At 62.5% G+C, this 54,595-nt stretch carries 58 protein-coding genes and 3 tRNA genes (1 of these 61 cut by a window edge); 31 read left to right on the plus strand and 30 right to left on the minus strand.

The annotated features are described in order from the left end of the window. Positions 1-79: 79 nt before the first annotated feature. The 3 genes from FJW05_RS25745 to FJW05_RS25755 form a co-directional block, all read right to left on the minus strand. Positions 80-685: a transglutaminase-like cysteine peptidase gene (locus FJW05_RS25745; protein ID WP_140541345.1), complete on the minus strand. Its 606-nt coding sequence runs from the start codon at positions 683-685 to the stop codon at positions 80-82. 255 nt (positions 686-940) lie between these two features. Further along, positions 941-1,558 carry a PilZ domain-containing protein gene (locus tag FJW05_RS25750; protein WP_140636734.1) on the minus strand — a complete coding sequence of 206 codons (618 nt, stop codon included), beginning with the start codon at positions 1,556-1,558 and terminating at the stop codon, positions 941-943. Positions 1,559-1,728: 170 nt separating this feature from the next. Continuing rightward, positions 1,729-2,367: a PAS domain-containing protein gene (locus FJW05_RS25755; protein WP_140636736.1), complete on the minus strand. Its 639-nt coding sequence runs from the start codon at positions 2,365-2,367 to the stop codon at positions 1,729-1,731. A 427-nt stretch (positions 2,368-2,794) separates the two neighbouring features. On the opposite strand from FJW05_RS25755, the gene FJW05_RS25760 reads away from it, so the two are divergent. After that, the gene (locus FJW05_RS25760) at positions 2,795-3,532 is read left to right on the plus strand and encodes a rhomboid family intramembrane serine protease (protein WP_140636738.1); all 738 of its coding nucleotides are present in this window, start codon (positions 2,795-2,797) and stop codon (positions 3,530-3,532) included. A 207-nt stretch (positions 3,533-3,739) separates the two neighbouring features. Further along, positions 3,740-4,171, plus strand: a complete 432-nt coding sequence (locus FJW05_RS25765) for a CBS domain-containing protein (protein WP_140541349.1) — start codon at positions 3,740-3,742, stop codon at positions 4,169-4,171. Between the two features lie 47 nt (positions 4,172-4,218). Here the strand turns inward: FJW05_RS25765 and FJW05_RS25770 are convergent, their stop codons facing one another. Next, positions 4,219-4,491: a YjhX family toxin gene (locus FJW05_RS25770; protein WP_246673636.1), complete on the minus strand. Its 273-nt coding sequence runs from the start codon at positions 4,489-4,491 to the stop codon at positions 4,219-4,221. Positions 4,492-4,847: 356 nt separating this feature from the next. Between FJW05_RS25770 and gatB the strand changes: the two genes are divergently transcribed. The 3 genes from gatB to FJW05_RS25790 all read left to right on the plus strand — a co-directional run bounded on the left by gatB (position 4,848) and on the right by FJW05_RS25790 (position 7,669). Continuing rightward, positions 4,848-6,350: an Asp-tRNA(Asn)/Glu-tRNA(Gln) amidotransferase subunit GatB gene (gatB, locus tag FJW05_RS25780; RefSeq protein WP_140636740.1), complete on the plus strand. Its 1,503-nt coding sequence runs from the start codon at positions 4,848-4,850 to the stop codon at positions 6,348-6,350. 2 nt (positions 6,351-6,352) lie between these two features. Then, entirely contained in the window at positions 6,353-6,841 is a 489-nt protein-coding gene (locus tag FJW05_RS25785; protein WP_140636742.1) for a GNAT family N-acetyltransferase, read from the plus strand. 129 nt (positions 6,842-6,970) lie between these two features. Further along, positions 6,971-7,669 carry an AIM24 family protein gene (locus tag FJW05_RS25790; protein WP_140541352.1) on the plus strand — a complete coding sequence of 233 codons (699 nt, stop codon included), beginning with the start codon at positions 6,971-6,973 and terminating at the stop codon, positions 7,667-7,669. A 29-nt stretch (positions 7,670-7,698) separates the two neighbouring features. Here the strand turns inward: FJW05_RS25790 and panC are convergent, their stop codons facing one another. Both panC and panB read right to left on the minus strand, forming a co-directional pair. Beyond that, entirely contained in the window at positions 7,699-8,550 is an 852-nt protein-coding gene (panC, locus tag FJW05_RS25795; protein ID WP_140636744.1) for a pantoate--beta-alanine ligase, read from the minus strand. Continuing rightward, complete coding sequence (gene panB / locus FJW05_RS25800; protein WP_140636746.1) at positions 8,547-9,386, minus strand: 3-methyl-2-oxobutanoate hydroxymethyltransferase; 840 nt, start codon at positions 9,384-9,386, stop codon at positions 8,547-8,549. The genes panC and panB overlap by 4 nt, the downstream gene beginning before the upstream one ends. 329 nt (positions 9,387-9,715) lie before the next feature. Here panB and FJW05_RS25805 point away from each other — a divergent pair, with 329 nt between their 5' ends. The 3 genes from FJW05_RS25805 (at position 9,716) to FJW05_RS25815 (ending at position 11,334) form a co-directional block, all read left to right on the plus strand. Next, complete coding sequence (locus FJW05_RS25805; protein WP_140541355.1) at positions 9,716-10,114, plus strand: NADH:ubiquinone oxidoreductase subunit NDUFA12; 399 nt, start codon at positions 9,716-9,718, stop codon at positions 10,112-10,114. Positions 10,115-10,249: 135 nt separating this feature from the next. Next, complete coding sequence (locus tag FJW05_RS25810; protein WP_246673634.1) at positions 10,250-10,882, plus strand: DUF2155 domain-containing protein; 633 nt, start codon at positions 10,250-10,252, stop codon at positions 10,880-10,882. A gap of 62 nt (positions 10,883-10,944) precedes the next feature. Continuing rightward, the gene (locus FJW05_RS25815) at positions 10,945-11,334 is read left to right on the plus strand and encodes a hypothetical protein (RefSeq protein ID WP_140541357.1); all 390 of its coding nucleotides are present in this window, start codon (positions 10,945-10,947) and stop codon (positions 11,332-11,334) included. On the opposite strand, the gene aat is transcribed toward FJW05_RS25815, so the two are convergent. The 6 genes from aat to FJW05_RS25845 form a co-directional block, all read right to left on the minus strand. Beyond that, positions 11,325-11,942 carry a leucyl/phenylalanyl-tRNA--protein transferase gene (aat, locus tag FJW05_RS25820; RefSeq protein WP_095767610.1) on the minus strand — a complete coding sequence of 206 codons (618 nt, stop codon included), beginning with the start codon at positions 11,940-11,942 and terminating at the stop codon, positions 11,325-11,327. The genes FJW05_RS25815 and aat overlap by 10 nt on opposite strands. 12 nt (positions 11,943-11,954) lie before the next feature. After that, positions 11,955-13,298: an acetyl-CoA carboxylase biotin carboxylase subunit gene (accC, locus tag FJW05_RS25825; protein ID WP_140541359.1), complete on the minus strand. Its 1,344-nt coding sequence runs from the start codon at positions 13,296-13,298 to the stop codon at positions 11,955-11,957. A gap of 19 nt (positions 13,299-13,317) precedes the next feature. Beyond that, a complete protein-coding gene (accB, locus tag FJW05_RS25830; RefSeq protein ID WP_140636748.1) occupies positions 13,318-13,779 on the minus strand; it encodes an acetyl-CoA carboxylase biotin carboxyl carrier protein in 462 nt (153 codons plus the stop codon). Positions 13,780-13,805: 26 nt separating this feature from the next. Further along, positions 13,806-14,240: a type II 3-dehydroquinate dehydratase gene (gene aroQ / locus FJW05_RS25835; RefSeq protein WP_095767887.1), complete on the minus strand. Its 435-nt coding sequence runs from the start codon at positions 14,238-14,240 to the stop codon at positions 13,806-13,808. Between the two features lie 131 nt (positions 14,241-14,371). Then, positions 14,372-15,199 (minus strand): DsbA family protein, encoded by an 828-nt coding sequence (locus tag FJW05_RS25840; protein WP_140636750.1) that lies wholly within the window; start codon positions 15,197-15,199, stop codon positions 14,372-14,374. Positions 15,200-15,257: 58 nt separating this feature from the next. Continuing rightward, on the minus strand, positions 15,258-16,670 hold the full coding sequence (locus FJW05_RS25845; RefSeq protein WP_140636752.1) for a M48 family metalloprotease: 1,413 nt from the start codon (positions 16,668-16,670) through the stop codon (positions 15,258-15,260). Positions 16,671-16,853: 183 nt separating this feature from the next. On the opposite strand from FJW05_RS25845, the gene FJW05_RS25850 reads away from it, so the two are divergent. Next, positions 16,854-18,002 (plus strand): aminotransferase class I/II-fold pyridoxal phosphate-dependent enzyme, encoded by a 1,149-nt coding sequence (locus FJW05_RS25850; protein ID WP_140636754.1) that lies wholly within the window; start codon positions 16,854-16,856, stop codon positions 18,000-18,002. Further along, on the plus strand, positions 18,003-18,932 hold the full coding sequence (locus FJW05_RS25855) for a glutaminase (RefSeq protein ID WP_140541364.1): 930 nt from the start codon (positions 18,003-18,005) through the stop codon (positions 18,930-18,932). 124 nt (positions 18,933-19,056) lie between these two features. Here FJW05_RS25855 and FJW05_RS25860 read toward each other — a convergent pair whose 3' ends face one another. Further along, positions 19,057-21,987 carry a ribonuclease E/G gene (locus tag FJW05_RS25860; protein WP_140636755.1) on the minus strand — a complete coding sequence of 977 codons (2,931 nt, stop codon included), beginning with the start codon at positions 21,985-21,987 and terminating at the stop codon, positions 19,057-19,059. A 92-nt stretch (positions 21,988-22,079) separates the two neighbouring features. Between FJW05_RS25860 and FJW05_RS27545 the strand changes: the two genes are divergently transcribed. The 9 genes from FJW05_RS27545 (at position 22,080) to FJW05_RS25900 (ending at position 31,358) form a co-directional block, all read left to right on the plus strand. After that, positions 22,080-22,217 carry a hypothetical protein gene (locus tag FJW05_RS27545; RefSeq protein ID WP_181165077.1) on the plus strand — a complete coding sequence of 46 codons (138 nt, stop codon included), beginning with the start codon at positions 22,080-22,082 and terminating at the stop codon, positions 22,215-22,217. Between the two features lie 416 nt (positions 22,218-22,633). After that, positions 22,634-23,890, plus strand: a complete 1,257-nt coding sequence (locus FJW05_RS25865) for an N-acetylmuramoyl-L-alanine amidase (protein WP_140636757.1) — start codon at positions 22,634-22,636, stop codon at positions 23,888-23,890. Between the two features lie 231 nt (positions 23,891-24,121). Beyond that, positions 24,122-26,578, plus strand: a complete 2,457-nt coding sequence (locus tag FJW05_RS25870) for a penicillin-binding protein 1A (protein ID WP_140636759.1) — start codon at positions 24,122-24,124, stop codon at positions 26,576-26,578. A gap of 129 nt (positions 26,579-26,707) precedes the next feature. Beyond that, positions 26,708-27,839 (plus strand): peptide chain release factor 2 gene (gene prfB, locus FJW05_RS25875; protein ID WP_140636761.1). Its coding sequence is split into 2 segments (ribosomal slippage): positions 26,708-26,773 and positions 26,775-27,839, totalling 1,131 coding nucleotides; the frame shifts between segments, so codons are not numbered across the junction. A 165-nt stretch (positions 27,840-28,004) separates the two neighbouring features. After that, positions 28,005-28,409, plus strand: a complete 405-nt coding sequence (locus FJW05_RS25880) for a GFA family protein (RefSeq protein WP_140636763.1) — start codon at positions 28,005-28,007, stop codon at positions 28,407-28,409. A gap of 294 nt (positions 28,410-28,703) precedes the next feature. Beyond that, positions 28,704-29,081 carry a hypothetical protein gene (locus FJW05_RS25885; RefSeq protein ID WP_140636765.1) on the plus strand — a complete coding sequence of 126 codons (378 nt, stop codon included), beginning with the start codon at positions 28,704-28,706 and terminating at the stop codon, positions 29,079-29,081. A gap of 261 nt (positions 29,082-29,342) precedes the next feature. After that, complete coding sequence (locus FJW05_RS25890; protein ID WP_140636767.1) at positions 29,343-29,711, plus strand: GFA family protein; 369 nt, start codon at positions 29,343-29,345, stop codon at positions 29,709-29,711. Positions 29,712-29,848: 137 nt separating this feature from the next. Beyond that, positions 29,849-30,499, plus strand: coding sequence for an OmpA family protein (locus FJW05_RS25895; protein ID WP_140546436.1), 651 nt, complete (start codon positions 29,849-29,851; stop codon positions 30,497-30,499). A gap of 250 nt (positions 30,500-30,749) precedes the next feature. After that, positions 30,750-31,358, plus strand: a complete 609-nt coding sequence (locus tag FJW05_RS25900; RefSeq protein ID WP_140636769.1) for a hypothetical protein — start codon at positions 30,750-30,752, stop codon at positions 31,356-31,358. Between the two features lie 91 nt (positions 31,359-31,449). Here the strand turns inward: FJW05_RS25900 and FJW05_RS25905 are convergent, their stop codons facing one another. Then, the gene (locus FJW05_RS25905) at positions 31,450-32,991 is read right to left on the minus strand and encodes a DEAD/DEAH box helicase (protein ID WP_181165078.1); all 1,542 of its coding nucleotides are present in this window, start codon (positions 32,989-32,991) and stop codon (positions 31,450-31,452) included. Between the two features lie 292 nt (positions 32,992-33,283). Continuing rightward, the gene (locus FJW05_RS25910) at positions 33,284-34,057 is read right to left on the minus strand and encodes an NAD kinase (protein WP_140546433.1); all 774 of its coding nucleotides are present in this window, start codon (positions 34,055-34,057) and stop codon (positions 33,284-33,286) included. Between the two features lie 742 nt (positions 34,058-34,799). Here FJW05_RS25910 and FJW05_RS25920 point away from each other — a divergent pair. Next, positions 34,800-35,786 carry an NAD-dependent epimerase/dehydratase family protein gene (locus FJW05_RS25920; protein WP_140636811.1) on the plus strand — a complete coding sequence of 329 codons (987 nt, stop codon included), beginning with the start codon at positions 34,800-34,802 and terminating at the stop codon, positions 35,784-35,786. 125 nt (positions 35,787-35,911) lie between these two features. On the opposite strand, the gene glf is transcribed toward FJW05_RS25920, so the two are convergent. Next, on the minus strand, positions 35,912-37,093 hold the full coding sequence (gene glf, locus FJW05_RS25925; protein ID WP_140636773.1) for a UDP-galactopyranose mutase: 1,182 nt from the start codon (positions 37,091-37,093) through the stop codon (positions 35,912-35,914). Continuing rightward, positions 37,087-38,028, minus strand: a complete 942-nt coding sequence (locus FJW05_RS25930) for a hypothetical protein (RefSeq protein WP_140546431.1) — start codon at positions 38,026-38,028, stop codon at positions 37,087-37,089. Before FJW05_RS25930 ends, glf begins: the two co-directional genes overlap by 7 nt. Positions 38,029-38,189: 161 nt before the next feature. On the opposite strand from FJW05_RS25930, the gene FJW05_RS25935 reads away from it, so the two are divergent. Next, positions 38,190-39,119, plus strand: coding sequence for a hypothetical protein (locus FJW05_RS25935; protein WP_140546430.1), 930 nt, complete (start codon positions 38,190-38,192; stop codon positions 39,117-39,119). Positions 39,120-39,180: 61 nt separating this feature from the next. On the opposite strand, the gene FJW05_RS25940 is transcribed toward FJW05_RS25935, so the two are convergent. Genes FJW05_RS25940 through FJW05_RS25960 form a run of 5 tightly spaced genes read right to left on the minus strand, consistent with a single transcriptional unit; the run spans position 39,181 to position 43,722 of the window. Beyond that, entirely contained in the window at positions 39,181-39,936 is a 756-nt protein-coding gene (locus tag FJW05_RS25940; RefSeq protein WP_140636775.1) for an MBL fold metallo-hydrolase, read from the minus strand. A 3-nt stretch (positions 39,937-39,939) separates the two neighbouring features. Beyond that, positions 39,940-41,004 (minus strand): ABC transporter ATP-binding protein, encoded by a 1,065-nt coding sequence (locus tag FJW05_RS25945; protein ID WP_140636777.1) that lies wholly within the window; start codon positions 41,002-41,004, stop codon positions 39,940-39,942. Further along, complete coding sequence (locus FJW05_RS25950) at positions 41,001-41,783, minus strand: ABC transporter permease (RefSeq protein ID WP_140636780.1); 783 nt, start codon at positions 41,781-41,783, stop codon at positions 41,001-41,003. Before FJW05_RS25950 ends, FJW05_RS25945 begins: the two co-directional genes overlap by 4 nt. A gap of 2 nt (positions 41,784-41,785) precedes the next feature. Then, a complete protein-coding gene (locus FJW05_RS25955) occupies positions 41,786-42,631 on the minus strand; it encodes an ABC transporter permease (RefSeq protein WP_140636782.1) in 846 nt (281 codons plus the stop codon). An 8-nt stretch (positions 42,632-42,639) separates the two neighbouring features. Beyond that, positions 42,640-43,722, minus strand: coding sequence for a spermidine/putrescine ABC transporter substrate-binding protein (locus FJW05_RS25960; protein ID WP_140636784.1), 1,083 nt, complete (start codon positions 43,720-43,722; stop codon positions 42,640-42,642). A 93-nt stretch (positions 43,723-43,815) separates the two neighbouring features. Between FJW05_RS25960 and FJW05_RS25965 the strand changes: the two genes are divergently transcribed. Next, positions 43,816-44,430 (plus strand): TetR/AcrR family transcriptional regulator, encoded by a 615-nt coding sequence (locus FJW05_RS25965; RefSeq protein WP_140636785.1) that lies wholly within the window; start codon positions 43,816-43,818, stop codon positions 44,428-44,430. A 71-nt stretch (positions 44,431-44,501) separates the two neighbouring features. On the opposite strand, the gene FJW05_RS27550 is transcribed toward FJW05_RS25965, so the two are convergent. The 3 genes from FJW05_RS27550 to FJW05_RS25975 all read right to left on the minus strand — a co-directional run bounded on the left by FJW05_RS27550 (position 44,502) and on the right by FJW05_RS25975 (position 45,244). Continuing rightward, positions 44,502-44,669: a hypothetical protein gene (locus FJW05_RS27550; RefSeq protein WP_181165079.1), complete on the minus strand. Its 168-nt coding sequence runs from the start codon at positions 44,667-44,669 to the stop codon at positions 44,502-44,504. 12 nt (positions 44,670-44,681) lie between these two features. Then, on the minus strand, positions 44,682-44,861 hold the full coding sequence (locus FJW05_RS25970; RefSeq protein ID WP_140636787.1) for a hypothetical protein: 180 nt from the start codon (positions 44,859-44,861) through the stop codon (positions 44,682-44,684). A gap of 307 nt (positions 44,862-45,168) precedes the next feature. Beyond that, positions 45,169-45,244: transfer RNA gene (locus tag FJW05_RS25975), tRNA-Thr, on the minus strand. 149 nt (positions 45,245-45,393) lie between these two features. Here FJW05_RS25975 and FJW05_RS25980 point away from each other — a divergent pair. Then, a complete protein-coding gene (locus FJW05_RS25980; RefSeq protein ID WP_140636789.1) occupies positions 45,394-45,561 on the plus strand; it encodes a hypothetical protein in 168 nt (55 codons plus the stop codon). 203 nt (positions 45,562-45,764) lie between these two features. Next, on the plus strand, positions 45,765-46,076 hold the full coding sequence (locus tag FJW05_RS25985) for a BA14K family protein (protein ID WP_095767586.1): 312 nt from the start codon (positions 45,765-45,767) through the stop codon (positions 46,074-46,076). A 115-nt stretch (positions 46,077-46,191) separates the two neighbouring features. On the opposite strand, the gene FJW05_RS25990 is transcribed toward FJW05_RS25985, so the two are convergent. Next, a complete protein-coding gene (locus FJW05_RS25990) occupies positions 46,192-46,656 on the minus strand; it encodes a hypothetical protein (RefSeq protein ID WP_246673635.1) in 465 nt (154 codons plus the stop codon). Between the two features lie 110 nt (positions 46,657-46,766). Here FJW05_RS25990 and FJW05_RS25995 point away from each other — a divergent pair, with 110 nt between their 5' ends. Further along, the gene (locus FJW05_RS25995) at positions 46,767-47,126 is read left to right on the plus strand and encodes a hypothetical protein (protein WP_140636791.1); all 360 of its coding nucleotides are present in this window, start codon (positions 46,767-46,769) and stop codon (positions 47,124-47,126) included. On the opposite strand, the gene bhcR is transcribed toward FJW05_RS25995, so the two are convergent. Then, positions 47,123-47,944, minus strand: a complete 822-nt coding sequence (gene bhcR, locus FJW05_RS26000; protein WP_140636793.1) for an HTH-type transcriptional regulator BhcR — start codon at positions 47,942-47,944, stop codon at positions 47,123-47,125. The genes FJW05_RS25995 and bhcR overlap by 4 nt on opposite strands. Positions 47,945-48,146: 202 nt before the next feature. Here bhcR and gcl point away from each other — a divergent pair, with 202 nt between their 5' ends. From gcl to FJW05_RS26015, 3 genes are all read left to right on the plus strand, one after another. Continuing rightward, entirely contained in the window at positions 48,147-49,928 is a 1,782-nt protein-coding gene (gcl, locus tag FJW05_RS26005; protein ID WP_140636795.1) for a glyoxylate carboligase, read from the plus strand. A gap of 27 nt (positions 49,929-49,955) precedes the next feature. Further along, positions 49,956-50,753, plus strand: coding sequence for a hydroxypyruvate isomerase (gene hyi, locus FJW05_RS26010; RefSeq protein WP_140636797.1), 798 nt, complete (start codon positions 49,956-49,958; stop codon positions 50,751-50,753). A gap of 107 nt (positions 50,754-50,860) precedes the next feature. After that, positions 50,861-51,745 carry a 2-hydroxy-3-oxopropionate reductase gene (locus FJW05_RS26015; protein WP_140636799.1) on the plus strand — a complete coding sequence of 295 codons (885 nt, stop codon included), beginning with the start codon at positions 50,861-50,863 and terminating at the stop codon, positions 51,743-51,745. A 122-nt stretch (positions 51,746-51,867) separates the two neighbouring features. Here FJW05_RS26015 and FJW05_RS26020 read toward each other — a convergent pair whose 3' ends face one another. Beyond that, positions 51,868-52,728 (minus strand): RNA methyltransferase, encoded by an 861-nt coding sequence (locus FJW05_RS26020; RefSeq protein ID WP_140636801.1) that lies wholly within the window; start codon positions 52,726-52,728, stop codon positions 51,868-51,870. A gap of 199 nt (positions 52,729-52,927) precedes the next feature. On the opposite strand from FJW05_RS26020, the gene FJW05_RS26025 reads away from it, so the two are divergent. Together FJW05_RS26025 and FJW05_RS26030 are read left to right on the plus strand one after the other, a co-directional pair. Next, positions 52,928-53,012 (plus strand) — tRNA-Tyr (locus FJW05_RS26025). A gap of 87 nt (positions 53,013-53,099) precedes the next feature. Then, a tRNA-Gly gene (locus tag FJW05_RS26030) sits at positions 53,100-53,173 on the plus strand. A 68-nt stretch (positions 53,174-53,241) separates the two neighbouring features. Here the strand turns inward: FJW05_RS26030 and FJW05_RS26035 are convergent. Continuing rightward, positions 53,242-53,697, minus strand: coding sequence for a YidB family protein (locus tag FJW05_RS26035; protein ID WP_140636803.1), 456 nt, complete (start codon positions 53,695-53,697; stop codon positions 53,242-53,244). Positions 53,698-53,826: 129 nt separating this feature from the next. Here FJW05_RS26035 and FJW05_RS26040 point away from each other — a divergent pair, with 129 nt between their 5' ends. Beyond that, a complete protein-coding gene (locus FJW05_RS26040) occupies positions 53,827-54,084 on the plus strand; it encodes a GlsB/YeaQ/YmgE family stress response membrane protein (protein WP_140636804.1) in 258 nt (85 codons plus the stop codon). A gap of 71 nt (positions 54,085-54,155) precedes the next feature. On the opposite strand, the gene FJW05_RS26045 is transcribed toward FJW05_RS26040, so the two are convergent. Then, positions 54,156-54,595: the 3' portion of a DMT family transporter gene (locus FJW05_RS26045; protein WP_140636806.1), read on the minus strand. Its footprint extends 448 nt past the window's final position; only the last 440 of its 888 coding nucleotides appear in the window; its start codon lies beyond the right edge, outside the window; it ends in the stop codon at positions 54,156-54,158.

The following is a 54,595-nucleotide window of genomic DNA, read 5'->3' on the forward strand; positions in this document are numbered from 1 at the left end:
GGGAGGGTGGGGACTCGACCGGGCTTTCTTCCTGGGCGCGCCGCCGCGTCACGGCGACGTACCCGATCGCTTTGGCGCCTTAGCGGACGCTGGCGACCGCGTCGTCGCGGCCGTCGTTGATCGTCACCCAAACGCCCGAATTCTCCGTCGATTGACGCTTGAGGTAGGTGTAGACGGTGTCGTTCCAGGCGAGCACTTTCGGCTCGAGATTGTCGAGGATGAATTCGCCGAGGCTGGTGCGCACCGTCAGCACCGCGTGGCCGTCGCCATTCGGCTGGCGCACCACCGTCATCAACAGATTGCCGGCTGGCACGCCCGCGGCCATCAGTTCGCGGCGCTTCTCCAGCGCGTAATCCTCGCAGTCGCCATAACCTTTGTCGGGATAGGCCCAGTATTCCTCGACACCGTAGATCTCCATGTCGGTGCGCGGCTTGACGCGGGTGTTGACCGTATTGTTGACGTTGACCATCGTCGCCCACAGCTTGCGTGTCAGCTCGACCGGCGAACCCTTCGGCGTCCGTTCATTGCATTCGACCGGAATGCGCTGGCAGAAATCGTAGTGACCGACCGGCTGGGTGGTGCGGCCACCCGTATGCATGAAAGCCGGTCCTGCGCTTGCCGGTCCCCAAGCGGAAAGCTGCATCGCCATTGCCAAGAGCAACAGCTTGCCCCTCGTCATTTTCATTGTTGTAGTCTCCCCGTTTGAGGAGACTGTGCCACGTTGGGATTTATTTGACGCAAAAACCCGAAGTAGACATTGAGTAAAACGCCAGTAGAATAAACATAAAATTTGAACTACTGCGATTTCGGATTATTCAGATTTCGCCGGCTCGCGCGAGGTCTTGATAGCGCCGGCGATCCGCGTCCGACCCGCCAAACCAGCAACAAAAAACCGGCCGCTGCCGGCCGGTTCGCTTCGCGCTTGCGGTGCGGGTTTGCGTCAGGACCGCGGTGCGTTGAATTCCTGATCCAGGGTTTCCGGCCGTTGGATGACGGCGAATTCGATGGCGACGCCGTCCTCGAAATGGCGCACGATCTGGCCGCGCATCGTGCCTAACGTGACCTGGACGCCGATTGCCGGCTTGACGTCGATCTCGACGGCGGCACCGGAGAGCGACAGGTCGATGATGCGGCACTGATACTGGCGCCCGTCGGTGAGCTGCAGGACGCTCATCGGATTGCGCGGCGCTACGCGCTCGTGGCGGCGGTCCTCGGGCAGGTCGAGCTCATGCTTGTTGGCAAGCCAGGTGAGCTGCGCGGCAAGCTTGTCCTTCTTGCGCTCCGAGGCGATGACGGTCATGGCGAACCCGTCCTGCGACGTACGCGTCACGACGCCTTCGACACGACCGATATGGTCGATATAGGCGATGACCTTCTCGCCCGGCATGCCGATCCGGTCCGTGCGCAAGGCAACGTTGCCGGGCGACATATCGACCACCTGGCAAGGATGCTCGGTGCGGTCTTCCAGCATGAAACGCCCATAGATCTTGACGCGGACACGCTGAAAGTTGCGCCGTTCAGCTCGTGACGGTGCATATTCTACCGCCGCTGACCTCATGACTGCCTACACCCCGTTGCCATTCCACGCGATGATGCGGGAAACTTCACCCGAAAAACTACAGCAAAGCAGGTTAACAAACGGGAAAAATCGGCCGCAAAAGCCCGGGCCTGGAGCACGCGCAACGCGGAAAAATTCAGCGAGAGCGACGGCAGACCATACTGCCAGGCTCATTCGTGACGCCCGCCGTCGAGGACGACGAGATGGCGGATGCGGCGCACGCGGCCGAGCGCCGAAATGGTCTCCGGAGCGTCGAATTCGGTCGGAACGAGCGAGGGGACGTCGATCGCCGGTCGGTTCTTCAGGAACATCGGCTCCTTCTCGGGGTCTATCACCCGGATCGTATCGATGAGCGCGTCGGCGAGCGGGTCGGCACCAAGCCAGAACGGCTTGTCGGCGGTGCTGATGATGCCGAGGCAGCGCGGGTTCTCGGCGCCGCCGTCCAACGGCAGCGCCAGGAGCTCGAATTTGTTGGAACGGCCGTTACGGCTGAATCCCTCATAGGTCATGAGCAGGACCGATTTCTGATCGAAAACGCCCTGCATGAGCCGCGACACCAGCCGTTGATCCTTCTCGCGCCAGAGCGAAGGGAAGGAGAAGCCCTTGAGCTCCCGGCCATAATAGGCGCAGAGCCGTGTGCCCGCGAGCCGGAACACCGCCTCGCCGCGCGTGTCGCGCTCGAGGATAAAGGTGTCGGCCAAAAGCGACTTGATGTCCGCCGGCTCCACTTCCGATCGCTTCGGGGCGAGGCGGCCATCACGCAGCTGGTTCCAATATTGGAACAGCGCGATCGATCCTTTTTCTCTCATGTCCATTCCGCTCCGCACAATCTGTCTTTTGATGTCCCATCGGCGAACAGACAGGGTGCCCTCCGATGACCTTCATGCGGTGCGGAGCAGGATGCGTGCCAGTATCGTTAACGTTTGTTCACGGCTCGGGGTCGTTAAGGTTAACAAGTGGTTTACATTGCGTGCCGCAGAAGCCTGTGGCACATCAAAACCACTCCAAAACGGTCGTTTCAGCAGCGATCGGCAGCACTTCAGTCACGAGTTTACGGGGAACAGGGGACTCGACCGGCCGTTCAGGGGAAATCCTGGACGGCCTTCTTTTTGATTCGCCGTGCTCTGATTCGCCGTTTTTTCTGTTCCGGCGCTGTGGCGATTAGCCGTTTGTGATTCCAAAGCGCGTGATCTACATGCTCGTCGAAAATGCCGAGTCCCGGACCTGCAAGGGTGCATGAGCGAGCCCGTAAGCCCCACTGAAAACGAACCGCAGCCGGACGACGCTTCCGAGCCGCGACGCCGCGAACCCGTGTTCAACCTGCCGCCGGTGGTGCTCGCCGTGATCGGCATTTGCGCGGTCGTCTATCTGCTGCAGCAATATGTGCTGAACGAAGCGCAGCAAATGACGCTGCTCTATGACGGTGCCTTCATTCCGGTGCTGTACACAGGCCAATACGGCTTCGACTGGTTCTTGTTCACGCGTCCGTTCACCTATGCCTTCATGCATGGGGGCGTCGCCCATATCGCCATCAACATGATCTGGCTTGCGGCCTTCGGCTCGCCGCTCGCCAATCGTCTTGGCGCGCTACGTTTCGCAATGTTCTACGCTGTGACCGGACTGGCCTCGGTCGCTCTGTTCTGGGCACTGCATCCCTATGGCGAGATGCCGCTCGTCGGTGCATCGGGCGCGATCTCCGGGATGATGGGCGCGGCCGCGCGCTACGGCTTCCGCGTCGACCGTTCGTCGGGCCGGGGTGCCTTCGCCGGTGAGCCGCTGCCGATCGCATCGGTGTTGCGTTCGCGCGGCGTCATGACCTTTCTTGGCGTTTGGATGGTGATCAATCTGGCCACGGGCCTGCTCGGCTTCGCGCCGGGCATCGACGGCCAGATCGCCTGGGAAGCCCATATCGGCGGCTTCGTCGCCGGCTTTTTCGGACTGCGCTTCTTCGACCGTCCGCCGGCTGCCGCCTAGAGCAGGATCCCGAAAGGTGGGAACCGGTTTTCGGAGAAGATCATGCTCCAACAAAGACATAGATCAGGATGGCGATTTAGCGAGACGCCATCCTGATCTAGTCCTTAGGCGCACTTGAAATGCGCCCAATCACGGCGCACGATGCTGCCCAAGCACCTCAGTGTCTTCCTAAGGGCGCCGGGGGCGTCAAAGGCAGTGGAGGACGCCATGACGGTTAAGGCAATTCTTGAAAGCAAGGGCCATGACGTGTTCACGCTCGGGCCCAATGAAAAACTCAGCGAGGCCATTCGCATGCTGGCCGAGCACAGGATCGGCGCGCTCGTCATCACCAATGGCGACCGCAAGATCGTCGGCATTCTCTCGGAACGCGATATCGTCAGGGTGGTGGCCAAAGAGGGCGCCGCCGCGCTCGACATCGCCGTGCGCTCGGCGATGACGCCGAAGGTCAAGATCTGCAACGAAAACCACACGGTCAACGAGGTCATGGAGATCATGACGCGAGGCCGCTTCCGCCATCTGCCGGTGGAAAAGGGCGGCCAGCTCGATGGCATCGTCTCCATCGGCGACGTGGTCAAGCGCCGCATCGAGGATGTTGAGCGCGAGGCCGAAGAGATCAGGGCCTACATCGCTACGGCCTGAAGCAAACGGAAAGGTGCCGCCGGCGTTTTGTCCGGCGGCATTGGACATTAGCGATTGTCGAGTTCGGCGCGCACGAGCTCGAACCCGCGTCGTGTGATGCGGTAAGGACCGCCGTTCGTCGAGGAAACCGCCTTCTTGCGCCTCAACTTTCGGAAGAGTTCCAGGTCGAAGCCCGGGTAGCGCCAGCCGTCGCGGGTCAGGCACAGGACCGAGGCGATCTTCCTGCTTTCGTTCTTTTCGATTTCGATGCGTCCGCCCTGCGCGAGCAGGTGCAGGATGCGCTGTTCCCCACAGCGCCGCGCGTCCTCTTGGACGCGCAAAAGGACGCTGTGGCACTCTAGTTTTGGCGCATGACCCCGAAAATCGATCCCGATTTTCGGGGTCATGCGCTGCGAAATGTCCATTGGAGAAGCCCCGGGAAAAACAACAAAAGCCACCGCGAGACATCGCGGCACGGGGTTTCAGGTTTTTCTGCCCTGCCTCGGCTACGAGGTCAGGGCTTCACCGGGACTGAGCGTAAGTGGACATCCACTCTCCATTGAAATGGGTGTCCTAAGGCGGAAAAGGCCAGCGTGCGGGCTTTGCGCTTGTCTCCCAGGGCGGTTTGCACTAGCGAAGTTGCTCGTCAAATTATCCGTTTACGCATATTCGTGAATTCTAAGATACGTAGGCCGCCATGAGCATCATCGACACCCGCACCCCCGACGCAAAACGCCTGATCTCCGGCGCCACCGGCGACTGGGAGATCATCATCGGGCTCGAAGTGCATGCGCAAGTGATCTCGGAGGCAAAACTCTTTTCCGGCGCCTCGACGTCTTTCGGCGGGGCGCCCAATGCCAATGTCAGCCTTGTCGACGCGGCGATGCCGGGCATGCTGCCGGTCATCAACGAGGAATGCGTCAAGCAGGCGATCCGCACCGGGCTCGGCCTGAAGGCCGCGATCAATCATAAATCGGTCTTCGACCGGAAGAACTATTTCTATCCGGACCTGCCGCAGGGCTACCAGATCTCGCAGTTCAAGCAGCCGATCGTCGGCGAGGGCAAGGTGATCGTCTCCGTCGGGCCCGACCGCCAGGGCGAGTTCGAGGATATCGAGGTGGGCATCGAGCGCCTGCATCTGGAGCAGGATGCCGGCAAGTCGATGCATGACCAGCATGCGACCATGTCCTATGTCGACCTCAACCGCTCCGGCGTGGCGCTGATGGAGATCGTCTCCAAGCCCGACATCCGCTCGGCCGACGAGGCCAAGGCCTATGTAACGAAGCTGCGCACCATCATGCGCTATCTCGGCACATGCGACGGCAACATGGACGAAGGCTCGCTGCGCGCCGACGTCAACGTCTCGGTGCGCCGCCCGGGCGGTGCATTCGGCACACGCTGCGAAATCAAGAACGTCAACTCGATCCGCTTCATCGGCCAGGCGATCGAATCCGAGGCGCGCCGGCAGATTGCCATTCTCGAGGATGGCGGCAAGATCGACCAGGAGACCCGCCTGTTCGATCCGGTCAAGGGCGAGACGCGCTCGTTGCGCTCCAAGGAGGAGGCGCATGACTATCGCTATTTCCCGGATCCCGATCTTCTGCCGCTGGAATTCGACCAAGCCTATGTCGATGCGTTGGCGCAACGCCTGCCGGAGCTGCCCGACGACAAGAAGGCGCGGCTGATTTCCTCGCTTGGCCTGTCGACCTATGACGCCTCGGTGCTGGTGTCGGAAAAGCCGATTGCCGACTATTTCGAGAAGGTGGCATCCGGCCGCGACGGCAAGCTCGCCGCCAACTGGGTTATCAACGACCTGCTCGGCGCTCTCAACAAAGCCGGCAAAGACATTGAAAATGCTCCGCTTTCGCCTGATCAGCTCGGCGCCGTCATCGACCTGATCAAGGAAGGCACCATCTCCGGCAAGATCGCCAAGGACCTGTTCGAGATCGTCTGGAACGAAGGCGGCGATCCGCGCCAGCTCGTCGAGAGCCGCGGCATGAAGCAGGTCACCGACACCAGCGCCATCGAGAAGGCCGTCGACGAGGTGATCGCCGCCAACCCCGACAAGGCCGAGCAGGCGCGCGCCAAGCCGACCATGGCCGGCTGGTTCGTCGGCCAGGTGATGAAGGCGACCGGCGGCAAGGCCAACCCGCAGGCGGTCAACGACCTCGTCAAGGCCAAGCTCGGCATCGAGGGCTAGCGATGTTCGTGCGGACGGCGAGCGAACGCGATCTCGCAGCCGTCCGTGCGTTGCTGGTCGAGACTTGGCATGCCACTTACGACGCCGTCTATGGCGTCAAGCGGGTAACTGAAATCACGGATGACTGGCATTCGATCGCCTCGCTCAAGGCGCGGCTGGCGCGGCCGAACTCCGAGTTCCTGGTGGCTGACGACGGCAAGCGGCTCGGCGGCATGGCGTTCGCTGCCGCCACCACCGACCCGAAGATCGTCCTTTTGAACCAGCTCTACGTCCACCCGGCCTGCCAGCGGCAGGGGATTGGCCGGTCGCTGCTCGATGAAGTCGAAGCCAGTTTTCCGGAGATGCATACGCTGCGCCTCGAGGTCGAAGAAGCAAATGCCGCGGCGATCGCCTTCTACGAGGCGAACGGGTTCCGCCCGGCAGGTAGAACCGCCGATTGCGGCGGCAACTCGGGATTGCCCGCGATGATCATGGAGAAGCGTTTCCGCTAGAGCGCCGGCGAGCGCGCCCATTCATCGCGCGGTTTTGATTTGATCGCGCCGGTCCGCGCGATCAAGGCTGCTCGTCGCGGCGTCGCACCCTCCATAAGGCAGGGGCGCCGTCCGCAATCGGGGGAAACCATGCCGAGCTTGCCTGAATTGATGCCGACCGAGGTGTCGGACGAGACTTTTGGCGGCGTGACCTATCACGTCGCCGGCGAACTTGTGCCGGTGCTGTCGGTCGATGTGACCAACATGCCGGTCTATTTCGAGCACCATATCCTGCTCTGGAAGAACACCGCCATTACCATCGGCCTGAAATCGCTGAAGGGCGCGCTGAAGCGCATGATCGCCGGCATGCAGATATTCGTCACCGAGGCGTCGGGGCCGGGCATCATCGCCTTCAGCCGCGACGGACCGGGCCATATCGTGCCGATCCATCTTCGGCGCGGCGAGGAGATCCAGGTGCGCGAGCACCAGTTCCTAGCCGCGACCGCCAGCGTCGACTACACGTTTGAGCGCGTGCGTGGGCTGGGAACGATGCTGTTTGGCCAGAGCGGCTTCTTCATCGACCGCTTCCGCGGCGAGACAGGCGACGGCATCGTCTGGCTGCACGGTTACGGCAATGTCTTTGAGAAGGTGCTGGCGCCCGGCGAGACCATCGACATCGAGCCGGGCGGCTGGCTGTTCAAGGACGCATCGGTGAAGATGGATACAAGGATCGACCGGCTTTCCAGCGGCTTCTTCGGCGCCGCCATGAATTTCGTCGTCAATCGCTTCACCGGGCCAGGCCGCGTCGGCATCCAGTCGATGTATCTGCATATGCCGTCGGAAGAGTAGGCGGCGAGCCTGATCGAACGAAAGTCCGATCAGGCGGAGGGAATTTCCACATTGTCGATCAGGCGTGTCGTGCCGAGCCAGGCCGCCGCCAGCAGGCGGCAGTCGCGGTCTTTCCGCCAGGGGCTGAGCGTCGCGGCTTCGCGCGCGGCGATATAGTCGACCTTCCGGAAGCCCGCGGAGACGAGGGCCTTCGCGGCGGCGTCGGTGGCGCCGGCTTCATCCGCGCCGCCCGCAAGCGCCACCGCCGTGCGGCGCAGGATCACGTTGAGCTTGCGCGCGATGTCGAGCTCGGCTTCGCCCAGATAGGCATTGCGCGACGACATGGCGAGGCCATGGGCGTCGCGCACCGTCGGCGCGCCGACGATCTCGACCGGCAGGTCGAGGTCGCGGCAGAGCTGCCTGACGACGCAAAGCTGCTGGTAGTCCTTCTCGCCGAACACGGCGCAATCGGGCGCCGCCTGCAGGAAGAGTTTTGCTACCACGGTCGCGACGCCGTCGAAGAAACTCGGCCTGAAGTCGGTTTCCAGGCCGTGAGAGGGGCCGCCCACCGAGATCTTCGTGGCGAAGCCGGCGGGGTATATTTCGTTTACGCCCGGCGTGAAGGCGAGATGCGCACCCGCATCCCGCAGCCGGTCGAGATCGCGCGCCAGCTGGCGTGGATATTTGTCGAGATCCTCCGTCGGCGCGAACTGGGCCGGGTTGACAAAGATCGAGACGACGCAGCGATCGGCCCGTTCGAGCGCGATCCTGACCAATGAGATATGGCCGTCATGCAGAGCGCCCATGGTCGGCACCATGGCGACCTTCAGGCCCGCCTGTCGCCAGTCCCGGACCTGCGTCCGAAGCGCGGTGACGCTGTCGACGACGATTGGCGCGTTCATGGCTCGTCCTTGCCGGAAGTCGTCGTGAAGACGTGGTCGGGGCCGGGAAAGGCACGGCTGCGCACCTCGGCGGCATAGCGGGCCGCCGCATTCGCGATCACCCCGCGCAAGTCGGCGTATTCCTTGACGAATTTCGGTACGCGATCGATGGTCATGCCGACCATGTCGTCGGTCACCAGGATCTGGCCGTCGCAGTCGGCACTGGCGCCGATGCCGATGGTCGGTATGGGAATGTGACGGGTAAGCTTCGCCGCCACGGCCTCCATCGTGCCCTCGATGACCACCGAGAAGGCGCCGGCCTTTTCCACCGCCTCTGCATCGCGCAAGAGCGCTGCGATATTGTCGTCTGTCCGGCCCTTGATCTTGTAGCCGCCGTCCTTCTCCACCGATTGCGGTTGCAGGCCGATATGACCCATGACCGGTATTCCTTCGGCGACGATCGCCGCGATCTGGGCTGCCATGTCGACGCCGCCTTCGAGCTTCACGGCCTGGCAGCCTGTTTCCCCGACGATCCGCATTGCCGACGCCACGGCCTGCACCGGCGAGGCCTCGTAGCTGCCCGCCGGCATGTCGACCACCACGCAGGCCTTGGCCGAGCCGCGCATCACAGCCTGGCCGTGCGCGATCATCATCTCCAACGAGGCGCCGAGCGTGGTGGCGTGGCCGTGCAGGACCATGGCGACGCTGTCGCCGACCAGCAGCAGGTCGACATGCGGATCGAGCAGGCGGGCGACAGGATAGGTATAGGCGGTGAGGCAGACGATCGGCACGCCGCCCTTACGGCGGCGAATGTCTTCGGCGCTGATCCGGCTGTCGACGGACGGATCCCGGCTCAATCGTCACCTCCTCAAGGCGTGCCCCGAAACGGGCGGGCCGAGCTTTAGAAAGACAGGCGGCGCTTGGCAAGCCGCACTGCCGCAGGCAGGGCAAATGCATCGATTTAATGCATGTCGCCCAGAAGTGTGGAGCGGTTCTGGGACGACGACATGCATCAAGATTAATGCATGTCGCCCAGAAGTGTGGAGCGGTTCTGGGACGACGACATGCCTCAAGATATGAACGCATGGAGCATTTGCGTTCGGGGCATGGCAAAACCCTTGCCTTCGCGGTGACGTGACGCCATAAGCAGGGGAAAGGCGCAGCCGCTGCCGCCGCGAGGATTTGGATGAAAACTTTCCTGCTGCAGTTTTTCACCTGGTGGAACAGCCAGACGCTCGGCACCCGCTTCCACACTTGGCGCTTCGGCAAGAGGGTCGGCGAGGACGAAGCCGGCAACGTCTATTACGAGGGCGGCATCGATTCGGAAGGCCGCACGCGCCGATGGGTCATCTATCGCGACTATTCGGAAGCCTCGAAGATCCCGCCGGGCTGGCATGGCTGGATCCACCACCGGGTCGACACCGCTCCCTCCAGCGAGAACTACAAGGCGCGCGAGTGGCAGAAGGAGCATCGGCCGAACCTGACCGGAACGCCCGGCGCCTATCGTCCGCAGGGTTCCATCCTGACCAACCAGCATCGTCCGCAGGTGACCGGCGACTACGACGCCTGGACGCCGGGGTCGTAATCCCTCGGATTGTATCCAAGACGCCGCTTCGGTCCGTTATCGCCACAATTGGCATTTAGCTGCTTGCTGATAGCGCAGCCATGACTAGCCTTGGGCGTTGAGAGAATCACCCGGGCGCAACCACCGGTATTTTGCATGAGCTCTTCTAAGCAATTCCAGGAAAAGTGCGCAGCGGTTTTCCGTCCGGAATTGCGACCCAGGATTCCAGGCCACATCTCAAAGGCGCTGATCGCGGCGACGTCCATTCTGCTTGCCTCGACAGCGGTGTTCGCCGCCGCGCAGGCGCCGGCCGCGGCACCTGCGGCCTCCGACCGCATCACCAATCCGGTGGCCGCGTTCGCCGGCATCGACAAGATCACCGGCCGCATCATCACCTTCGACGTCTATATCGACGAGACCGTTCAGTTCGGCGCTTTGCAGGTGACGCCTCGCGTCTGCTATTCGCGGCCGGACACGGAGCAGCCGAAGACCGATTCCTTCGTCGAGGTCGACGAGATCACGCTCGACCGCAAGATCCGCCGCATCTTCACCGGCTGGATGTTTGCCGAAAGCCCCGGCCTCAACGCCGTCGAGCACGCCGTCTACGACGTCTGGCTCAAGGGCTGCAAGCAGAAGTCGGACGTGCCGCCGCCGACCGCGGCCAAGGCCGACACAGCCAAGCCGAAGACCGAAGCCGCCAAGCCCAGGGCTCCGGCGCAGCCGGCGGACGCCGCGTCCGAACCGACTGACGCGGCGCCGGCACCGGACGACACGACCGACACGAACTGATCTCGGAACCTGCCCGCCCTTGAGCCGTTGCAAATCGGCAACGAGGCGAGGAGGATTTCGCGATGGCCACCAGATCGATCACGGCCAACAAGCAGGAGCTTCTCGATATCGAGAAGGGCTTTTGGACAGGCGATTCCGCCTACTATGAAGCCAATGCCGATGTGGAGTGCCTGGTGGCGTTCCCGCAGATGGCGCAGGCGATGACCAACGCCGAGCTCGCAAAGACCGCCGCCAAGCCCAACAGATGGCGCGACCTCGACATCAGGTTGAAGGGCATGGTCGAGCCCGGCAGCGACATCGTGATGCTCACTTACGAGGCGCGCGCGACGCGCGAGAACGGCGAATCCTATGCTGCCCTCGTCAGCACCGGCTATGTCCATCGCGCTGACGGCTGGAAGATGATGTTCCATTCGCAAACGCCGATCGAGGCGGCAGCGCGGGCTCAAGGATAGAAGACGGCCTCGCCCTTCAGCGCCTCGGCCAGCAGCTTCTCATACTGGCCGCGCGGCACGTCGACAGCGCCGAAGCGCTTCAGATGCTCGGTCGTGAACTGCGTGTCGAGCAGCGCGAAACCGCGCGCCTTCAGCCGCTCGACGAGATGGTAGAGACAGGTCTTCGACGCGTCGGTCTCCCTGGCGAACATGCTTTCGCCGAAGAACACGCGTCCGAGCGAGACGCCATAGAGGCCGCCGACAAGCCGTTCCTCGCGCCATGCTTCGACCGAATGGCAGTGGCCCAGGCGATAGAGCTCGACATAGGCTTCGCGGATCGGCGCGTTGATCCAGGTCGAGCGGCGCTCCTCGCGCTTTTCGGCGCAGCCGTCGATCGTCGCCTCGAAATCGAAATCGTAGCGGATCTCGAACGGATGCTTGCGGATCGTCTTCTTCAGGCTGCGCGGTGTGTGGAATCCGTCCAGCGGAATGATGCCGCGCGTTTCCGGCCGCACCCAGAACACTTCCGGGTCGTTGGCGCTCTCGGCCATCGGGAAGACGCCCGAGGCGTATGCCCGAAGCAGCAGGTCGGTCGGAATGCGATAGCCTGGCGCGTAGGGGCGGGTCATCGCATCCCCGTGCTATTCACCCTTGGCCAGATATTTTTCCAGCCAGTGGATGTCGTAGTCGCCATTGGCGATGTCGGGATTGCCGACCAGGTCGCGGAACAGCGGCAGCGTCGTCTTGATGCCGTCGACGACGAATTCGTCGAGCGCGCGGCGCAGCCGCATCATGCATTCGACGCGGTTGCGGCCATGCACGATCAGCTTACCGATCAGGCTGTCGTAATAGGGCGGGATTTTATAGCCCGAATAGACGCCGGAATCGACGCGGATGCCGAGGCCGCCGGGCGTATGAAAATGCGTGATCGTGCCGGGCGAGGGCGTGAAGGTGCGTGGATCCTCGGCGTTGATGCGGCACTCGATGGCATGGCCGTTGAACTTGATGTCTTCCTGCCTGACCGACAGCCCGCCGCCCGAGGCGACGCGGATCTGCTCATGCACGAGGTCGATGCCGGTGATCGCTTCGGTCACCGGATGCTCGACCTGAAGACGTGTGTTCATCTCGATGAAATAGAACTCGCCATTCTCGTAGAGGAACTCGATCGTGCCGGCGCCCGAATAGCCGAGATCGGCGATAGCCCTGGCGCAGATGCCGCCGATGCGCGAACGCTCCTCGGCATTGAGCGCAGGGGAATTGGCTTCCTCCCAGACCTTCTGATGGCGCCGCTGCAGCGAGCAGTCGCGCTCGCCGAAATGCACGCCTCGGCCGGCGCCGTCGCCGAACACCTGCACCTCGATATGGCGCGGCTTCTGCAGATATTTCTCGATGTAGACGGCGTCGTCGCCGAAGGCTGCCCCCGCTTCCGATTTGGCCGTCTGCAAGGCGACTTCGAGGTCCGCCTCGGTGTGCGCCACCTTCATGCCGCGGCCGCCGCCGCCGGCGGAGGCCTTGATGATCACCGGATAGCCGATCTCGGCGGCGACGCGCTTGGCTTCCTTCTCTTCGCTGATCGCGCCATCGGATCCAGGCACGACCGGGATGCCGAGACGCTTCGCCGTGCGCTTGGCCTCGATCTTGTCGCCCATGATACGGATATGGTCGCCCGACGGGCCGATGAAGGTGATGTTGTGGGCCGCCAGGATGTCGGCGAACTTGGCATTCTCCGATAGAAAGCCGTAGCCCGGATGCACGGCATCGGCACCGGTGATCTCGCAGGCAGCGACGATCTGGTGAATGTTGAGATAGCTTTCGCGGGAAGGCGGCGGGCCGATGCAGACGCTCTCGTCGGCAAGCCGCACGTGCATGGCGTCGGAATCCGCAGTCGAGTGGACGACCACCGTCTGGATGCCGAGCTCCTTGCAGGCGCGCAGCACCCGGAGCGCGATTTCGCCGCGATTGGCGATGAGAATTTTCTGGAACATCTCCTGATTGTTCCCGGCGCTACTCAAGAACCACCAGCGGCATGCCGTATTCGACCGGCTGGGCATCCTCGATAAGGATCGCCGTCACCGTGCCGGCGCGCGGCGAGGGGATCTGGTTCATCGTCTTCATCGCTTCGATGATGAGCAGCGTCTGGCCTTCCTTGACCTTCTGGCCGACCTCGATGAACGCTTTGGCGTCGGGCGAGGGTGCCAGATAGGCGGTGCCGACCATCGGCGAGGGCACTGCGTTCTTGGACACATCGGTGACCCCGGCCGCTGTTGCCGGCTGAGCCGCTGCCGCGGCAACAGGAGCAGCCGCGGCAAGCGGCGCGGCCACGGCATGGACGGCCTGCGCCTGGCGCGAGACGCGCACCTTGAGATCGCCGAGCTCGACCTCGATCTCGGTCAGATTGGTGTCGTTCAGAATACCCGCCAGATCGCGGATCAGTTGCTGGTCAACACCGTTCTTTTTTATCGACATTTTCGAGCCTTCTGTTTGGGGGCCGGTCACAGGCGAGCCGCCAGTGCCTGCAGCGCGAGCGTGTAGCCGAGCGGCCCGAACCCGCAGATCATGCCGACAGCGACCGGCGCGACCATGGAGACGTGGCGGAAGGGCTCCCGCGCGTGGATGTTGGAAAGATGGACTTCCGCGACGGGCAGCGGTGCTGCGGCGCGGATGGCGTCGTGGATGGCGATCGATGTGTGGCTGTAGGCGCCGGGATTGATGACGATGCCTGCCGCCTTCTCGCTGGCCTCCTGGATCCAGTCGACCAGATCGCCCTCATGATTGGATTGGCGAAAATCGATCTCGAGCCCGAGCGCGGCGCCGGCCGCCTTGCAGTCCTCGGCGATGGCCGCAAGCGTCTTGCCGCCGTAAATCCCCGGCTCGCGCTTGCCGAGCGCATTGAGATTGGGACCGTTGAGGACGAAAATCGTTTTCAATATGCCGACCTTGTTCTGCGCCGACCCCAAGCCGGCGCACTGGGCCTCTATAATGGGCATAGCCGCCCGCGAAAAGAGCGCAAGTGCGTTCTTTCGCTGTCCACAGCGGCCGGCTTTCGCGCCGCGAGCGCCTAGAGCGCGCTCTTTGCCGCTTCGATCTTTTCCGCCAGAACCTGCTGGCCGAGCGCTCCGAAGATCACCTCGTTGCCGACCACATAGGACGGCGTGCCGGTGATCGACAGTTTCGTCGCAAGATCATAGGTGCGCGAGAGCGTTTCGGGGATGCGCGGGTCCTTCATCTTCTCGCGCAGCGCTGCCTCGTCGGCGCCGAGCGAAAGCGCCACCTTGATCGCGGTCGCTTCGGTGGCGCGACCCTGGCCGCCGAGCAGCGCGGTGTGGAACTCACGATATTTCTCCGGATGCATCAGGTGGAACGCCATGGAGACGACGCTGGCCTTCTGCGAATCCGGGCTCAGGATCGGGAACTCCTTCAGCACGAAGCGCAGGTCCGGATCGGACTTGGTCAGCGCCTGCATGTCCTCGATGGCGCGTTTGCAGAAGCCGCAATTGTAATCGTAGAACTCGACGATCGTGACCTTGCCCTTCGGGTTGCCGACGACGCCGTCGAAGGTGGAGTTGAAGATCTCGTCCTTGGAGTCCTTGATGACGCCGAGCGCGGCGAGCCGTTGCTCTTCCTTCTGCTTGGCCTCGAGCGCATCCTGCACCTCGAGCAGAACTTCCGGGTTCTTCAAGAGATAATCGCGGATGATGCCTTCGACCTCCTTGCGATCGATCTTGGTGTCGGCGGAGGCCTTGGTATCGGTGGAAGACGTGATCTGGGCGACTTGCACGGTGTCGGCCCTCGCGGGCTGCGGGTTTCCCGCCATGAAGCCGAAAGCCAGCATGCCGAGCGCCACCGCCAGACCGCCGGCGCTGCCAAGCAGGATTGCCTTGTTCATATCGTCGTTCCTTTTGCCCGTTCCGGTCCGCCTTGGTCGCCGCCAGGGCCCGGGAGGTTCATTTGAGTTTGTTCGATGGCGTGTAGTTTATAATATCCTGCGCGCGGACCCAGCGGGGTTCGCCGCGCTTCAATTTCTGTTGAGCGCGCATGGCGAAGATCTTAGCGTTTTTGTAGTCGCCCGCATAATAGTGACCCTCGGCGGTGGCAAGATCGGCGGCCGGAATGTCACCGAGCTCGCCATATGCCTGCGCCAGAAAACGATAGGCTTCGGAATTCTCCCTGTCCCGCGCGACGCCGTTGTTGAGCTGGGTGACAGCCTTTTTCAGCGAATCGGGCGTGCCGACCGCCATCAGCGACTGGCCGACCGAAACCAGCAGCAGGCCGGATCGCGCGGGATCGAGGCTGGCCGCCTTGGCATAGGCGTCCGCCGCGTCCTTCGGCTTGTTGGCCTTCATCAGGATATCGCCGCGCAATTCCTGGAAATAAGGATTCTTCGGTTGTTCCTTGATCAGCGCCGCCGTCTTGGTGAGCGCCGCGCCCGGATTGCCGTAAAGATAGGTCTGCTGCGCGTCGCCATAACGCGAGGCGAGGCTGGTCGGGTTCTTGCGCATCAGCCGCGCGACGGCTGCCTGGCCCTGCATATAAGCGGCGATCTTGATGCGCATCATGTCGTGCCGCTGCTGCAGTGCCGGCGGGTCGACAGCGTTGACGAAGGGGCTTTGCTTGACGAGGACTTCGAGGTTGGCGATGCGCTCCTGCGGCATCGGATGGCTGATCCGGTAGGGATCGACCTGGGTGCCAGCGAGCGAAAGCGCGCTCTGGAAGCGGGCGAAGGTCTTCAGCATGCCCATGCCGGACTGGCCGGTGGCGTTCAGATAGGTGATCGCCGAACGGTCGGCGGTGATCTCTTCGGTGCGCTGATAGGCAAGGATCGAGCGCTGCGCCATCTCGCCGCCGCCGGCGGCCACCCCCATGCCGGCGCCGGCAAGGCCGCGGCTGTTGGTGGTGGCGCCGGCCACCATGGCGCCGGCGCCGAGCAGCGTGGCGATGATGGCCATGGTCTTGGCACGGTCGAGCTGGTCGCGCAATTTCTCCTGGTGGCCGCCGGCGATATGGCCGGCCTCGTGCGCGATGACGCCGATGATCTCGTTCGGCGTTTCGGCGGTCACCAGCGCGCCGGTGTTGATGAACAGCCGCCGCCCGGTGACGAAGGCGTTGAAACTCTGGTCGTTGACCAGAACGATGTCGATGCCGTCATTGGCAAGCCCCGCCGCCTTGAAGATCGGCCGGGCATAATCGCGCACCAGCGCCTCGATCTCGGCGTCGCGCACCACCGGCACGCCTTGCGCGAATGCGCTGACCGAACTCGATAAAGCAACGGTGGCGGCCAGCAGAAGCGTCGCGAAGCCGCGCGCGGTTCGGCTGAGTGAGGTCGCTTTGCCAGTTAACGGTCGGGGTCGGCTCAACATAGGTCCACTGGTAGACGAGCGGGCGAAAGATGAAAAGTCGGCGCCGGCAACTTCCTGCGCGCTTGTGATCCCCATATCAATCGGGCATTTGTGCGGCGCTGTCCCGTAACTAGGGCAGTTAGGGCAAGTCTGCTCTGGCTTGCGTCCAGAATTCGCCGAAATAGAGCAGTTGGAAGAGGTCAGATGGTCGTTTCGCTTTCGCGCCGCGGAGAAGTCGAGCCGTTCCACGCCATGGACATCCTGGCCGAAGCCAACCGGCTGAAAGCCGCCGGCGTGCACGTGGTGTCGATGGCGGTCGGCCAGCCGTCGGATCCCGCGCCGGTCGGCGTCCGCGAGGCGGCGGCCGCGGCCCTGCGGCATGGCCGCATCGGCTACACCGACGCCTTGGGCCTGGCCGATCTGCGCAACGCGATCGCCGCGCATTACGGCGAGCACTATGGTATCGACGTCGCGCCATCGCGCATCGCCGTCACGACCGGCTCGTCGGCCGCCTTCAACCTGGCTTTCCTGGCCATGTTCGATCCGGGCGACCGTGTCGCTATCGCCGCGCCCGGCTATCCCGCCTACCGCAACATCATGGCCGCGCTCGGCATCGAGATCGTCGAAATCGAGCTCGGCTCGGATGCCTACCTGCATGCCGAGCACCTCAAGGTCGCGCATCGCGGGAAGCCGCTGAAGGGCGTGCTGTTCGCCAGTCCCGCCAATCCGACCGGCGCGGTGATTCCGGCCAATGAGCTTGCCGCGCTGGTGAACACTGCCGAAGAGCTCGGCATCGCCGTGATCTCCGACGAAATCTATCACAGGCTGGCCTACGCGGCGCCGGATGTCACCGCGCTGGCTCATGGCGCCGGCGTGACCGCGATCAATTCCTTCTCGAAATACTATTGCATGACCGGCTGGCGGATCGGCTGGATGGTGCTGCCGGAGGAGCTTGTGCGGCCGGTCGAGCGTGTCGCCCAGAGCCTCTATATCTCGCCGCCGGAACTGTCGCAGATCGCGGCGATCGAGGCGTTCAAGGCAACGCAGGAACTGGAAAAGGTGAAGGCGCGCTACGCCTGGAACCGCGACCTTCTGATGAAGCGCCTGCCGGAACTCGGCTTTGCGCTCGCCGCACCGATGGACGGCGCCTTCTATGCGTTCTGCGATGTCACGCGCCACACCAATGACAGCATGGCTTTTGCGCGCAAGATGCTGGCCGAGGCGCATGTCGCGGCAACGCCGGGCCGCGATTTCGACCCGCTGCAGGGCCATCGCACCATGCGCTTTTCCTATGCCGGCAGCCATGACGACATGGTCGAGGCGCTGGCGCGCATCGAACGCTGGCTGAAATAGATGCCGGAGCTCGAGCAGGCATTGGCCGAAGTCGCCGCCGAAATGGCGGAGCGCACCGATCGCGGCGAGGTGGCGACCTACATCCCGCAGTTGGGCAAGGTCGATCCGAAGAAATTCGGCATTGCCGCCGTGACCAATGACGGCCGCGTCATACTGGCCGGCGATGCCGATCAGCCCTTTTCGATCCAGAGCGTCTCGAAAGTCTTCACGCTCACGCTGGCGCTGGGCAAGGTCGGCGATGCGTTATGGCATCGCGTCGGCCGCGAGCCATCCGGCAACCCGTTCAACTCGATCGTCCAGCTCGAGCATGAGAACGGCATCCCGCGCAATCCGTTCATCAATGCCGGCGCCATCGTCGTCTCCGACGTCCTGCTCGCCGGCCATCAGCCGCGCGAGGCGATCGGCGAAATCCTGCGTTTCATCCAGTTTCTCGCCGATGACGATACGATCATCATCGATCGCGAGGTGGCGGCATCCGAGCGCGCCACCGGCCACCGCAACTTTGCCCTGGCCAACTACATGAAATCCTTCGGCAATCTCCATCATGCCCCCGAGCTCGCGCTGGGTGTCTATTTCCACCATTGCGCGGTTGCCATGAGCTGCCGTCAGCTCGCCATGGCCGGCCGGTTTCTTGCCAATGGCGGCAGGAACCCGGCGACCGGGCATTCGGTCGTCTCGGCCGAACGGGCACGCCGCATCGGCGCGCTGATGCTGACCTGCGGCCATTATGACGGTTCCGGCGATTTTGCCTTCCGCGTCGGCATCCCCGGCAAAAGCGGTGTCGGCGGCGGCATTCTCGGCATCGTGCCAGGGGTTGCTTCGCTGGCGGTGTGGTCGCCCGGCCTCAACGAGAACGGCAACTCCAAGCTCGGCTCCATCGCCATGGAGAAGCTCGCCCGGATGATGAACTGGTCGATCTTCGCGCCGTAAAGCAGCAAAGCGTTGGCGGTTTCCACCCGGAACGGCGCTGAAAAAGCAGTCGGCGAAATGAAAAATCCCGCGCCTGATGCGGCGCGGGATTGTTTCAAAAGATCAGCTTAACGATCTGAAAGGTTTAGAAAAAACCCTTGCGCTGCCACCAGCCGGCGCGCTTCGGCTTGTCTTCGGCCTTGGCGTCATCGGACACGTTCGAAGACACGACGGGGACAACCGGCGCGTCGACTGACTGTGGCTTACGCCGCGTTGGATGGGTAGGCTCCGCCTCCGTGGCCGCGGGAGCGGCAGCCGTCGGCTCCGGCTCCGGCTCGGCAGCCACAGGCGCAATCTGGGCCTCGGCCACAGGCTCGGACACCGTCTCGGCCGCGGCTTCCTCAGCCACCTTCTTGGCCCTCGAACGGCGGGGCTTCTTCGGCTTTTCGACCACCTCGGCATCGTCGTTAGCCGCGGCGGGAGCAGCAGGTTGCTCCGCAGGAGCGGCCATCGCCGGCTCGCTTACGGCGTCCTGGCCTTCAACCGACTCACCCTCGATATCGCCGACAGTTTCGCCCGCAGCGGCCTCCGAAGCTTCGTCCTCACGGCGGTTGCGCTTGCCGCCGCGCTTCCCGCGCCGGCGCTTCTTTCCGGAACCGTCGTCGGCATCGGCCGCTACGGCCTCGCCGCCGGCGGTCGCCTCCTCGGCGGCCTCGTCCGTCGTCTCGTCATCGGTTTCGCCGGCTTCCGTCGGCGCCGCCGCGACGTCCCCATTGTGCTCGCGGTCGCGATCCCTGCCGCCACGCCGCCGCCGGCGCTTGCGGCGCTTGCGGTCACGGCCTTCGCCATCCTCGGACCGCTGCTGGTGCTGGTCCTGCTGCCCGTGGCGCGGCTGTTCGGCCTGGACCGAGACCTCGTCCTCCGCTTCCTCGACGACAATCTCGTCCTCGGGCTCGTCCGGCTCGACATAGGCCGGTAGGCTGCGCACCTCGACAAAACCTTCCGGCTTCTCGGCGATGGCGCCGCGGAAGATCGCGTAATGCTGGGTGCCGAGCGTCTCGTCAGCCTCGATCGTGATCGTCAGGCCGAAGCGGGCTTCGAGCTCCACCAGGTTGGCGCGCTTATGGTTGAGCACATAGAGCGCGGTCGCCGACGGCGTGCGCACGATGATGTGGCTGCGCGAATCCTTGAGCAGGAATTCTTCGATCGCCCGCACGACCATCAGCGCCACGGAGGAATCGGAGCGCACATGGCCCGTGCCGCCGCAATGCGGGCAAGGCTTCATGGTCGATTCCAGCACGCTGGCGCGGATGCGCTGGCGCGACATTTCCATCAGGCCGAAGTGCGAGATGCGGCCTACCTGGATACGGGCGCGGTCGTTCTTAAGGTGATCCTTCAGCCGTTTCTCGACGGAGCGGTTGTTGCGGTTCTCCTCCATGTCGATGAAGTCGATGACGATCAGGCCGGCAAGGTCGCGCAATCGCAACTGCCGCGCGACTTCCTCCGCCGCTTCCAGATTGGTGTGGAGCGCCGTCTCCTCGATCGAATGCTCCTTGGTGGAGCGGCCGGAGTTGACGTCGATCGAAACCAGCGCCTCGGTCTGGTTGATGATGATGTAGCCGCCGCTCTTCAGCGTCACCTGCGGCTGCAGCATGCGGTCGAGCTGCGCTTCGATGCCGTTGCGCACGAAGATCGGCGTGGTGTCGCGGAACGGCTGAACCACCTTGGCGTGGCTCGGCATCAGCATGCGCATGAAATCCTTGGCCTCGCGGTAGCCGTCTTCGCCGGAGACAAGGATCTCGTCGATGTCCTTGTTGTAGAGGTCGCGCACCGAACGCTTGATCAGGCTGCCTTCCTCATAGACCAGGGCCGGGGCCGAGGACTGCAGCGTCAGGTTGCGGACGTTTTCCCATAGCCGCATCAGGTATTCGTAGTCGCGCTTGATCTCGGCCTTGGTGCGGCTTTCGCCGGCGGTGCGCAGGATGACGCCCATGCCCTGCGGCACGTCGAGATCGGCCACGACCTCCTTCAACCGCTTGCGGTCCTGGGCGTTGGTGATCTTGCGCGAGATGCCGCCGCCGCGCGCCGTGTTCGGCATCAGCACCGAATAGCGGCCGGCAAGCGACAGATAGGTGGTGAGCGCCGCGCCCTTGTTGCCGCGCTCTTCCTTGACCACCTGCACCAAAAGGATCTGCCGGCGCTTGATGACTTCCTGGATCTTGTACTGACGACGCACCGGCTTGCGGCGGTTGCGGATTTCCTCGAGCGCGTCCTCGGCGCCGACCGATTCGACCTCGTGCTCGTCCGAATGCGAGGCCGAGACGTCCTCCAGCATGCCGCGATCATCGTCGCTGGCGGCGGCTTCGCCGCTTTGCTGATCCGCCTGCGGCATCGCCTCGGAAATCACGTCGGCATCGATGCTCGCCGCAATCGAAGTAGGGCCGCCTTCGGAAGGCTTACCATCGTCGTCGTCCGTGGCGTCATCTCCGGCAGCCTCGGCGCCTTCAGTCGCTTCCGATACGGCCTCGACGGCCTCGGAGGCTGTTCCGGCATTTTCTGCCGGGGTAGCGGCGGTCTCGCCCCCGGCTTCCTCGCCCTCGGCAATCTCAGCGGCGGTTTCGTCAACGGCTGTTGCTTCGGCCGGGCTTTCCTCGTTCTCCGAGGAAGCGTGCTTGTGCTCGCCGCGGTCGCGGTTCTTGCCGCCGCGCCGGCGGTTGCGCCGGCCGCCGCGATCGCGCGCCTGCTGCTCTTCGCCGTTCTCCGCTTCCTCGTCGTCTTCGTCCTCGGCCTCCTGCGCCTCGGCGCGCAGCAGAGCCTGACGGTCGGCGACCGGGATCTGGTAATAATCGGGATGAATTTCGCTAAAGGCGAGAAAACCGTGACGGTTGCCGCCATATTCGACAAAGGCCGCCTGGAGGGACGGTTCGACGCGGGTTACGCGGGCGAGATAGATGTTTCCTTTGAGCTGCTTTTTGTCCTGGGATTCAAAGTCGAATTCTTCGATGCGGTTACCGCGAACGACAACAACGCGTGTTTCCTCCGGGTGGGAGGCGTCTATCAGCATCTTGTTGGGCATTATTTTGTTTCCTGCCGGCAGCCGACGGCCGCAGCTGGCGTGGCAATGCCCGCCGCTGTGCGCCTGTATCTGTGTGCATGCCGGATAATTGAATGTCCGCCGGCCGCCGCTTGAGCGCAATGGCGGTGCCGCCCGCAGCCATTACGGCGCGGTTTGATGCGGACCTTTCCATGATTGCGCTTGAAGCCATCGGCACCCGGCAGAACCTTTTGAACCAAAGCCCGGACTAAGCCGGACCAGCTTGTTTGCTCATAAAGAGCCGGCGCGGGACAAACCCGGCCGTTTTCCTCACGCAGGCGATTCCCCCGCCACGAGGGCACGCCTGCGAAAATCGTCGCGACCACCTGAGCCTGGAAGGGTAAAGGAGCCGCCTTTGCATCCAGCCTTTGGCAGGAAACTGCTGAGGCGAGCGGTTCCAGGATTGCAGTGATCCAATGTCGCTTTTATGATTTGGCGGGATGGAAGGCAACCCCGATTTCGGATGCCGGCAAAAAGCGCTTCCCCTGGGGAAGGCGCCTTCGTCCCGCTCCATGAAAGGCTTGGTTAACCTTCTCTGAATACCAATCGTTAATCGGGTTGGCGGCCTGACAGGCATTCTGCGAGAAGACCGGGCGCAATGCGTCAAACCGGGAGCGACGGATAAGAGATGGGATTGGCGGGCGCCGCAGACAAGAGGGATGGGGCCACCGGGCATCTCCTGCGCGTTACCTGGACTGGCTTGCTGCTGGCGGTCCTGTCCTGTTTCGTCGCCGCCGCGCACGCCGACACCCTGCTTGGCGCAACCGGCTACAAGATGGCCGGCGACGCCACGAAGATGCGCATCGTCGTGAATTTCGACCACGAGCCGGACGTCAAATGGTTCCTGCTGCGCGGTCCCAATCGCCTGGTCGTCGATCTGCCGCGCACGCGATTCGCGCTCGATGCCAAGGATGTGAAGCCGCGGGGTCTTGTACGGGCCGTTCGCTACGGCGATCAGGGACATGGCTCGCGCCTGATCCTCACCGGCAAGGGCCCTTTCGTCGTCGAAAAGCTCGACGTGCTCAAGAATGACGACGGCAGCGGCTACCGCATCGCCATCGATATGTCGGCTGCCTCCGAGCGGGAGTTCGACGAAGCTCTCGCCAACCAGTCGCTGACGACCGGTTCGACGGTTTCGACCGAAAAGGGCGAACGGGTCGGCACCGGACCGGTCTCGGCGCCCGGCCACCGCTTCACGGTTGTCATCGATCCCGGCCATGGCGGTGTCGATGGCGGCGCCGAAAGCTCCGCCGGCACGGTCGAGAAGGACGTCACGCTCGCTTTTGCCAAGGAACTGCGCGACAAGCTGGCCGCGGTCGGCAAATACGATGTCTACATGACACGGGACAACGACGTGTACCTGGCGCTCGACGAACGCGTGCGCATCGCGCGCCAGCACGAGGCCGATCTTTTGATCTCCGTCCATGCCGATACGATCGCCGTCAAAGGTCTTCGCGGTGCCACGGTCTACACGCTTTCCGACAAGGCTTCCGACCCGGAAGCCCAGGCGCTCGCCGATCGCGAGAACCTGTCCGACCAGTTCGCCGGAATGAAGATCGAGGACGACAACAAGGAAGTCACCGACATTCTGATCGACCTGATCCGCCGTGAGACCCATGGCTTCTCGATGAGCTTCGCCCACACGCTGGTGGGTCAGCTGTCGACCAGCGTCGGCATGATCAACAATCCGCAGCGCTCGGCCGGCTTCAGGGTGCTCAAGGCCCCGGACGTGCCGTCCGTCCTGGTCGAGCTCGGCTACCTCTCCAACAACAAGGACGAGGCGCAACTGCTGAACGCCGACTGGCGCGGCAAGGCGGCGCAAAGCATAACCAACGCGGTTGCCCTGTTTGCCGCCGCCAAGGCCGGAACCGCGACGGGCGGCTGACCCCGCCGGACCTGCCCGCAACTGCCGGACGTCTGCAACCGCAAGCGGCGTTGCATGACAACAACACCCGGCGTTATTATTCGGCAACCGAGTCCTCAAATTTCGCGCTGCCGTATTTTGTCCACATGGCCGCGACATGGGTTTTTCGATTGCGGATTGGGACCGCCCCGGGAAGCTTGCGCGACTGTCGGCTTCGTTTAGGAAATTCCCGAACCTCGGACTGGAGCGGGCATGATTCGTCTCATCGGCTATTTCTTTGGCATCGGCACGACGCTGGCGCTGCTGGTGGCGGCCGGTCTTGCCATCTATATCAGCCATCTGACCAAGGACCTGCCCGACTACGAGGTTCTGGCCAAATACGAACCGCCGGTGACGACGCGCATCCATGCCTCCGACGGCGCACTGATGGCTGAATATGCGCGCGAGCGGCGTCTCTATCTGCCGATCCAGGCCATCCCGGACCGCGTCAAGGCCGCCTTCATGTCGGCCGAGGACAAGAATTTCTACAACCATCCCGGCATCGACATCACCGGACTTGGCCGCGCCATCATCGTCAACCTGCAGAATCTCGGTTCGGGCCGGCGGCAGGTCGGCGCCTCGACGATCACCCAGCAGGTGGCGAAGAACTTCCTGCTCTCTTCCGATCAGACTTATGAGCGCAAGATCAAGGAGATGATCCTGGCCTTCCGCATCGAGCAGGCCTATTCGAAGGACCGCATCCTCGAGCTCTATCTCAACGAAATCTTCTTCGGCTTTGGCGCCTACGGCGTCGCGGGCGCCGCGCTCACCTATTTCGACAAGTCCGTCAACGAGCTGACAGTCGCGGAAGCCGCTTATCTCGCCTCGTTGCCGAAGGGCCCGAACAACTATCACCCCTTCAAGCACGCCGACCGTGCCCTGGAGCGCCGCAACTGGGTCATCGACCAAATGGTCGAGAATGGCTACGTCACCCGCGAGGAGGGCGACAAGGCCAAGGCCGAACCGCTCGGCGTGACGCCGCGCCGCAACGGTTCTTATCTGTTTGCCGGCGAGTACTTCACCGAGGAAGTCCGCCGCCAGATCATCGCGCGCTACGGTGAGAATGCGCTTTACGAGGGCGGCCTGTCGGTGCGCACCACGCTCGATCCGAATATCCAGCTTATCGCCCGCAAGGCGATGCAGAACGGCCTGCTCAAATACGACATGCTGCGCGGCTATCGCGGTCCGGTGACGCATATCGATGTCTCCGGCGACTGGGGCGTGCCTCTGGGCAATGTGAAGGGTCTCGAGGACGTTCCGGAATGGACGCTGGCCGTCGTCCTCGACAGCTCGGCAACCGGGCTAACCATCGGCATCCAGCCGACGCGGCAGATTTCCGGCGATCTGGTCAAGGAGCGCGTCCAGGGCACCGTCAGCAAGGAGGACATGGGCTTCGCCATGCGCCACTTCGTCAACGGCAAGTCCGTCAGGGCGAAGTCTCCGGCCGACGTGCTGGAGCCCGGCGATGTGATCTTCGTGCAGAAGAACGACGGCTCCGACAACACCTACATGCTGCGCCAGGTGCCGGAGGTCGAAGGCGGCCTCGTCGCCATGGATCCGCATACCGGCCGCGTGCTCGCCATGGTCGGCGGCTTCTCCTACGCGCAGTCGGAATTCAACCGCGCCACCCAGGCGATGCGCCAGCCCGGTTCCTCGTTCAAGCCGATCGTCTATTCGGCGGCGCTCGACAATGGCTACACGCCGGCTTCGGTGATCATGGACGGCCCGATCACCATCCAGAGCGGCAACACCACCTGGACGCCGAAGAACTATGACGGCACGGTCGCGGGCCCGGCCACCTTGCGCTCGGGCATCGAAAAGTCGCGCAATCTGATGACCGTGCGGCTGGCCAACGACATGGGCATGAAGCTGGTCGTGGAATATGCCGAGCGCTTCGGCGTCTACGATCATCTGGCGCCCTATCTGCCGATGGCGCTGGGCTCGGGCGAGACGACCGTCATGCGCATGGTGTCGGCCTATTCGATCATGGCCAATGGCGGCAAATCGATCAAACCATCGCTGATCGACCGCATCCAGGACCGTTACGGCAAGACGGTGTTCAAGCAGGACGAGCGCGGCTGCGAAGGCTGCAATGCGACCGAGTGGAAGAACCAGACCGAGCCGGAGCTGGTCGACAATTCCGAGCAGGTGCTCGACCCGATGACGGCATACCAGATCACCTCGATGATGGAGGGCGTCGTGCAGCGCGGCACCGGCGCCACCATCGGCGAGCTCGGCCGCCACATCGCCGGCAAGACCGGCACGACCAATGACGAGAAGGACGCCTGGTTCATCGGCTTCACCCCGAACCTCGTCGTCGGCCTCTATATGGGCTATGACACGCCGCGCGGCCTTGGCCACGGCGCTACCGGCGGCGGCTTGGCGGCCCCGATCTTCAAGGACTTCATGCGCGTTGCGCTCGACGGCAAGCCGAACACCGACTTCCAGGTTCCCGACGGCATGAAGCTGATCGCAATCAACCGCAAGACCGGCATGCGTGCCGCCGAAGGCGATCCGAACACCATCATCGAGGCTTTCAAGCCTGGCACCGGTCCGGCTGACAGCTACTGGGTGATCGGCATGGGCGCGGATGGCTCGAACGGTTCGGGCGGAGCGCTGTCGCCGCAGGCCAACCAAGCCATCCAGGACGGCGGCGGCGGCCTCTACTGACCTTGCTCGATTTCGCGATGGGCCGGCAGGGTGGTGCCGGCCCATTTCGCTTTACAGGCAGCGATGCCGTGCCTATGTATCGCGCCTATTCCGAAAAAGACCGAAAAGAACAGGACCGAACCAAGAGCCATGCGCGCGGAAACGCTCAACATCGTCGACGAGATCAGGCAGGCGATAACCCTGCTGAGGAGGCATCTTTGACTGGGATCAGGCTGTAAAGCGGCTTGAATACCTGAATTCGCGCGCCGAGGATTCCAGCCTCTGGAATGATCCGATCGAAGCGCAGAAGCTGATGCGGGAGCGCCAGGAGCTCGAGGACGGCATCGCTGCCGTCAAGGGGATGACGCAGGCGCTGGAAGACAATATCGGGCTGATCGAACTCGGCGAGGAAGAGGGCGACGACGGCATCATCGCGGAAGCGGAGGCGGCGCTGCGTTCGATGCAGGGCGAGGCGAAGGCGCGCCAGGTCGAAACGCTGCTGTCGGGCGAGGCCGACGCCAACGACACCTATCTCGAAATCCATGCCGGCGCCGGCGGCACCGAGAGCCAGGACTGGGCCTCGATGCTCCTGCGCATGTACACGCGCTGGGCCGAGCGTCGCCGCTTCAAGGTCGAGGTGCTGGAAGTCCATGACGGCGAAGAAGCGGGCATCAAGTCCGCCACCGTGATGATCAAGGGCCACAACGCCTATGGTTGGCTTAAGACGGAGTCCGGCGTCCATCGCCTGGTGCGTATTTCGCCTTACGACAGCAACGCACGGCGCCACACCTCCTTCGCCAGCGTCTGGGTCTATCCGGTCATCGATGACTCGATCGAGATCAATGTTTCCGAATCGGACGTGCGCATCGACACCTATCGTTCCTCGGGTTCGGGCGGCCAGCACGTCAACACCACCGACTCGGCGGTGCGCATCACCCATCTTGCGACCGGCATAGCGGTTGCCTGCCAGGCCGAGCGCTCGCAGCACAAGAACCGCGCCAAGGCTTGGGAAATGCTGCGCTCGCGGCTTTACGAGGAAGAGCTGAAGAAGCGCGAGGCGGTCGCCAATGCGACGGAAGCGTCGAAGAGCGACATCGGCTGGGGGCACCAGATCCGCTCTTACGTGCTGCAGCCCTATCAGCTTGTGAAGGATCTGCGCACCGGCGTCGAAAGCACCTCGCCTTCGAGCGTGCTCGACGGCGACCTCGACGAATTCATGGAAGCCTCGCTCTCGCATCGCATCGAGGGCGGCGCGGGCGAAGCGGTGGCGGACCTCGACTAGGATATGCCCACATTCAGGTGAGGTTGGCCTGCGAACGATGATTTCCTGCGCTTCCGGTGCTCACGTACTGAAGTACGCTCCGCTCCGGTTCTCGGAAACCATCATTCTCGGCTCAGCCTGACCTGAATCTGAACATATCCCGCCTGGGGACCAAGGAGGAAGCCGGTGTCTACGGTACTTGCGGGAAAATGCTTCTGCGGCGCCGTCCACTATGAGGTTGCGGACGAATTCGTTTACGCGGCGAACTGCCATTGCTCGAACTGCCGGCGCACGACAGGCTCCGCGTTCAAGCCGTTTGCCGGCATCGAGCGCGACAAGTTCCGTCTCATCGCGGGCGAGGGCGGGCTGCTGATCTTCGGCGACGAGAGCGGCCACGACGCGCATTGCGGGCGATGCGGCTCGCTCCTCTATTCGTTGGTCCGCGACGGCGCCTACGTGCATGTCGCCATGGGCACGCTGGTCGACGAGCCGACGATACGGCCGAGCGCACACATTTTTGTCGGGTCCAAGGCGAAGTGGTTCACAATCGCCGACTCCCTGCCGCAGTATGATGAGCACGTTCCCGACTGAACGTCTGGAACCAGCTTGAGCCGAATCTCGTTGTCGGGCACCAGATCCGCGCGGCTAACTGCTCATTAACCAAGCCGACGCACGATTCTGGATGGCAGAGGTTGGCGTGAAGCGCGGCATTGCCGTTGGCAAGCGGATGCTTGCGCCAGCCAGGGAATCAGCCCAGCCTTCGGGCTGGGTAAAAAGCATTTATGGCCGGATGCGGCATATCTGCGACCGACGATCCGGCCACTGGGAAGACACGTTCCGGGAACGGGCAAGCGAAAACGCTTGATGCTCGAAAGGAACGCTTCGATGTCTGCTGCCATATCAAGATCGGCCCAAGCCGTTCGACCGGCTGGCCGACTTTTGTTCTCCCTGTTCGCCGTTGGAGCGATCGCAGCGCTGGCGCCACCGGCTGCTGCGCACGATGCCCAGCCCACCGCGGCCATGCCGCAAGGCTGGAAATACCCCTTTGCCTGTTGTGCCAACTACGATTGCAAGGAGGTGCCGCAGTCGTCGATCAGCGAGCGGCCCGAGGGCTACGTCATTAAAGGTACGGGCGAGGTGGTGGCTTATGCCGACAAGCGGATCAAGAATTCGCCCGACGGCGAGTACCACTGGTGTGCGCACCAGGCCGGGCTCGACGCCGGCAAGACCATCTGCCTGTTCGTGCCGCCTCCCTCCTACTAGGGCTCCGAACCTGCCGCGGAAGGCGAGGCGCTGGGGCTCGATCCACGGCAGGAGAAGGCTGCGGACCTTGCTGACAGACGGTTGTCAGGACGGTTTCTTTATGTTGCCTTGCACCGAGCAATTCCAGGAAAAGTGCGTAGCGGTTTTCCGTCCGGAATTGCGTGAAACCAGGATGCGCAATTCCAGGAAAAGTGCGTAGCGGTTTTCCGTCCGGAATTGCGTGAAACCAAGGGCGCGGCTGACAACGGAGAGGTTGAGTCCATGACCATCAGGGGAAGCTGTCACTGCAAGGCGACAACCTTCGAGGTTGCCGAGGCGCCGCGGACGGTGACGCAATGCACATGCTCGTTCTGCTCGAAGCGGGGCTCGTTATGGGCCTACTATGTGCCGTCGCAATTCAAGCTGACGAGCCCGCCGGAAAACGTCTCCTTCTATCGCTGGGGCTCAAAGACGGTGAAGCATGGTTTCTGCGCCATTTGCGGCTGCGGCACCTTCACCGAGACGCCTGATTGGTCGACCGGAAAGCCGGATTTCGACAACCCGAAGATCAGCGTCAATTCGCGCCTGTTCGATGATTTCGATCTGGACAAGGTCGAGGTGGTGGTCATCGACGGCAAGAATTTGTGGTAGAGCCGACAGGGGAGCCACCGCCGGACATTACCGGCGGCATTCCCGTTCCGTTTTTCGCCGCATTTCATGTTACAAGGCTGCGGAAGGGCTGATTTGGCGCGGTCGCAAAGGCCGCGAATTGGAGAGGGACCAATCTCATGAAGAAGACTGTGCTCGTCGCCGTGGCGGCGGCTCTATTGGTGAGCGCCTGCACCACCACCGATCCGTATACCGGCGACCAGAAGATCTCCAACACGGCGGCCGGTGCCGGCCTCGGCGCCCTGGCAGGCGCCAGCCTCGGCCTGCTGGCCGGCGGCAACGACCGCCGCAACGCGTTGATCGGCGCCGGCATCGGCGCGCTCGCCGGCGGCGCGATCGGCGCGACGATGGACCAGAACGAGGCCGAGCTTCGCCGTCAATTGCAGGGCACCGGCGTCAGCGTCACCCGCAGCGGCGACCAGATCATCCTCAACATGCCGTCCGACATCACCTTCAATGTCGACCAGGACGCGGTGAAGCCGGGCTTCTATCCGGTGCTGAATTCGGTCGCGCTGGTGCTGAAGAAATTCCGCCAGACCACTGTGGACGTGTTCGGCCACACCGATTCGACCGGCGGCGACGAGCACAATTTCGACCTGTCGCAGCGTCGCGCGCTTGCCGTCGCAAATTACCTGTCCGGCCAGGGAGTCGACCAGCGCCGCTTCGCCGTCACCGGCTTCGGCAAGACCCGCCCGATCGCATCCAATGCGACCGCCGCCGGCCGCGAGCAGAACCGCCGCGTCGAAATCCAGCTGTCGCCGCTCACCTGAGAAAACGGCGCGCAGAGGCGCAATTCCATCAAAACAAACGGCTCCGAAAGGGGCCGTTTTTGTTTGAAATGGCCTAAAGATGGGTCGAAGGCCTTGGACATTAGTTTGTTCTAATTAATGCTTTTCCAGAACCGGGGAAAGGACTAACATTCTGCTGTTCCAGAGGGGATGGGGCGGTCAATAGGCCGCGCAATCGACATCTGCCGCCCCGGTCTTGCACGGCCAGATCAAGAGAATCTGGGAGGAATGCATGACAAGAACAGCTCGCTTGGGGCGCTGCGGCGTCCTCGTTTTGGCATGTCTTATCGGCACATCGCTCGGGCTCGCTGCGGCCCGGGCCGAGGACGCCAACAAGGCCGACATCGAAGCCTTGAAGAAATCGCTGGCCAAGTATGAAGATTACACCGCCGCTGTTCGCGACCTCTATTTGTCGACCGTCGGCTGCATCCACTATGGCGGCGAGAAGATAGACGGCGCTATGTACTATCAGAGGGGTGCGATGGGCATCCATTTCGTCAACGTCCCGAGCGTCGGCAAGCCGCTCGACCCGATGAAACCCAACGTCCTGATCTACGAGCCGACCAAGAAAGGCTTGAAGCTGGTCGGGGTGGAATGGCTGGTGCCGCTGACGCCGGACACCAAGGAGGTGCCGACGCTGTTCGGGCAAAAATTCATGGGGCCGATGGAAGGCCACTATCCGCTCATTCCGAGGGAGTTCGTCCACTACGACCTGCATGCATGGCTGTTCAAGGACAATCCGAACGGCATGTTCAGTCCAACGAACCCGAACGTGAAATGCAGCAGGGCCGAGTTCCCGATGCTCGAGAAGCCGACCAAGATGATGCCGGGTCCGATGTAGGCATCGTCTTTGGCTGAATTGCTTCAGGCGAAGCCAAAACGAAACGGCCCCGTGTGGGGCCGTTTTCAATTCAGCTATGCCGGTATCGACTTCAGACCTTCGCGACGATCCGCATGAAGGCCGGCACGTCGTCGCCGAAGCCGACGGTTGCGTCGTCTTCTTCCTGACGATGGCGGCCGGGGCGGTCGCGCTGCGGACGGGCGTCGCCGCGCTGCTCGTGACGGTTGCCAGGGCCCTTGCGCTCGTTCTCGGAACGGATCGCATCCTTGCGGGCGCGGCGTTCGGCGATGTCGGCCACTTCGGCGACAGGCTGTTCCTCACGCGCGGCATCGGGCGTCTCGTCGCGCTTGGCGTGACGGTCCTTCTTGCGCTCGCCCCGGTCCTTGCGGTCCTCGTCCTTGCGGCCGGCGCGACGCGGGGCGCCGCGGCCGCGGCGCGGCTGCTCCTCGCCCTCGCTCTCGGTCACGGTCGACAGGTCGCCGTCATGCCACTCGATCTTGGTGCCGATCAGCCTCTCGATGGCATCGACATATTTGGTGTCGGAGCGGGTGGCGATGGTGAAGGACTTGCCGGCGCGTCCGGCGCGGCCGGTGCGGCCGATGCGGTGGACGTAATCCTCGGCGTGGATGGGCACGTCATAATTGAAGACATGGCTGACATCGGGAATGTCGAGACCGCGCGCTGCGACGTCCGAGGCAACGAGGTAGCGCAGCTTGCCGTCGCGGAAATTGGCGAGCATCTGCATGCGGGCGCGCTGGTCCATGTCGCCATGCAGCGCGCCGGCATCGAAATCATGCTTCAACAGCGAGCGGAACAGCTCCGACACCTCGACCTTGCGGTTGCAGAAGATGATGGCGTTCTTCAGATCGGCGTCTTCGGCCTTGATCAGGTCGCGCAGCGTCTCGCGCTTTTCCCAAGGTTTTGTGCCGGACTTGACCAGCCGCTGCGTGATACTGGTCGCCGTGGAGGCGGCCTTCGATACCTCGACGCGCACCGGCGCGTGCAGGAACTTCTCGGTGAGCTTGGTGATCTCGGGCGGCATCGTCGCCGAGAAGAACAGCGTCTGGCGCGTGAACGGGATCATCTCGCAGATGCGCTCGATATCGGGAATGAAGCCCATGTCGAGCATGCGGTCGGCCTCGTCGATGACGAGGATCTCTACGCCGTTGAGTAGAAGCTTGCCGCGCTCGCGGTGGTCGAGCAGGCGGCCGGGCGTCGCGATCAGCACGTCGGCGCCGCGCTCGAGCTTCTTGTCCTGTTCGTCGAAGGAGACGCCACCGATCAACAGCGCGATATTGAGCTTGTGGTTCTTGCCGTATTTGATGAAGTTTTCCTCGACCTGCGCGGCGAGCTCACGGGTCGGTTCGAGGATCAGCGTGCGCGGCATGCGGGCTCGCGCCCGGCCCTTTTCCAGGCGCGTCAGCATCGGCAGCACGAAGGAAGCAGTCTTGCCGGTGCCGGTCTGGGCGATACCCAGCACGTCCTTGCCGAGCAGCGCATGCGGGATGGCGCCGGCCTGGATCGGAGTCGGCTTGGTGTAGCCGGCATCGGTGACCGCGGAGAGAACCTTCGGCGACAAGCCGAGGTCTGAGAATGTCAACGCTTCTTGAGCGATCGTGGTGTCTGAGGACAAGTGTTTGTTGTCTTTGTTGGTTGGGAAAATCGCGACACGGTAGCCGCGGCAGGCGCCGCGCGCCTGCAAGATCGGTGTTGCAGTTAGGCGCAAGCCCTCGATTTGTCAACAGAAACGGACCGAAATACAGCGATTGTGAAGACGTAACCTTAATCGCGATGCTTAAAGCGCGTCGAGCTGAAACGGTTTGAGGCTCCGCGCTTTATATCTTTGCTTGATCACGCCGTATGCCCAAAACCGCTGCGCGCTTTTCGGCGACATGCATTGATCGAAACGATATCCTTGCGCCGGCTCAGTAGCGGAACTGCTCGGCAAGGATACGCTCGTTCCAGGAATGGTTCGGATCGAACAGCAAAGTTGCCGTCGCCGTCGGCGATTCCCGCACGGTGACGGAGGCCACCGCCTTGACCTCGGTATGATCGGCCGCGGCATTCACCGGGCGCTTTTCGGCTTCCAGGATGTCGAAGCGCACGGTCGCCTTGTTGGACAGCAGCGCCCCGCGCCAGCGACGCGGCCGGAAAGGACTGACCGGCGTCAGCGCCAAAAGCGGCGCATCGAGCGGCAGGATCGGCCCATGCGCGGACAGATTGTAGGCGGTGGAGCCGGCGGGCGTCGCGATCATCACGCCGTCGCAGTTCAGCTCCTCCAGCCGCACCTGGCCGTCGACGGTGATGCGGATCTTCGCCGTCTGATAGGACTGGCGCCACAGCGCCACCTCATTGATGGCCGGCGCTGAAATTGTTTCGCCGTCATGCGTCACGGCGACCATTTCCAGCGGCCGGATCGTCTCGGAGACCGCGTTGGCGATGCGTTCCTCTAGGCCGCCGGCGCGATATTCGTTCATCAGGAAGCCGATGGTGCCACGGTTCATTCCGTAGACCTTCTTGCCCGTGCTCATCGTCTCGCGCAGCGTCTGCAGAAGAAAGCCGTCGCCGCCGAGCGCGATGATGATCTCGGCATCCGCGACAGGCACCTGCCCATAGCGCGCGGACAGGCTTTCCAGCGCCGCGCGGGCGTCGTCGGTGTCGGAAGAAACGAAGGCGAAACGGCTGTCGGCTTTGCTCATGGCTCCCGGAGGGCGACCGTCTGCGGGGCCGCGCCGGCGACGGCGTAGCATGCGCCGCCCACATCTGTGAAGGGCGCAGCGCCAGCTGGCGGTCACACCCGACAATCGCGCTTCGTGACAACCGCGACATGAATGTGATGGCTGCTATGGTTAAGGCGAAGCTTAAACACTCGTAAAGCCGGATCGATCATGTTAGCCGACAGTGGATGGGTTGGCGGGGGCTGGCCAGTCGAGAGACCTGTCTATTGCCGGTAACGCGTCTGATCATAGTCTTCCTGATGATGGGAAGTTTCGCGCTGATGTTCGCCGAGCTGGTGCGTCATTCCGAAGAGATGAGCCAGCGGCCGCAGCCGACAGCTTCCCGCTGCGGCGACGCCACGGGAACACTTTGCCCGCAAAGGGCGCTTTAAGGCAATTCCGGGAAACGCGCGAAGCGGGTTTCCGTCCGCAATTGCATCAGCGCCGAGCGATGAGCGGTTTGCCGTTCCCATGAAACGCCGTGCGGGATGACATTCACCAGATACGCGGCATCAACGGCGCGCGGTCGCGATGACTGCGGCTAACTCCCTCTTTCGTGAAATCGCGTGGGAAGTTCCATCTGGCTTGGTTCCGCACGTATTTGCCAGATCTGCGGGGTGGTGAAAACGCGCTCGCTGGATTGCCTAGCAATTCGCCAGGCTCTATGGGTCTTTTCGATTCAACCTTGGGGCGAGCGCGCTCCGAAAACAAAGTCGGCGTGATGATGCATGCAATAAGTCGTAAGGATCGCCGCTCGGTGTTGGTCGCGGGAGGCAGTGGTTTCATAGGCTCGCATCTAGCCGATCGTCTCCTGCAGCGCACGGATATCGACTGCCTTGTTGTAGTTGACAACTTATGGACCGGCTCGCGCCAGAACCTTGCGCACCTTAACGATCCGCGATTGAGCCTTGAGATCGAGGATGCGGAGGCCTTCACCACCTCGCAACGGTTCGATGAGATCATTCACCTCGCATCGCCCGCTTCGCCGTGCTGGTACATGAGCGATCCGGCACGCACCATTCGTGCCAATGTCGGCGGGGCTTTCAACCTTCTCGGTTTGCTCAAGCCCGGCGGCCGCTTCTGCTTTTCATCCACCTCGGAGGTGTATGGGGATCCGCAGGTCTCCCCACAGCCGGAGAGTTACCGAGGTTCAGTGGACTGTACGGGCCCCAGGTCTTCCTATGACGAAAGCAAGCGTTGCACGGAAGCGCTATTGTTCGAGACCCAACGCACGCAGGGCCTCGACGTGAGAGTGGTGCGACTATTCAATGTATACGGACCTCGCACACGTATAGATGACGGGCGTGCGATTTCGAACTTCATAAGCCAGGCGCTGACGACTGGAGTGCTGACCGTCTATGGTGATGGCCTGCAATCGCGCAGCTGGGGTTATGTCGATGACATCGTCGACGGATTGGAGCGTTTCTTCTGGCGCGACAACATTTCACATCGTGGCCCGCTCAATATCGGCAACAATTGCGAGGTTCCGGTCCTGGATATCGCGAAATTCGTCTGCTCCCTGGTTCCCGGCAGCTCGATCGTCCATCATGAACCGGTTCCTCAAGATCCGACAAATCGTTGCCCTGACTTGAGATTGGCCAAGCGTATTCTTCCTGGGTGGGAAGCCGTTACAGGCTATCAGGAAGGTATTCGACGGACCCTTGAGTGGTTCCGGAGCCAGATTGCCGCCCCTGCCGCGGTCCCAGCCTAGATCACGATGACGTTTCGCTGAATCGCCATCCCGATCCAACTCTTTGTTGGAGCATGATCTTTTCCGAAGACCGGTTCCCACTTTCGGGATCATGCTCTAGTTCTTAAGAGTTTGGCCGACTTCGCTCAGGAAGGCCGGCCTCTCATCGACACCGTCTCCGATCGACCTTCGAGATACGGCACGAAAACGGTCTCGAACGCCTTGAGCGCCGCGCCGATTGCCTGGTGCATGTCGAGATAGCGGTATGTTCCGAGCCGGCCGCCGAAATGAGTGTTTTGTTCGCTACGAGCGCGCGCCTGGTAGCGCTCGTAGATACGTTGGTCGGCTCGGGTGTCGATAGGATAGTAAGGTTCGTCGCTGCGACGAGCAAAACGCGAGAATTCGCGACCGATCAGCGTCCTGTCGCCGTCAAATTCACGCTCCGGGTTGAAATGCCTGAACTCGACGATGCGCGTGTAGGGCACCGCTTCGTCGGCGTAATGCATGATCCCTGTGCCTTGATAGTCCGGCGTGTCCACATGTTCGAACTCGATGTCGATTGTCCGCCATCCGAGGTCTCCTTCGGCGTAGTCGAAATATCGGTCGATGGCGCCCGTGTAGGCGATCGGAATATTCTTGGGTAGCGATCCTTTGATCTGGAAGAAATCGATGCCGAGCCTGGTCTCGATGAGCGGGTGCGCAAGCATCTTCTGGAAGATTGCCGTATATCCTTCGAGCGGCTGTCCCTGGTATCGATCGTTGAAATAGCCGTCCTCGAATGTATAGCGCACCGGCAAACGCGAGATGATCTGCGGCGGAAGCTCGCGCGGATCGGTCTGCCACTGCTTGGCAGTGTAGCCTCTGATGAGCGCCTCGTAGAGCGGGCGCCCGATAAGCGAGATAGCTTTCTCCTCGAGATTGGCCGGCTGCCGGTCGCCGAGTTCGGACGATTGCTCGGCAATCAGCGCTCGCGCTTGATCCGGGCTGAGCCGTTTGCCGAAGAACTGGCAGATCGTCGCCAGGTTGATCGGCAAGGAATAGATCTGATCGCGATATGAAGAAAACGCACGGTGCCGATAGGAGTTGAATTGCGTGAAGGTGCGCAGATAGTCCCAGACCTCTTTATTGGATGTATGGAAGAGGTGAGGCCCATAGCGATGGATCTCGACGCCGGTGGCAGCGTCGGGCTCGGTGTAGGCGTTGCCGCCTATGTGCGCGCGTCGATCGATCACCAGCACACGGCGGCCAAGCCTGCTTGCAACACGCTCGGCAAGCGTTGCGCCGTAGAATCCCGCCCCTACGACAAGAAGATCGGCGCCGTTCAACATGTCATGGCCCCTTCGGCAGTCCGATCCGGAGGCGGCTCGATCGCGATGGTCGAGAGTTCGGCCGCCTTGAAATGCTGTCGGCGAACATGCCGCCACAGCGTTTTCTTCAATCGATACACCTGTCTGAATGCATTTAGCCGTCGGGCGTAATGCAGCATCATGCGCAGGCCTATGGCAGTCTTCGATCGCCAAACGCGCCCTTTTCTGTCCACGGCCTCATAGGAGATCGGATAGAATTCATCCAGGAAAAATCTGGCCTTCAACTGGGCGTATTCCGCCTTGGGTGTAAGGCCTTTTTCCAACATCGCTTGGGCAAGCGCGCTTCCGACAGGGCGCGTGTGACGAATCGACAAGTGATCGAACACGGCGGACTTGCGACGGTTGTCCGGCGCCAGGCGCGTCCAAATCGAATCAAGGCCGAAGCCGCTCATTGAATGTTCGAAGAGCGGCAGCATCTTGACCAGCACGTCGGCTCTGATGCAGGGAGCCATAATCTCGACCTTATCCACGAAGCGGAACTCGAAGCTGTCGCAACGCATGAACGGCAGATGCGAAAAGTAGCTGTCGAGCGTCAGAGAGGGTTGGCCGACATCGAGGTCGAGCCGGCGCATGTTCGCAAACATAGCTTCGATCGTTCTTCGATCTGCTTCGAGATCATCGTCCGGAAGCCAGAAATACCGATAGCGCTGGAGCAAGTCCGGCTGCTCACTGAACAGCGCGAAAAGGCCGTCAAACTTGCCGCCTTTCCGATCCACTCGTCTTTCGTAAGGCAGGCTGAAGGCCGATGGATCGGATCCGTAGTAGCTAACGATCAGGTCGAAGTCGCATCCTGGTTCGTCCGCGCCCCAACCACGATGCAGGGAACGGTCGCCGGCTCTGACGATCACGAGATTGCGGTGGCTGGTCGGCTGCGGAGATCTGCTGGTGGAATTCATGCTTCGGTGGGCTGCTTTGCTGTCTCGCGGCACTTACACCAAAGTTGCTCGCTTCAGAAGGTTTGAACGCTTGGCACGCTTGCCGCGAGATCGGCGGCCGGTTATCGACTGACGGCTAGTTCGGCATTTGCGCAATACGTCCCGTGTCAGGATGGCTATCCATGAAGCTGATCGTCGTTACTCCGGCCGGACGTGAGAAATATCTTGGCGTGCTTAGCCACTATGTCCTGAAGAGTTCTCATGTGCACGAATGGCATCTGTGGGACAACTGCCGCAACGAGCAGGATCGGGCCTATCTCAGGCAATTGGCGAGCGCCGATTCGCGAATTAAAATCATGACGTTGCCCGGGGCCAATGGAAAAAACGACGCCATCGGACTTTTTTTTCGTTTCTGCGACGATCCGGATGCTTTCTATCTGAGGCTGGACGATGACATCGTGTTTCTCGAGGACGGTTTTTTCGAAAAGTACATGGAACGGGTGCTGACCGAGCGGGGCTCGGCGCTTTGGTACGCGCCGCTCATCATCAACAACGCCATCTGCAACACTTTCATCAAATACCTCTCCGCGGTTCAGATCGAAGGGCCGCTGACCTGCCAGGCGATGTGCCCGTTCTCATGGTCTCATCCAACGTTCCCGCTCGCGATGCATCCGGTCCTGATCGAAGCGGTGCGCACCGGCCGGCTCGGCGATTTCCGCGTGCCCGACCGCGAAATCAAGGCGTCGCGGTTTTCCATCAATGCGATCGGCTTTTTCGGGTCGGAGATTGTCGAACTGGGCGACCTTTTTCACCCGCTGGGAGATGAAGAAGAGTGGTTTTCCGCCGTCCTTCCCGTCAAGCTCGGACGGCCGGGCAAGGTTTTCGGCGATCTGATCGCGGCGCACTTTTCCTTCTACCCGCAAGAGAAGGCGCTTTTGGGCACGACAATCCTCGAGGATTATTACGACCTCGCCGGACTGCCAGCGCCTGTCTACAAAAAGACGGTGGTGCGGTTGAAGGACCGGTTGAGGCCCTGGAAGAAGAACCGCAATGGAACGCCGCCAAAATATACGATCACGCTCCTGAAGGATGGGGCGAATCCAAAACGGTGAGACGGCAGCGTCGAAAGATGCTTGTTCCCGGTCGCGACCGTATCGTCGCCCTCGGTGTTCTTCATCTCTGCAAGTGGCACCCAGCCTTGCGCTTGCCGGCGACATATTCGTCGATGAGTTGCCCGTAGCGCACCTTGCCGAAGCTCGGGAAATGGCCGCCATGCACGACCGAGACGTCGAGGCCGCGCATGGCAAGCAGCGTTGCGACATAGTCATCGATGTTGGAGTGATAGACGTCGTCGATCAGCGGCCCGTCATAAACGATGTCGCCGGACAGCAGGATGCCGGTCTTTCTCTCATAAAGCGCGATGCCGCCGGGCGAGTGTCCAGGTGTGTGGATGACTTCGAAGGCGCGGTCGCCGAGGTCGACGACATCGCCATGCTCGAGCAGCCGGCCCGCCGGCGCGGGCAGGATGCGGTAGCCCGCCGTATCCCAGCCTTGCGGCGCGCCGTCGAACATCGCCTCATTGGCATAGCGGTCCGCCACCGTCCATTCGTTGCGTGGATCGGCAAGGATTGCCGCTTCGGCCGAATGCACGCAGCGCTCCGGGAATTCGTGATGGCAGCCGATATGGTCGAAATGCGTGTGGCTGGCGATGCAGGTAAGCTTGCGCTCGCTGACCAGCGGCACATGGCGTTTCAGGCTGAAATGGCCGAGGCCGGTGTCGAACAACAGGTCGCGGTCGCGCCCGCGAACATGCCAGATGTTGCAGCGGAAGAACGGTTTTATCCACGGCTCATGGATGAGCGTGATGTCGTCGCCCATGCGGATGGTTTCGTACCAGTCCGGAGCCTCGATGACCGGAAGCGTGCTCATGGATCAGTCCGCCAGCAGGATGATGTCTTGAGCGTTGCATGAAACCGAGATCGTGTCGCCTGCCTGAATGGTAGCGGAAGCGGGCGCCTTGGCGATGAATTGTAGCGCGGTATCCTGCGTCGAGGTGGCCAGCACGCGCTTGAAGCTGCCCTGGAAGACGACATCGCCGACCTTGGCCGTGCCGAGCGCAATGTCGCCTTTCGCTTCGCCGAGAGCAATATGCTCGGGCCGGATGGCGAGCGCCACCTTGGCGCCGGCAGGCGATGCACCTGGCAGTGAAATCGGCCCGACCGCCGTCATGGCCGTGACGGTCCCGTTCCTCGCCTCGGTCACGGTGCCGGCAAGGATCGTGCTCTCGCCCATGAAGGTGGCTGAAAAGCGCGTCGCCGGCCGCGCATAGACCCGCTCGGGCGATCCTTCGTCCTCGATGCGGCCGTCATTCATCACCACGCAAAGGTCGGCCAGCGCCATCGCTTCCTCCTGGTCATGCGTGACGTGGATGAAGGCGGTGCCGACGCGCTTCTGGATCGCCTTCAACTCGTCCTGCATCTGCCGGCGCAGCTTGAGATCCAGCGCGCCGAGTGGCTCGTCGAGCAACAGCACCGCCGGCTCGATGACCAGCGCGCGGGCCAGCGCCACGCGCTGCCGCTGGCCGCCGGAAAGCTGATGCGGCTTCTTGTCGAAGGCGGCCGCCAGCCCGACGAGGGCAAGCGCATCGCGCGCCTTGGCCGCCCGGGTCGTGCCGTCGATGCCCTGCATGCGCAGCCCGAAGCCGACATTGCCGCCGACGCTCATATGCGGAAACAGCGCATAATCCTGGAACACCGTCGTGGTCGGGCGCTTCGCCGGCGGCACGGCGGTGCAATCCGCGCCGCGGATGAAGACCTTGCCTTCGCTGGGCGTGACAAAGCCGCCAAGGATCGAAAGCAGCGTCGTCTTGCCGGAACCGGACGGTCCGAGCAGGATCGTGTAGCTGCCGGGCTCGATCGCCAGTGAGACGTTCTTCAGCACCGGCAGCTGGCCGAAGCGATGCGAGACATTGCGGATATCGACCAAAGGCGCGCTCATGCCGGCTTTCTCCGCAACAGCGTCAGTTCGAAAAACACCACCAGCACGATGGAGACGGCAAAGACCAGCGAGCCGACGGCATTGGTCTTGGGATTGAGGCCGGAACGCAGCAGGTTCCAGATCTCCACGGGCAGCGTCGTCTCGAAGCGGGTGAGCAGGAAGGAGATGACGAACTCATCCCAGGAGAAGGTCATCGACAGGAAGAAACTGGCGAAGATCGCCGGCGCCATGACCGGCACCGTGATCATGAGCAGCACTTTCCATTCGGCGGCGCCGAGGTCGCGCGCGGCGCGCTCGATGTTGATCTGGTGGTCGCCCATCTGGCTGTAGATGATGGCAAAGCAGAGCGGCAGGTTGATCACGACATGGCCGATGCCGGCCGCAAGCAGCGACTTCGGCACGCCGGCCCAATTGAACAGCACCAGCAGGCCCATGCCGATGATCAAATAGCTGACGGTCAGCGGCAGTGTGATCAGGCCGCGCAGGATGGCCGAACCCGGCAGCACGAAGCGCGCGAACCCCCAGGCGGAGAGGAATCCGAGCGTGACGGAGGCAAGCGAGGAGAGCACCGCCACGAGCAGCGAATTGACCAGCGCCGAGGTGAGCCGCGCATCCGACAGCACCGCCTGGTACCAGCGCAGTGACGGGCCCGTGAAGGGCGGGATCGGGAAAGAGGTCGCCTGCAGCGAGAACAGCACCAGCACGACCACCGGCAGGAAGATGAAGCCGTATATCGCGATGGCGTAGACCCAGGCGGCGAGGCGGACAGCGGCGCGCATGATCAGGCCCGCTCGATCTTCAGCCAGCGGGCGCAGGCGAGATAGGCGATGGTAACCACAGCCATCAGGATGATCGACAGCGCCGAAGCCAGCGGAAAATCGCCGCGGCGGCCGATCTGCATCATGACGAGCTGCGGCATGACCAGCTCGTTGTTGCCGCCGAGGATCTGCGGCGTGATGTAGTCGCCGATGCAAAGCACGAAGGTGAGGAAGGCGCCGACCATGATGCCGGGCAAGGTCAGCGGCAGCACGACATGCAGGAAGGTGCGCACCGGCCCGGCGCCGAGATCGGCGGCAGCCTTGCGGTAGCTCGGGCTGAGCTGTTTCAGATTGGCGTAGATCGTCAGCGTCAACAGCATGACGAAAAAATGCACGAAGCCGGTGACGGTCGCGAAGCGCGTGTTGGCGAGCTGCAGCGGCTCGCCGATCAGGCCGATGCCGGTCAGCGCCCGGTTGATGACGCCGTTCTGCGCCAGCACCAGCAGCCAGGAATAGGAGCGCACGACATAGGACGTCCAGAACGGCAGCACCGCCAGCATCAGCGCCAGCCGTTGCCAGCGTTCCGGGACCCTCTCGGCAAGAATCCAGGCAAAGGGATAGGCAAGCAGGATCGAGATCACGGTGACGATCGCCGTCACCTCCAGCGAGTTCACCATCGCCCGCCAGTAGGACGGGTCGGTGAAGAACTGGCTGTAGTTGGCTAACGTGAACGCGCCGCCTTCATGCGCCGTGAGGCTGGAAAGCCCCATGGCGATGAAGGGCAGGACGAAGAAAGCACATGTCCATGCCAGCGCCGGCGTGACCAGCGCCCAGGGCAGGGCACGCGACTTGTTTCCCGCGAACGCCATCGGCCGGTTTACTGCGCCTGCAGCATTTCGGTCCACATGTCCTGCATCTTCTTGTCGAGATCGGCGTTCGGCGCCGGATAGGCCTGGGCACGGGCGAGGAAGCCCGGCTGCTCGTCGAAGCGCAGGATCTTCTTCTGCTCGTCGCTCAGCGCCGCCTTCTTGTTCGAAGGCATGCCCCAGTAGCAGGAGGAGGTGGCAAGCCGCGCCTGGCCCTCGGGGCTCATGATGTACTGGATGAATTTCAGCGCCATGTCCTTGTTCTTGGAATCCTTGAACATGGCGAGCGACTGCGACCAGAGCACAGCACCCTCCTTCGGGATCGAGAAGTCGAGCGCCGGATTCTCCTTCGCAAGGCCAGCCGTCACCCATTCGCCGCCGCCGACCAGAATGTCGACCTCGCCGGTGGCAAGGGCGGTCTGGCTGGCCGTGACCTCGCCGACCAGCTTGGCATTGGCCTTCATCTTGAGCAGCTCAGCCTTGAGGGCAGGAAGGTCGGCCTCGGTGAGGTCGGCCGTCTTCTTGCCGATAGCCAGAGCGGCCATGCCGATCACCGGCAGGTAATAGTCATAGATCGCGACCTTGCCCTTGTATTTGTCGCTGGTGAGGGAGGCCAGAGACTGCATGTCGGCCGGATCGACTTTGGTCTTGTTGAAGCCGATCGTGTTGTAGCCGAACTTTTCGGTGATGCCGTAGCGCTTGCCGTTAACGACGGTCGACTTATCCATCTTCACTTCCGGGAAGAGGTCGGCGAAGGGCAGCTTGTCCTCGGGCAGCGGCTCGAACAGGCCTTTCTCGACGCCGCGCGGCACGTCGATGCTATCGATCACCATCACGTCCCAGTCGCCGGGCTGCGACTGGTCGACGATGGCGAGCCCTGCGCCGGTGCCTTCGAATTCCTTGACGTTGATCTTGACGTTGTTGGCTTCCTCGAAGGGCTGCAGCAGCGCCGGGTCGGAATGATCGCACCAGATCAGCGCATTGAGATCGGCGGCTTGGGCGGTACTGGCTGCGAGCAGCAACGCGGCTGTCGCGCAGGCGGCTGCGAGACGAGACTTCAGGGTGGAAAGCGGAGTCCGGGCATTGACGGTCATCGAGTGTTCTCCCTGCCTTGCTGGCTTGTTGGAAGAAAAGTTGAACCAATTCTAAAATTGAGTCAATTATGATTTTGTGGCAGAGAGGCCGACATGAGCGGATTGCGCGAACGGCAGAAGGCGGACCGGCACAGGCGCATCATCGATGCGGCGACGGAGCTTTTCCGCGAGGCCGGCTATGAAGGCGCCAAGATCGAGGCGATCGCAGCGCAAGCCGAAGTCTCGATCGGCACGATCTACAACTACTACCAGAACAAGGGCGACATCCTCGGCGCCATCGTGTCGTTGGAGGTCAATGAGGTGCTGAATGCCGGGCGAGGGGTGGTCGCCAGCCCGCCAGCCAATGTCGGCGACGCGCTCGACACGCTGATCGGCATCTATATCGAGCACTCGCTGAACTATCTGAGCAAAGAGATGTGGCGCCAGGCGATGGCGATCTCGACGCAACTGCCCGACAGCCCCTTCGGCCAGGCCTACACCGCCCTCGACCGCGAGCTGACCAGGCAGATTAGCGCGCTGATAGTCCGCCTGCAGGAGGTCGGGCTTGTGCGCTCAGACATCGACGGGCCGGCGGTGGGCGAACTGATCTTCAACAACATGAACATGATGTTCATCGAGTTCGTGAAGCGCGACGAGGCGAAGATACCGGAGCTGCGCGCGGCGATACGAAGGCAGAACAGGGTGCTGGTGGTGGCGATTGGGGTGTGAGACGCAGGCCCCGGTCACGCCAAGATTGGCCTTGGTCTGACGCAAGGCCGGCGTGCTTCATTTCCCTACGGCTAAAGCCCTTTCAGTGCGATCAGCGTTGATGCGATCGCGATCACCGCCACGATCAACGTCCAAATCATTGCACTACGAGTGAACCCGATGACGTGCCGTCCCCGCGCACGCCGTAAATTCTTCCGCCAACGGTTAGCCTGATCGGCGCCAATGTTGAGCTGCATCATACCAACTTCAGTTCACTGGTTCAGCGGATTGTGGTTGAAGGTGATTACGGGCGGCTTCCAACCCCCAGGCATTTCCAAGGATGCCTCGCGGAAACTTCGCTCGACATCGGTGGTGTATGCGCCGTCATTCTCAAAGCGGTCCCACAGGATGAAACCAATAACCAGCGTAATCACGACAAGAGGCCATCGCATCGGAACCTCCCAAAGACCCAATTGGACTATCTGCTTGCGGTCCCGAAAAAACAAGAGACCCCTAATATACACTAGGCAAGCGATCAAGCGACCAAACTGAGGTGAGCTCTATCCTTATGATCGATCACCACTTGGCCTTGGTGCAAAAAGCTCACTCCGAAGATTGCTCGGTAAGCCCTGGTGCCTCGTCAATTTCCGCTACTGCCACTTCCACGTTGCAACTGCGGCGAACCACGTTCTGTTACCCCAAGCGCAAATGTCAGAACATTGGATGGTGGGAATATAGTAGCATAGTACACGATTTATCTGGTGCCCCCGGCAGGGATCGAACCCGCGACCTTCGGTTTACAAAACCGCTGCTCTACCAGCTGAGCTACAAGGGCACGGCGCTCCGGTAGCACATTTCGTGCGCCAGTAAAGACAAAACTCCGTTTTGGGTTCCTAATGGACGCTGTGGCTTAGCCGGCATGCTGAAAAACGCTGCGCCGCTTCCTACATCTTCTCGGGTGCAATCGCATCGAACGGGTGCCGCATGATCAGATTCGTCATCATCCTGCCGCTCATCGTCGTGACCTGGCTTCTGCTGGTGAAGGTCATCAGCGATCTGAAGAAGGCCAACGTCGACTGGACCGGCGTCGCCACCTTCGTCGGCTTCATCGTGCTGGCCTTCTGGCTGAGGCATGTCACGGGGATGGGATAAGTGAGCGAGTAGCGAATAGCGAGTAGCGAATAGAGGATTTGCATTCAGCATATCCCCGCTTTCGCTACTCGCCATTCGCTACTCCCTATTCGCTCAATCCCGGCGAAAAAAATCGCGAAAATACTTCGAACCTTTTTCCGGGCCGCAGCGACAGACGATCAAGAGGCGGATGGTTCGCCTCTCCACCGAAACAGGAGATCGTCATGTTCAAGCGCACCATCGTTTCCGGCCTCATCGCCACCACCGTCGCCGCCGGCTCGCTCGTCGGCACCGTTCAGCCTTCGGCCGCCCACGACCATCATCACCGCCGCGAGCTCGGCATCGGCATCGCCGCCGGCGTCGGCGGTTTCGTTCTCGGCAGCCTGCTCGCCCAGCAGCAGCCCCGCAGCGTCTATGTCGAGGACGACGGCTACGACTCGATCCACGTCCGCCGCTGCTACGCCCGCTACGCCAGCTACGACGAGCGCACCGACACCTATATGAGCTACGACGGCCCGCGCTATTGCAGGCTCTAAAGGGGTTAAATCAACGGCAGGAGAGGGGCTACGCAGCCCCTTTCTTGCGTTTGAGCATTGCGCATCCGCCTGATTGGCTTGATTTGAAGCGGACGACGTTTCCGCCTCCAGCAATTCAGGAATTGGGCTTCAGCTCCGGCATTGCCAATCCCGCCGCCTTGCAGGCGCCGATGACTGAAACGTCATTTATCGCAACGAGCTCGAAGCTGTTTCCGGCATCGGGATAGATATTACCGATGAAAGGCTCGTTGCCGCCGGTAGAGCCCTTGTCGTCGACATAGCCGCACGCCACGATCTCGTGGCGGCCGTTCAACTTGCGTTCTCCGGCGAGCATCGTTCCGAATTTCGCAGCGATGGGGTTCTTCAAATGCTGGCGGACGCCGGCGGTGATGATCTCCTCCAGGGCCAGCGAGATCGGAATGGGATCGACCAGTGGGTTGCCGATGGGGTTGCCGCTGGTCGCGGGCGGCGGCGGTGCCGCCGCCACGCATCCACAAAGTGAGGCGGCGGATAGGAGGTAAAGTGTTTTCCGCATCCGCGCCCTTTCGCATGCATTCCGACGGCGCGGCAAGACGGTCAAGCCCGGCGTCCGGACTGGCTATTGTCTGTCGGTCTTGCCGAGCACCAACGATGTACAGCGATTTTGCGAGCGTTTAGTCTGGCTTTGACGGCAATCGAGGGGAGGGTGGCTTGAACAATCAGGATCCTAGGGAAGAACGGGTCGAACCGGTTTTCCGCAACGGCACCATCACCATCGTCGGCATCCTGCTGGCGTTCTCGCTAGGCTTCATCACCCATTGGGCGGCCAACCCGATCCCATGGCAGACCTACCATCTGATTGCCGTCCTGCCGATTCTGGTCGGCATTGCGCTGCAGATCCGGGCGCTGGCCATTCTGCTCGACATCAAATCCCTGCAGCGAAGCATTCATGACCGCGCCAGTCGGATATTCCTCGCCGGCCTCATTTTCGCGGCCTGTGGCGTCGCGCTGGCGATCCTGCTCGATTTCTTCGACATATCGGCAAAGAGCGCATTGCCAGGCGCGTCTTAATAGGCTTTCACGCCGCCGATCATCTTCGTCACTTCGACCGCGGCGTCGCGCACCAGCGGACCGATCTCGGCCAGCCGCTCGGGCGTGACCCGCACCGTCGGTCCGGACACCGAAACGCCGCCGAGCGGCTCGCCGAACTCGTTGAAAATGGCGGCGGCCACGCAGCGCATGCCGGGGTGGCGCTCCTCGTCGTCGACCGACCAGCCGCGACGCTTGATAACGGCCAGATCATGGGCAAGCGCCGAGATGTCGGAAAGCGTCTTGTCCGTGTAGCGCTGCAGGCCCGCCTTGCGCAGGATAGCGGCGACCCGTTCCGGCTCGAGATGCGCCAGCACCGCCTTGCCGATGCCGGAAGCATGAAAGGGGCTGCGCGTGCCCGGCCGGAAGAAGGCGCGGATCGCCTGGTGCGTCTCAACCTGGCTGACGAAGACGACGCAATCGTCCTCGGCGACGCCGAGATTGGCGGTCTCGCCGGTCTTTTCCATCAATTCCTGCATGACGATGCGCGCGCGGTCGACCAGTTTGCGCCGGCGCAGGAAGGCTGCGCCCATGCGGTAGGTCTCGACGCCCACGGACCAGAGCTGGTCGCTCGTGTCGAACTCGACCATGCCGTGGTTCTCCAGCGTCGTCAGCATGCGATAGGCGGTGGAAGCGGCAATGCCGCTTTGCGCCGCGATTTCACTCAGCGACAAGCCGCTGGCCTCGGCGACGATGGCCAGGATCCGCAGCGCCCGGTCGAGCGACTGCACCGAGGCCGCTTCGGATGGGCCATTGAAGGCGCGCGGCCGGCCGCGTTGGCGTTTTTCCGTCGTTTCCATACCGGCCACTCTCGCCGATTTGACATCGCATGCAATGAAAAAGTTTTTCAGTGATGGCAATGAGCGATTTTTGGAAAAGGAAAAGTGAAGCGAAATCAGAAGATAACAGCGGTTTTCTAGAAATGAAAAAATATTCTGAAAAAAATTGAAAAATCGAACGTACGCTGTCATTGTCAAGCCAACCAACGAATGGAGGCTCACCATGGCCAGGATGCGCGCTGTCGACGCTGCGGTTCTCGTTCTCGAAAAGGAAGGCATCACCAATGCCTTCGGCGTTCCGGGCGCGGCGATCAACCCGCTCTATTCGGCGTTGAAGGCGCGCGGCACCATCCGCCATGTGCTGGCGCGCCATGTCGAAGGCGCCTCGCACATGGCCGAAGGCTATACGCGGGCCAAGGCCGGCAATATCGGGCTCTGCATCGGCACTTCCGGTCCGGCCGGCACCGACATGATCACCGGCCTCTATTCGGCCTCGGCGGATTCGATTCCCATCCTCTGCATCACTGGGCAGGCGCCACGCGCGCGTCTCAACAAGGAGGATTTCCAGGCCGTCGACATCGCTTCGATCGCAGCACCCGTCGCCAAATGGGCCGTCACCGTCATGGAGCCCTATCTGGTGCCGATGACGCTGCAGAAGGCCTTCCATCTGATGCGCTCCTCGCGGCCCGGGCCGGTGCTGGTCGACCTGCCGGTCGACGTGCAGCTTGCCGAGATCGAATTCGACATCGACGCCTATGAGCCGCTCGCTCCCTTCAAGCCGGCGATAACGCGTGCCCAGGCCGAGAAGGCGCTGGCTATGCTCAACGAGGCTGAAAAGCCGCTGATCGTCGCCGGCGGCGGCATCATCAACGCCGACGCTTCCGATCTTTTGATCGAATTCGCCGAAGTCACCGGCGTGCCGGTCATCCCGACGCTGATGGGCTGGGGTGTGATCCCCGACGACCACCGGCTGATGGCTGGGATGTGCGGACTGCAGACCTCGCACCGCTACGGCAATGCGACGATGCTTGAAGCCGACTTCGTCTTCGGCATCGGCAACCGCTGGGCCAACCGCCATACCGGTTCGGTCGACGTCTACACCAAGGGGAAAAAATTCATCCACGTCGACATAGAGCCGACGCAGATCGGCCGCGTCTTCGCGCCGGATCTAGGATTGGTCTCGGATGCGGGCGCCGCGCTGAAGATCCTACTCGACGTCGCCACCGAATGGCGCACGGCCGGCAAGCTGCGCGACTGGTCGGGCTGGGCGAAGGAGTGCCAGCAGCGCAAGAAGACCATGAAGCGCAAAACGCATTTCGAGCAGGTGCCGCTGAAGCCGCAGCGCGTCTACGAGGAGATGAACAAGGCGTTTGCCCGCGACACCACCTATGTCACCACGATCGGTCTGTCGCAGATCGCCGGCGCGCAGTTCCTGCATGTCTACAAGCCGCGCAACTGGATCAATTGCGGCCAGGCCGGCCCGCTGGGCTGGACGCTGCCGGCGGCACTCGGCGTGCGCGCAGCGGATCCGGATCGCGACATCGTCGCGCTTTCCGGCGACTATGATTTCCAGTTCATGATCGAGGAGCTGGCCGTCGGCGCCCAGCACAAGCTGCCTTACATCCACGTCGTCGTGAACAACGCCTATCTCGGACTGATCCGCCAGGCGCAGCGCGGCTTCTCGATGGATTATGAGGTGAGCCTCGCCTTCGAGAACGTCAACCGTGCCGGCGATCCGGAGGCGGGCTACGGCGTCGATCATGTCGCGGTGGCGGAGGCGATGGGCTGCAAGGCGGTCCGCGTGACGAAACCCGAGGAATTCGCCGGCGCCTTCAAGGAGGCGCAGCGGCTGATGAAGGAGCACCAGGTTCCGGTGGTGCTGGAATTCATCCTCGAGCGCGTCACCAACATTTCCATGGGCACGGAAATCGACAAGGTCACCGAATTCGAGGAGCTTGCCGAGCGCAATGAGGATGCGCCGACGGCCATCATGATGCTCGATTGAGGCTTGGCCGAGAGAAGGAGAAAAAGAATGCCGCGTTTTTCAGCCAATCTTTCGATGCTCTTCGGCGAGCATGAGTTCCTGGATAGATTCGATGCCGCCGCCCGCGCCGGCTTCAAGGGCATCGAATATATCGGCCCGTATGACCATGCCCCGGATGTGGTAGCGGCGCGGCTGAAGAAGAACGGCCTGACGCAGGTTCTCTTCAACCTGCCGGCCGGCGACTGGGCGAAGGGCGAACGCGGCATCGCCGTGCTGCCCGACCGGGTGCCGGAATTCCGCCAGGGCGTCGCCAAGGCGATCACCTACGCCCATGCACTGGGCTGCGAGCAGATCAACTGTCTCGCCGGCATCGCGCCACAAGGCGCCGACCGGGCCGTTCTGGAGAACGTCTTTGCCGAGAACCTCGCTTTCGCGGCCGAGAAGCTGGAGCAGGCCGGCATCAGGCTGCTGATCGAGCCGATCAACACCCGCGACATCCCCGGCTTCTTCCTGAATTATTCCGACCAGGCGCTGGCGCTGATCGACCGCATCGGCTCGAAGAACCTGTTCCTGCAATACGACATCTACCACATGCAGATCATGGAGGGGGATCTCGCCCGTACAATCGAGGCAAACCTTCCCCGCATCGCGCATATCCAGCTTGCGGACAATCCCGGCCGTCACGAGCCGGGGACGGGCGAGATCAACTATCCCTTCCTCTACGACCACATCGACCGCCTCGGCTATTCCGGCTGGATCGGCGCCGAATACAAGCCGAAGGCAGGCACCGAAGCCGGGCTCGGCTGGTTTCGCGAGTTCGCCGGGCAGGGAAGCGCGGCGGCTTAAGAGCACGGCGACGAAACTGCTGATCTCCCGCCTCGTGGGGGAGATGGCCGGCAGGCCAGAGGGGGGCGCGAAGAAACGCGACCTCGACAATTACGACGGAGAACAACATGGAAACCATCGGTTTCATCGGCCTCGGCATAATGGGTGCGCCGATGGCGGGCCATCTTCTCGACGCCGGCCATCCGGTCGTCGCCAGCGACCATCGCTCCAAGCCGCCCGCTGACCTCCTCGCCAGGGGCCTGAAGACTGTTTCGGGCCACGATGCCGTCGCGAAAGCAGCCGGCATCATCATTACCATGGTTCCGGACACGCCCCAGGTGGGCGACGTGCTGTTCGGCGAGAACGGCGTCGCCTCCGGCTTGACCAAGGGCAAGCTCGTCATCGACATGAGCTCGATCTCGCCGATCGCCACCAAGGAATTCGCCAACAAGATCAACGATCTCGGCTGCGACTATCTCGACGCGCCGGTGTCGGGCGGCGAGGTCGGCGCCAAGGCGGCCTCGCTTACCATCATGGTCGGCGGCGAGGAGAAGGCGTTCGAACGCGCCAGGCCGATCTTCGAGAAGATGGGCAAGAACATCACGCTGGTTGGCCCCAACGGCGTCGGCCAGACCACCAAGGTCGCCAACCAGATCGTCGTGGCGCTGACCATCGAAGCCGTCGGCGAAGCGCTGGTCTTCGCCTCGAAGGCCGGCGCCGATCCGGCCAAGGTCAGGCAGGCGCTGATGGGCGGGCTCGCCGCCTCGCGGATACTCGAAGTGCATGGCGAGCGCATGATCAAGCGCACCTTCGCGCCCGGCTTCCGCATCGAGCTGCACCAGAAGGACCTCAACCTGGCGCTGGAAGGCGCCAAGGCGCTCGGCGTATCGCTGCCCAACACCTCGACCACGCAGCAGCTGTTCAATTCCTGCGCCGCCAATGGCGGCGCCAAGGAGGATCACTCCGCGCTGGTCAGGGCGCTGGAGCGGATGGCGGGACATGAAGTGGGATAGGAGTGAGTAGGAATTAGTGAGTGGTCAGTAGTCAGTAGTTTAGTAAGATTTCGTGCTCACTACTCACTACTCACTACTCACTACTCACTACTCACTACTCACTACTCACTACTCACTACTCACTACTCACTCACCAAGAACTTCCTCGCCGCATAAAGGCTCACCGCCGCCGCGTTCGAGACGTTGAGCGAGTGGATGGCGCCGGGCATGTCGAGGCGGGCGAGTGTCGTCACCGTCTCGCGCGTTTTCTGGCGCAGGCCCTTGCCTTCCGCGCCCAGCACCAGCGCGATCCTCTCGCCGGCGAAGGTCTTCTCCAGTTCGGCCGGCCCTTCGGAATCGAGCCCGATGGTCTGGAAACCGGCCTCGTGCAGCTGTCCCAGCGCATCGGCGAGGTTCTTCACCTCGATCTGGTCGATATGCTCGAGCGCGCCGGAGGCGGATTTGGCCAGCACGCCCGATTCCTGCGGGCTGTGGCGGGCAGTCGTGATCAGCGCGCCGGCGCCGAAGGCGACCGCGGAGCGCAGGATCGCGCCGACATTGTGCGGGTCGGTCACCTGGTCGAGCACCAGCACTAGCGTTGTGTCGCCAAGCGCGTCGAGATGCTTCGGCTTGAGCGGCTCGGCTTCGATCAGCACGCCCTGATGCACAGCGTCCGACCCGGTGATCCTGTCGATGTCCTTCGGCTCGACAAGCTCGGCCTTGAAGGGCAGGGCGGCAAGATCGCCGATCGAAAGCCGCTCGGCGGCGTTGCGCGTCACCAGCATCGTCCTGATCTTGCGCCGCGGATTGTCGAGCGCGGCCCGCACGGTATGCAGGCCGTAAAGCCTCACCAGCCCGTCGGCGGCAGCCTCGCCCGGCGGCACCGGCTGGTGCGGCCGGATTGCCGGCGCCCCGCCCGCCTTCTGGTCGCGATGCGCGCGCCTCAGCTTGGCGTAGTGGGTGTCCTTGCGCGTGCCGGACTTGTTGCTTTTATCGTCGCTCATGGCGGCCTCTATAGCCGTCCCGTCCGGCTAAGGATATGGGCTGGACAAATGAATGCCGAACATCCTCGAAAAACCCTGGCCACGCCGGTTGACACCCACCGGCCTTGCCGCCATAAGGCGCTTCGCTGATTTCGGAGAAGATCTTACTCGGGCTCCGGATCGGCGAAAATGCCTCGTTGCATGGCTCCGGCGGCAGACTGGAGAGGTGCCCGAGTGGTTAAAGGGGACGGACTGTAAATCCGTTGGCTTAGCCTACGTTGGTTCGAATCCAACCCTCTCCACCACTGCCGGCCCGGATGCCCTGAAACGAAAAGTCTCGGACCGAAAATGCGTGGCGCTTTTCCGGTGAATCCGGTACCTCAGTGCAAGGCGCGGGTATAGCTCAGTGGTAGAGCAGCAGCCTTCCAAGCTGAATATGCGGGTTCGATTCCCGCTACCCGCTCCAGATTTCTTCTTCGCTCCAAAGAAAACGCCGCGCCGTGGCGCGCAGCGTTTCCATTTCATCCAGCCCGCTTAGCTGTTAAAGGCCGAGGCAACCTGATGGTTCTGCGGCATCAGGCCGTTCGGCGTCAGCTTATCGACAATGCCAGGCAGCGCCGTGGAGAGCTGCTGCAGCAGTTCCTGCTCGTTCATGCCGGTGCGCTGCGCGATCTCGCGGATCACTGCCGGGCCGAGCGCCGAGCCGAGATCATTCGCGTTGATCGACTGGTTCTGGCCGGTGCCGACCCAGGAGTCGGCGACGTTGCCATGGCCGGCATCCTTGAGCTTGTCGAGCAGGCCGCCGAGGCCGCCGAGCAGGCCGCCATCGGCGGACGCGTCGGTTCCGGCGGGCGTCGGCGTCGGCGCTTGCGGCGCGGCCGCCTCTTCGCTTCTGCCGCTCAGCATCTTGCCCACCAAAAGCGCGCCGAGCGCGATCATCAGGGGTTTGGTGATATTGCCGCCCGGAACGGCATTGTCGAAAAGGCCCATCGTGGATCTCCTTGTCCAGCCAAGTCCGCCCGGCCCCAGAATGGCGCAAACGGGCAGAATTTCAAGCTGTCTTGAGCTTTTGACAATCATATGACCATGATGGCGCGGCGGGGGAATTTGGAGGGAATAATGGGCATTATCAGCTGGATCATTCTGGGCATCGTTGCCGGCTTCATCGGCAGCAAGATCGTCAACAAGACCGGTCAGGGCATGATCATGGATATCGTGCTCGGCATTGTCGGCGCCATTGTCGGCGGCGTCATCTTCAGCGCCTTCGGCGCGTCGGGCGTCACCGGCCTTAACATCTGGAGCCTGATCGTGGCCGTCATCGGCTCGGTCGTCGTGCTCTGGGCCTATCACCAGTTTTCGGGCAAGCGCACGCTGTAGAAGGCCAGGGAACAGCCAGTAGGCTGTTGAAGGTCGACCCGACCGGGTCGACCCAGGCTGGATGCGTGCCGTCAGGCGACCATGGCCAGCCGGCGTTTTCTTTCGTCGAGCGAGACGATGGCGAGACCGCTGGCCATGACCAGCAGGATGCCGCAGACGGCGAGCGCGTTGGGAAACTGTCCGAACACCAGCAGGCCCGAGATCACCGCCCAGACGGTGAAGCAGTAATAGAAGGGCGCGACCGCGCTTGTCGGCCCGACCCGGTAGGCCATGAAGATGAAGAAATGGCCGAAGATCAGGAACAGGCCGGCTCCGGCGATCAGGAGCAGATGATGTCCTTCGGGCATCACCCATTGCTCGGAGACAAGGTGCGCCGCGCCTGAGCCGGCCAGCACCACGACGACCGCGGAGATGGCGACGATCATGCCCGGCACCTCGGCGCCGACCTTGCGTCCGGCAAGGTCGCGTAACGCCGCGAAGGCGGCGTTGCCGAGCGCCAGCAGGGCGAAGA

The sequence above is a fragment of the Mesorhizobium sp. B2-9-1 genome (genome assembly GCF_006439455.1).
GTDB lineage: Bacteria > Pseudomonadota > Alphaproteobacteria > Rhizobiales > Rhizobiaceae > Mesorhizobium.

What these genes read in the sequence shown, in the direction of transcription:
- FJW05_RS25815 (WP_140541357.1), top strand. Translation starts at nt 10,945, where the DNA reads ATGGCCACCAGATCGATCACGGCCAACAAGCAGGAGCTTCTCGATATC.
- FJW05_RS25840 (WP_140636750.1), bottom strand. Translation starts at nt 15,199, where the DNA reads ATGAACAAGGCAATCCTGCTTGGCAGCGCCGGCGGTCTGGCGGTGGCG.
- FJW05_RS25850 (WP_140636754.1), top strand. Translation starts at nt 16,854, where the DNA reads ATGGTCGTTTCGCTTTCGCGCCGCGGAGAAGTCGAGCCGTTCCACGCC.
- FJW05_RS26015 (WP_140636799.1), top strand. Translation starts at nt 50,861, where the DNA reads ATGGAAACCATCGGTTTCATCGGCCTCGGCATAATGGGTGCGCCGATG.
- FJW05_RS25910 (WP_140546433.1), bottom strand. Translation starts at nt 34,057, where the DNA reads ATGAGCAAAGCCGACAGCCGTTTCGCCTTCGTTTCTTCCGACACCGAC.
- FJW05_RS25760 (WP_140636738.1), top strand. Translation starts at nt 2,795, where the DNA reads ATGAGCGAGCCCGTAAGCCCCACTGAAAACGAACCGCAGCCGGACGAC.
- FJW05_RS25960 (WP_140636784.1), bottom strand. Translation starts at nt 43,722, where the DNA reads ATGACCGTCAATGCCCGGACTCCGCTTTCCACCCTGAAGTCTCGTCTC.
- FJW05_RS27545 (WP_181165077.1), top strand. Translation starts at nt 22,080, where the DNA reads ATGTCCGCCGGCCGCCGCTTGAGCGCAATGGCGGTGCCGCCCGCAGCC.
- hyi (WP_140636797.1), top strand. Translation starts at nt 49,956, where the DNA reads ATGCCGCGTTTTTCAGCCAATCTTTCGATGCTCTTCGGCGAGCATGAG.
- FJW05_RS25810 (WP_246673634.1), top strand. Translation starts at nt 10,250, where the DNA reads ATGAGCTCTTCTAAGCAATTCCAGGAAAAGTGCGCAGCGGTTTTCCGT.
- FJW05_RS25750 (WP_140636734.1), bottom strand. Translation starts at nt 1,558, where the DNA reads ATGAGGTCAGCGGCGGTAGAATATGCACCGTCACGAGCTGAACGGCGC.
- FJW05_RS25930 (WP_140546431.1), bottom strand. Translation starts at nt 38,028, where the DNA reads ATGAATTCCACCAGCAGATCTCCGCAGCCGACCAGCCACCGCAATCTC.
- FJW05_RS25870 (WP_140636759.1), top strand. Translation starts at nt 24,122, where the DNA reads ATGATTCGTCTCATCGGCTATTTCTTTGGCATCGGCACGACGCTGGCG.
- FJW05_RS25985 (WP_095767586.1), top strand. Translation starts at nt 45,765, where the DNA reads ATGTTCAAGCGCACCATCGTTTCCGGCCTCATCGCCACCACCGTCGCC.
- FJW05_RS26035 (WP_140636803.1), bottom strand. Translation starts at nt 53,697, where the DNA reads ATGGGCCTTTTCGACAATGCCGTTCCGGGCGGCAATATCACCAAACCC.
- FJW05_RS25890 (WP_140636767.1), top strand. Translation starts at nt 29,343, where the DNA reads ATGACCATCAGGGGAAGCTGTCACTGCAAGGCGACAACCTTCGAGGTT.
- gcl (WP_140636795.1), top strand. Translation starts at nt 48,147, where the DNA reads ATGGCCAGGATGCGCGCTGTCGACGCTGCGGTTCTCGTTCTCGAAAAG.
- FJW05_RS25755 (WP_140636736.1), bottom strand. Translation starts at nt 2,367, where the DNA reads ATGAGAGAAAAAGGATCGATCGCGCTGTTCCAATATTGGAACCAGCTG.
- FJW05_RS25980 (WP_140636789.1), top strand. Translation starts at nt 45,394, where the DNA reads ATGATCAGATTCGTCATCATCCTGCCGCTCATCGTCGTGACCTGGCTT.
- FJW05_RS26020 (WP_140636801.1), bottom strand. Translation starts at nt 52,728, where the DNA reads ATGAGCGACGATAAAAGCAACAAGTCCGGCACGCGCAAGGACACCCAC.
- FJW05_RS25955 (WP_140636782.1), bottom strand. Translation starts at nt 42,631, where the DNA reads ATGGCGTTCGCGGGAAACAAGTCGCGTGCCCTGCCCTGGGCGCTGGTC.
- FJW05_RS25785 (WP_140636742.1), top strand. Translation starts at nt 6,353, where the DNA reads ATGTTCGTGCGGACGGCGAGCGAACGCGATCTCGCAGCCGTCCGTGCG.
- FJW05_RS25765 (WP_140541349.1), top strand. Translation starts at nt 3,740, where the DNA reads ATGACGGTTAAGGCAATTCTTGAAAGCAAGGGCCATGACGTGTTCACG.
- FJW05_RS25940 (WP_140636775.1), bottom strand. Translation starts at nt 39,936, where the DNA reads ATGAGCACGCTTCCGGTCATCGAGGCTCCGGACTGGTACGAAACCATC.
- FJW05_RS26040 (WP_140636804.1), top strand. Translation starts at nt 53,827, where the DNA reads ATGGGCATTATCAGCTGGATCATTCTGGGCATCGTTGCCGGCTTCATC.
- FJW05_RS25845 (WP_140636752.1), bottom strand. Translation starts at nt 16,670, where the DNA reads ATGTTGAGCCGACCCCGACCGTTAACTGGCAAAGCGACCTCACTCAGC.
- accB (WP_140636748.1), bottom strand. Translation starts at nt 13,779, where the DNA reads ATGTCGATAAAAAAGAACGGTGTTGACCAGCAACTGATCCGCGATCTG.
- FJW05_RS25865 (WP_140636757.1), top strand. Translation starts at nt 22,634, where the DNA reads ATGGGATTGGCGGGCGCCGCAGACAAGAGGGATGGGGCCACCGGGCAT.
- panC (WP_140636744.1), bottom strand. Translation starts at nt 8,550, where the DNA reads ATGAACGCGCCAATCGTCGTCGACAGCGTCACCGCGCTTCGGACGCAG.
- FJW05_RS25855 (WP_140541364.1), top strand. Translation starts at nt 18,003, where the DNA reads ATGCCGGAGCTCGAGCAGGCATTGGCCGAAGTCGCCGCCGAAATGGCG.
- gatB (WP_140636740.1), top strand. Translation starts at nt 4,848, where the DNA reads ATGAGCATCATCGACACCCGCACCCCCGACGCAAAACGCCTGATCTCC.
- FJW05_RS25935 (WP_140546430.1), top strand. Translation starts at nt 38,190, where the DNA reads ATGAAGCTGATCGTCGTTACTCCGGCCGGACGTGAGAAATATCTTGGC.
- FJW05_RS25895 (WP_140546436.1), top strand. Translation starts at nt 29,849, where the DNA reads ATGAAGAAGACTGTGCTCGTCGCCGTGGCGGCGGCTCTATTGGTGAGC.
- FJW05_RS25950 (WP_140636780.1), bottom strand. Translation starts at nt 41,783, where the DNA reads ATGCGCGCCGCTGTCCGCCTCGCCGCCTGGGTCTACGCCATCGCGATA.
- aat (WP_095767610.1), bottom strand. Translation starts at nt 11,942, where the DNA reads ATGACCCGCCCCTACGCGCCAGGCTATCGCATTCCGACCGACCTGCTG.
- FJW05_RS25900 (WP_140636769.1), top strand. Translation starts at nt 30,750, where the DNA reads ATGACAAGAACAGCTCGCTTGGGGCGCTGCGGCGTCCTCGTTTTGGCA.
- glf (WP_140636773.1), bottom strand. Translation starts at nt 37,093, where the DNA reads ATGTTGAACGGCGCCGATCTTCTTGTCGTAGGGGCGGGATTCTACGGC.
- accC (WP_140541359.1), bottom strand. Translation starts at nt 13,298, where the DNA reads ATGTTCCAGAAAATTCTCATCGCCAATCGCGGCGAAATCGCGCTCCGG.
- bhcR (WP_140636793.1), bottom strand. Translation starts at nt 47,944, where the DNA reads ATGGAAACGACGGAAAAACGCCAACGCGGCCGGCCGCGCGCCTTCAAT.
- FJW05_RS27550 (WP_181165079.1), bottom strand. Translation starts at nt 44,669, where the DNA reads ATGATGCAGCTCAACATTGGCGCCGATCAGGCTAACCGTTGGCGGAAG.
- FJW05_RS25790 (WP_140541352.1), top strand. Translation starts at nt 6,971, where the DNA reads ATGCCGAGCTTGCCTGAATTGATGCCGACCGAGGTGTCGGACGAGACT.
- FJW05_RS25965 (WP_140636785.1), top strand. Translation starts at nt 43,816, where the DNA reads ATGAGCGGATTGCGCGAACGGCAGAAGGCGGACCGGCACAGGCGCATC.
- FJW05_RS25860 (WP_140636755.1), bottom strand. Translation starts at nt 21,987, where the DNA reads ATGCCCAACAAGATGCTGATAGACGCCTCCCACCCGGAGGAAACACGC.
- FJW05_RS25745 (WP_140541345.1), bottom strand. Translation starts at nt 685, where the DNA reads ATGAAAATGACGAGGGGCAAGCTGTTGCTCTTGGCAATGGCGATGCAG.
- FJW05_RS25920 (WP_140636811.1), top strand. Translation starts at nt 34,800, where the DNA reads ATGCATGCAATAAGTCGTAAGGATCGCCGCTCGGTGTTGGTCGCGGGA.
- FJW05_RS25970 (WP_140636787.1), bottom strand. Translation starts at nt 44,861, where the DNA reads ATGCGATGGCCTCTTGTCGTGATTACGCTGGTTATTGGTTTCATCCTG.
- FJW05_RS25945 (WP_140636777.1), bottom strand. Translation starts at nt 41,004, where the DNA reads ATGAGCGCGCCTTTGGTCGATATCCGCAATGTCTCGCATCGCTTCGGC.
- FJW05_RS25885 (WP_140636765.1), top strand. Translation starts at nt 28,704, where the DNA reads ATGTCTGCTGCCATATCAAGATCGGCCCAAGCCGTTCGACCGGCTGGC.
- FJW05_RS25805 (WP_140541355.1), top strand. Translation starts at nt 9,716, where the DNA reads ATGAAAACTTTCCTGCTGCAGTTTTTCACCTGGTGGAACAGCCAGACG.